This is a genomic window from Staphylococcus sp. GDY8P47P (genome assembly GCF_016892225.1).
Lineage (GTDB): Bacteria > Bacillota > Bacilli > Staphylococcales > Staphylococcaceae > Staphylococcus > Staphylococcus borealis.
Genome location: NZ_JAFENV010000034.1, coordinates 1 through 57,671, shown reverse-complemented (window position 1 = coordinate 57,671; position 57,671 = coordinate 1). Strand labels below are relative to the sequence as shown.

56 protein-coding genes (1 of these 56 running past the window's edge) are annotated in these 57,671 nt (G+C 33.3%); 42 read left to right on the top strand and 14 right to left on the bottom strand.

The window, feature by feature from the left end; genetic code table 11:
• From JVV30_RS11910 to JVV30_RS11900, 3 genes are all read left to right on the top strand, one after another.
• Positions 1-30, top strand: the 3' end of a protein-coding gene (locus JVV30_RS11910) for a hypothetical protein (RefSeq protein WP_070855326.1). Its footprint begins 327 nt before the window's first position; 30 of the gene's 357 nt are visible here — the last part of the coding sequence; its start codon lies beyond the left edge, outside the window; it ends in the stop codon at positions 28-30.
• A 77-nt stretch (positions 31-107) separates the two neighbouring features.
• A complete protein-coding gene (locus JVV30_RS11905) occupies positions 108-584 on the top strand; it encodes a peptide-methionine (S)-S-oxide reductase (protein WP_070855178.1) in 477 nt (158 codons plus the stop codon).
• Between the two features lie 158 nt (positions 585-742).
• Positions 743-1,588 carry an SDR family oxidoreductase gene (locus JVV30_RS11900; RefSeq protein WP_204194298.1) on the top strand — a complete coding sequence of 282 codons (846 nt, stop codon included), beginning with the start codon at positions 743-745 and terminating at the stop codon, positions 1,586-1,588.
• A 64-nt stretch (positions 1,589-1,652) separates the two neighbouring features.
• Here the strand turns inward: JVV30_RS11900 and JVV30_RS11895 are convergent, their stop codons facing one another.
• Entirely contained in the window at positions 1,653-2,012 is a 360-nt protein-coding gene (locus tag JVV30_RS11895) for a DoxX family protein (RefSeq protein ID WP_037538195.1), read from the bottom strand.
• An 18-nt stretch (positions 2,013-2,030) separates the two neighbouring features.
• Entirely contained in the window at positions 2,031-3,083 is a 1,053-nt protein-coding gene (locus JVV30_RS11890; RefSeq protein WP_070855180.1) for an LLM class flavin-dependent oxidoreductase, read from the bottom strand.
• Positions 3,084-3,323: 240 nt separating this feature from the next.
• On the opposite strand from JVV30_RS11890, the gene JVV30_RS11885 reads away from it, so the two are divergent.
• The gene (locus JVV30_RS11885) at positions 3,324-4,502 is read left to right on the top strand and encodes an MFS transporter (protein WP_176747960.1); all 1,179 of its coding nucleotides are present in this window, start codon (positions 3,324-3,326) and stop codon (positions 4,500-4,502) included.
• Positions 4,503-4,687: 185 nt separating this feature from the next.
• Complete coding sequence (locus JVV30_RS11880; protein WP_176747957.1) at positions 4,688-4,861, top strand: hypothetical protein; 174 nt, start codon at positions 4,688-4,690, stop codon at positions 4,859-4,861.
• A 44-nt stretch (positions 4,862-4,905) separates the two neighbouring features.
• On the opposite strand, the gene JVV30_RS11875 is transcribed toward JVV30_RS11880, so the two are convergent.
• The 5 genes from JVV30_RS11875 to JVV30_RS11855 form a co-directional block, all read right to left on the bottom strand.
• Entirely contained in the window at positions 4,906-5,475 is a 570-nt protein-coding gene (locus JVV30_RS11875) for a TetR/AcrR family transcriptional regulator (protein ID WP_156305028.1), read from the bottom strand.
• A gap of 358 nt (positions 5,476-5,833) precedes the next feature.
• Entirely contained in the window at positions 5,834-6,778 is a 945-nt protein-coding gene (locus tag JVV30_RS11870; protein WP_070855183.1) for a glycine betaine ABC transporter substrate-binding protein, read from the bottom strand.
• Between the two features lie 24 nt (positions 6,779-6,802).
• A complete protein-coding gene (locus JVV30_RS11865; protein ID WP_070855184.1) occupies positions 6,803-9,487 on the bottom strand; it encodes an MMPL family transporter in 2,685 nt (894 codons plus the stop codon).
• Between the two features lie 302 nt (positions 9,488-9,789).
• On the bottom strand, positions 9,790-9,957 hold the full coding sequence (locus JVV30_RS11860; protein WP_174841335.1) for a hypothetical protein: 168 nt from the start codon (positions 9,955-9,957) through the stop codon (positions 9,790-9,792).
• A 332-nt stretch (positions 9,958-10,289) separates the two neighbouring features.
• Positions 10,290-11,162: a LysR family transcriptional regulator gene (locus JVV30_RS11855; RefSeq protein WP_070855185.1), complete on the bottom strand. Its 873-nt coding sequence runs from the start codon at positions 11,160-11,162 to the stop codon at positions 10,290-10,292.
• Between the two features lie 149 nt (positions 11,163-11,311).
• Here JVV30_RS11855 and JVV30_RS11850 point away from each other — a divergent pair, with 149 nt between their 5' ends.
• The 4 genes from JVV30_RS11850 (at position 11,312) to JVV30_RS11835 (ending at position 17,949) form a co-directional block, all read left to right on the top strand.
• Positions 11,312-11,923: a metallophosphoesterase gene (locus JVV30_RS11850; RefSeq protein WP_053029025.1), complete on the top strand. Its 612-nt coding sequence runs from the start codon at positions 11,312-11,314 to the stop codon at positions 11,921-11,923.
• 117 nt (positions 11,924-12,040) lie between these two features.
• Positions 12,041-14,119 carry an LPXTG cell wall anchor domain-containing protein gene (locus JVV30_RS11845; protein ID WP_070855186.1) on the top strand — a complete coding sequence of 693 codons (2,079 nt, stop codon included), beginning with the start codon at positions 12,041-12,043 and terminating at the stop codon, positions 14,117-14,119.
• Between the two features lie 446 nt (positions 14,120-14,565).
• Entirely contained in the window at positions 14,566-16,140 is a 1,575-nt protein-coding gene (locus tag JVV30_RS11840) for a YfcC family protein (RefSeq protein WP_053029023.1), read from the top strand.
• Positions 16,141-16,410: 270 nt separating this feature from the next.
• Positions 16,411-17,949 carry a PTS transporter subunit EIIC gene (locus JVV30_RS11835; protein WP_075109179.1) on the top strand — a complete coding sequence of 513 codons (1,539 nt, stop codon included), beginning with the start codon at positions 16,411-16,413 and terminating at the stop codon, positions 17,947-17,949.
• Between the two features lie 307 nt (positions 17,950-18,256).
• Here the strand turns inward: JVV30_RS11835 and JVV30_RS11830 are convergent, their stop codons facing one another.
• The gene (locus JVV30_RS11830; RefSeq protein ID WP_204194296.1) at positions 18,257-20,383 is read right to left on the bottom strand and encodes an amidase domain-containing protein; all 2,127 of its coding nucleotides are present in this window, start codon (positions 20,381-20,383) and stop codon (positions 18,257-18,259) included.
• A 209-nt stretch (positions 20,384-20,592) separates the two neighbouring features.
• On the opposite strand from JVV30_RS11830, the gene JVV30_RS11825 reads away from it, so the two are divergent.
• On the top strand, positions 20,593-23,409 hold the full coding sequence (locus JVV30_RS11825; protein ID WP_204194293.1) for a YhgE/Pip domain-containing protein: 2,817 nt from the start codon (positions 20,593-20,595) through the stop codon (positions 23,407-23,409).
• Positions 23,410-23,694: 285 nt separating this feature from the next.
• Here JVV30_RS11825 and JVV30_RS11820 read toward each other — a convergent pair whose 3' ends face one another.
• Positions 23,695-24,210 (bottom strand): hypothetical protein, encoded by a 516-nt coding sequence (locus JVV30_RS11820; protein ID WP_070855190.1) that lies wholly within the window; start codon positions 24,208-24,210, stop codon positions 23,695-23,697.
• Between the two features lie 201 nt (positions 24,211-24,411).
• Between JVV30_RS11820 and isaB (JVV30_RS11815) the strand changes: the two genes are divergently transcribed.
• Complete coding sequence (isaB, locus tag JVV30_RS11815) at positions 24,412-24,942, top strand: immunodominant staphylococcal antigen IsaB family protein (protein WP_075108817.1); 531 nt, start codon at positions 24,412-24,414, stop codon at positions 24,940-24,942.
• A gap of 119 nt (positions 24,943-25,061) precedes the next feature.
• On the opposite strand, the gene JVV30_RS11810 is transcribed toward isaB (JVV30_RS11815), so the two are convergent.
• Positions 25,062-25,475: a YolD-like family protein gene (locus tag JVV30_RS11810; protein ID WP_204194290.1), complete on the bottom strand. Its 414-nt coding sequence runs from the start codon at positions 25,473-25,475 to the stop codon at positions 25,062-25,064.
• 389 nt (positions 25,476-25,864) lie between these two features.
• Here JVV30_RS11810 and isaB (JVV30_RS11805) point away from each other — a divergent pair, with 389 nt between their 5' ends.
• From isaB (JVV30_RS11805) to JVV30_RS11775, 7 genes are all read left to right on the top strand, one after another.
• Complete coding sequence (gene isaB / locus JVV30_RS11805; RefSeq protein ID WP_070855193.1) at positions 25,865-26,440, top strand: immunodominant staphylococcal antigen IsaB family protein; 576 nt, start codon at positions 25,865-25,867, stop codon at positions 26,438-26,440.
• A gap of 182 nt (positions 26,441-26,622) precedes the next feature.
• Complete coding sequence (locus JVV30_RS11800) at positions 26,623-27,087, top strand: arginine repressor (protein WP_053029001.1); 465 nt, start codon at positions 26,623-26,625, stop codon at positions 27,085-27,087.
• A gap of 357 nt (positions 27,088-27,444) precedes the next feature.
• Positions 27,445-28,680, top strand: a complete 1,236-nt coding sequence (gene arcA / locus JVV30_RS11795) for an arginine deiminase (protein ID WP_053028999.1) — start codon at positions 27,445-27,447, stop codon at positions 28,678-28,680.
• Positions 28,681-28,848: 168 nt separating this feature from the next.
• Positions 28,849-30,279, top strand: a complete 1,431-nt coding sequence (gene arcD / locus JVV30_RS11790) for an arginine-ornithine antiporter (RefSeq protein ID WP_070855194.1) — start codon at positions 28,849-28,851, stop codon at positions 30,277-30,279.
• 34 nt (positions 30,280-30,313) lie between these two features.
• Positions 30,314-30,997, top strand: coding sequence for a Crp/Fnr family transcriptional regulator (locus JVV30_RS11785; RefSeq protein ID WP_053028994.1), 684 nt, complete (start codon positions 30,314-30,316; stop codon positions 30,995-30,997).
• A 302-nt stretch (positions 30,998-31,299) separates the two neighbouring features.
• A complete protein-coding gene (locus JVV30_RS11780; RefSeq protein ID WP_070855246.1) occupies positions 31,300-32,061 on the top strand; it encodes an alpha/beta hydrolase in 762 nt (253 codons plus the stop codon).
• A gap of 417 nt (positions 32,062-32,478) precedes the next feature.
• Complete coding sequence (locus tag JVV30_RS11775; protein ID WP_070855195.1) at positions 32,479-33,474, top strand: LacI family DNA-binding transcriptional regulator; 996 nt, start codon at positions 32,479-32,481, stop codon at positions 33,472-33,474.
• Positions 33,475-33,524: 50 nt separating this feature from the next.
• Here JVV30_RS11775 and JVV30_RS11770 read toward each other — a convergent pair whose 3' ends face one another.
• Positions 33,525-33,890, bottom strand: a complete 366-nt coding sequence (locus tag JVV30_RS11770) for a DUF4870 domain-containing protein (protein WP_070855196.1) — start codon at positions 33,888-33,890, stop codon at positions 33,525-33,527.
• A gap of 159 nt (positions 33,891-34,049) precedes the next feature.
• Between JVV30_RS11770 and JVV30_RS11765 the strand changes: the two genes are divergently transcribed.
• The 8 genes from JVV30_RS11765 to JVV30_RS11730 all read left to right on the top strand — a co-directional run bounded on the left by JVV30_RS11765 (position 34,050) and on the right by JVV30_RS11730 (position 39,653).
• Positions 34,050-35,009 (top strand): helix-turn-helix transcriptional regulator, encoded by a 960-nt coding sequence (locus JVV30_RS11765; protein WP_070855197.1) that lies wholly within the window; start codon positions 34,050-34,052, stop codon positions 35,007-35,009.
• Positions 35,010-35,071: 62 nt separating this feature from the next.
• Positions 35,072-35,218, top strand: a complete 147-nt coding sequence (locus JVV30_RS11760) for a hypothetical protein (RefSeq protein ID WP_176747958.1) — start codon at positions 35,072-35,074, stop codon at positions 35,216-35,218.
• 119 nt (positions 35,219-35,337) lie between these two features.
• Positions 35,338-35,691 carry a hypothetical protein gene (locus tag JVV30_RS11755; protein WP_239469370.1) on the top strand — a complete coding sequence of 118 codons (354 nt, stop codon included), beginning with the start codon at positions 35,338-35,340 and terminating at the stop codon, positions 35,689-35,691.
• The gene (locus JVV30_RS11750; protein ID WP_070855199.1) at positions 35,684-36,403 is read left to right on the top strand and encodes an ImmA/IrrE family metallo-endopeptidase; all 720 of its coding nucleotides are present in this window, start codon (positions 35,684-35,686) and stop codon (positions 36,401-36,403) included. Before JVV30_RS11755 ends, JVV30_RS11750 begins: the two co-directional genes overlap by 8 nt.
• Positions 36,396-37,001 carry a hypothetical protein gene (locus tag JVV30_RS11745; protein ID WP_070855200.1) on the top strand — a complete coding sequence of 202 codons (606 nt, stop codon included), beginning with the start codon at positions 36,396-36,398 and terminating at the stop codon, positions 36,999-37,001. Before JVV30_RS11750 ends, JVV30_RS11745 begins: the two co-directional genes overlap by 8 nt.
• Before the next feature lie 2 nt (positions 37,002-37,003).
• Positions 37,004-37,879 (top strand): DNA polymerase III subunit gamma/tau, encoded by an 876-nt coding sequence (locus tag JVV30_RS11740; protein WP_204194288.1) that lies wholly within the window; start codon positions 37,004-37,006, stop codon positions 37,877-37,879.
• 1 nt (position 37,880) lies between these two features.
• Positions 37,881-38,372 carry a hypothetical protein gene (locus tag JVV30_RS11735; RefSeq protein ID WP_204194286.1) on the top strand — a complete coding sequence of 164 codons (492 nt, stop codon included), beginning with the start codon at positions 37,881-37,883 and terminating at the stop codon, positions 38,370-38,372.
• Entirely contained in the window at positions 38,373-39,653 is a 1,281-nt protein-coding gene (locus tag JVV30_RS11730; protein ID WP_204194285.1) for a hypothetical protein, read from the top strand.
• A gap of 98 nt (positions 39,654-39,751) precedes the next feature.
• Here the strand turns inward: JVV30_RS11730 and JVV30_RS11725 are convergent, their stop codons facing one another.
• Positions 39,752-40,084, bottom strand: coding sequence for an SdpI family protein (locus JVV30_RS11725; protein ID WP_070855203.1), 333 nt, complete (start codon positions 40,082-40,084; stop codon positions 39,752-39,754).
• Positions 40,085-40,282: 198 nt separating this feature from the next.
• Between JVV30_RS11725 and JVV30_RS11720 the strand changes: the two genes are divergently transcribed.
• A complete protein-coding gene (locus tag JVV30_RS11720; RefSeq protein ID WP_070855204.1) occupies positions 40,283-41,425 on the top strand; it encodes a CapA family protein in 1,143 nt (380 codons plus the stop codon).
• A 195-nt stretch (positions 41,426-41,620) separates the two neighbouring features.
• Here the strand turns inward: JVV30_RS11720 and JVV30_RS11715 are convergent, their stop codons facing one another.
• Positions 41,621-43,261 carry an alpha-keto acid decarboxylase family protein gene (locus JVV30_RS11715; RefSeq protein ID WP_204194284.1) on the bottom strand — a complete coding sequence of 547 codons (1,641 nt, stop codon included), beginning with the start codon at positions 43,259-43,261 and terminating at the stop codon, positions 41,621-41,623.
• Between the two features lie 151 nt (positions 43,262-43,412).
• On the opposite strand from JVV30_RS11715, the gene JVV30_RS11710 reads away from it, so the two are divergent.
• A complete protein-coding gene (locus tag JVV30_RS11710; protein WP_053028986.1) occupies positions 43,413-43,859 on the top strand; it encodes a MarR family winged helix-turn-helix transcriptional regulator in 447 nt (148 codons plus the stop codon).
• Between the two features lie 49 nt (positions 43,860-43,908).
• Here JVV30_RS11710 and JVV30_RS11705 read toward each other — a convergent pair whose 3' ends face one another.
• Positions 43,909-44,535, bottom strand: a complete 627-nt coding sequence (locus JVV30_RS11705; RefSeq protein ID WP_070855206.1) for an FMN-dependent NADH-azoreductase — start codon at positions 44,533-44,535, stop codon at positions 43,909-43,911.
• 219 nt (positions 44,536-44,754) lie between these two features.
• Here JVV30_RS11705 and JVV30_RS11700 point away from each other — a divergent pair, with 219 nt between their 5' ends.
• From JVV30_RS11700 to JVV30_RS11635, 14 genes are all read left to right on the top strand, one after another.
• A complete protein-coding gene (locus tag JVV30_RS11700; RefSeq protein WP_016930637.1) occupies positions 44,755-44,856 on the top strand; it encodes an SE2200 family small protein in 102 nt (33 codons plus the stop codon).
• Between the two features lie 511 nt (positions 44,857-45,367).
• Complete coding sequence (locus JVV30_RS11695) at positions 45,368-46,030, top strand: YveK family protein (RefSeq protein WP_204194283.1); 663 nt, start codon at positions 45,368-45,370, stop codon at positions 46,028-46,030.
• 11 nt (positions 46,031-46,041) lie between these two features.
• Positions 46,042-46,752, top strand: coding sequence for a polysaccharide biosynthesis tyrosine autokinase (locus JVV30_RS11690; protein ID WP_070855208.1), 711 nt, complete (start codon positions 46,042-46,044; stop codon positions 46,750-46,752).
• Entirely contained in the window at positions 46,745-47,512 is a 768-nt protein-coding gene (locus JVV30_RS11685; protein WP_070855209.1) for a tyrosine-protein phosphatase, read from the top strand. Before JVV30_RS11690 ends, JVV30_RS11685 begins: the two co-directional genes overlap by 8 nt.
• Before the next feature lie 30 nt (positions 47,513-47,542).
• Entirely contained in the window at positions 47,543-49,321 is a 1,779-nt protein-coding gene (locus JVV30_RS11680) for a polysaccharide biosynthesis protein (protein WP_204194282.1), read from the top strand.
• Between the two features lie 36 nt (positions 49,322-49,357).
• The gene (locus JVV30_RS11675; protein WP_204194281.1) at positions 49,358-50,647 is read left to right on the top strand and encodes a nucleotide sugar dehydrogenase; all 1,290 of its coding nucleotides are present in this window, start codon (positions 49,358-49,360) and stop codon (positions 50,645-50,647) included.
• Between the two features lie 21 nt (positions 50,648-50,668).
• Positions 50,669-51,883 carry a DegT/DnrJ/EryC1/StrS family aminotransferase gene (locus JVV30_RS11670; RefSeq protein WP_204194279.1) on the top strand — a complete coding sequence of 405 codons (1,215 nt, stop codon included), beginning with the start codon at positions 50,669-50,671 and terminating at the stop codon, positions 51,881-51,883.
• Positions 51,883-52,479 (top strand): sugar transferase, encoded by a 597-nt coding sequence (locus tag JVV30_RS11665; protein ID WP_204194277.1) that lies wholly within the window; start codon positions 51,883-51,885, stop codon positions 52,477-52,479. Before JVV30_RS11670 ends, JVV30_RS11665 begins: the two co-directional genes overlap by 1 nt.
• 3 nt (positions 52,480-52,482) lie before the next feature.
• Complete coding sequence (locus JVV30_RS11660; RefSeq protein ID WP_204194274.1) at positions 52,483-52,983, top strand: GNAT family N-acetyltransferase; 501 nt, start codon at positions 52,483-52,485, stop codon at positions 52,981-52,983.
• 13 nt (positions 52,984-52,996) lie between these two features.
• The gene (locus tag JVV30_RS11655; protein WP_204194272.1) at positions 52,997-54,181 is read left to right on the top strand and encodes an ATP-grasp domain-containing protein; all 1,185 of its coding nucleotides are present in this window, start codon (positions 52,997-52,999) and stop codon (positions 54,179-54,181) included.
• A gap of 18 nt (positions 54,182-54,199) precedes the next feature.
• Positions 54,200-55,444, top strand: a complete 1,245-nt coding sequence (locus JVV30_RS11650; protein WP_204194271.1) for a glycosyltransferase family 4 protein — start codon at positions 54,200-54,202, stop codon at positions 55,442-55,444.
• 14 nt (positions 55,445-55,458) lie between these two features.
• On the top strand, positions 55,459-56,031 hold the full coding sequence (locus tag JVV30_RS11645; RefSeq protein ID WP_204194270.1) for a CatB-related O-acetyltransferase: 573 nt from the start codon (positions 55,459-55,461) through the stop codon (positions 56,029-56,031).
• Position 56,032: 1 nt separating this feature from the next.
• The gene (locus JVV30_RS11640) at positions 56,033-57,127 is read left to right on the top strand and encodes a glycosyltransferase family 4 protein (RefSeq protein WP_204194269.1); all 1,095 of its coding nucleotides are present in this window, start codon (positions 56,033-56,035) and stop codon (positions 57,125-57,127) included.
• Entirely contained in the window at positions 57,120-57,671 is a 552-nt protein-coding gene (locus tag JVV30_RS11635) for a hypothetical protein (RefSeq protein ID WP_204194268.1), read from the top strand. Before JVV30_RS11640 ends, JVV30_RS11635 begins: the two co-directional genes overlap by 8 nt.

The window sequence follows — 57,671 nt, the reverse complement described above, 5'->3', positions numbered from 1 at the left end:
GCAGGAATCATTGCGTTAGTTAGAAAATAATTTGATGGAATAGAAGGAAACGATAACAAAGTTCCTTCTATTTTTTTATAATTAAGATTAGAAACGAGGTGCTAGAGATGGAAACAGTTTATATTGCAGGTGGATGTTTGTGGGGTGTTCAAGCATTTATTAAAACATTGCCGGGTGTCTTAACAACCGAAGCGGGACGTGCAAATGGGACCTCCCCGCAACGGAGTGACACATATGACGGTTATGCAGAATGTGTTAAAACGACGTTTGACCCTATGGTATTAACCATTACTGATTTAATGAATTACCTTTTCGAAATTATAGATCCGTATAGTATTAATAAACAAGGTGTAGATGAAGGACCAAAATATCGTACAGGGATATATAGTGAGAAGGCGGAACATCTTGAAGAAGCACGAAACTTCATTTCTAGTCGACCTGATAAGTCGCGTATTGCTGTGGAAGTATTACCTTTAAATAACTATGTTCCAAGTGCGGATGAACATCAAGACCGACTCGATAAACATCCAGAGGATATCTCATATTGTCATATTAGTCGTGAGATGTTGCAAAAATATCTTTAACTACGATCAAGTTTGCTCAAAATATTAAATTCTATAGCGTCCTTCAATATTTTTCGGAAAAGGTTATGCATAACAAAGCTTATTTAGGCAATATCATAACTATAGGAAATATAATAAAATAAGGATTATTTAAATATAAAGAGAAAGAAGCGGTAAATATGACTATTTTACTCACTGGGGCAACAGGCCATCTTGGTTCACTTATAACGGAACATGCCATTAAAGAACAGTTATCTGATTTCAATATTGGTATACGAAATCCAGATAAAATGCCAGCGCATTGGAAAGATAAAGTTAATGTTCGAGAGTTAGATTATTTTAATAAAGAAAGTATGGTTGAGGCATTTAAAGGTATTGATACAGTTGTGTTTATTCCAAGTATCATTCATCCATCATTTAAACGACTTCCAGAAGTCGAGAATTTAGTTAGTGCAGCTCAAGAAGCCAACGTTTCACACATCATGTTTATTGGTTATTATGCAGATCAACATAATAATCCATTTCATATGAGTCCATACTTTGGCTATGCGGAGCGTTTGCTAGCCTCTAGTGGCTTACATTATACGTATGTCAGAATGGCGATGTATATGGATCCGTTGAAACCTTATTTACCAGAACTTGCAAAAATGCATAAATTAATTTATCCAGTAGGAGAAGGGCGTATTAATTATATTTCAAGGGACGATATTGCCAGAGGAATTGTCGCGTTATTACAACAACCGGATAAGTTTGGACAGAGATATTTACTATCAGGTTATAGTTATTCTATGACAGAGTTAGCAGCAATACTTTCTGAAGCATCAGGGACTAAGATTGCGTACGATCCTGTTTCTTTTGACACATTTGCAGAAATGTACGATGAACCGAAAGGATTTGGCGCATTGCTAGCGTCAATGTACGATGCGGGCGCAAGAGGTTTACTTGACCAACATTCAGATGACTTTGAACAACTTGTTCATGATAAACCACAAACTTTCCCAGAATTTTTGAAAAGTGATCAATGAAAGAGCAAGGCGTGTGATGATTATCATCGCACGCCTTGCTCTCGCATTATATAGTTAAATGATATTATTTGTTATCGCAATCGAAAGTATCAGCGAAACTTAAAGCAGCTAAGCCTAATAAGTCTAAAGCGTGTTGAGCGCCTTCTTTACCATGGCCAGCTTCAAAGTGTTTGTAAGCAGCAACGCCTAATACACCGAAAGTAGCGATTGAACCTAAACGTGATAAGTTTTTGTTTAAGAAACTTGCAGCATAAAAAGCAGCAGCAGCAGCTTCTACAGTACCAGCTAATTTAACTGAACTTTCTGGTAAACCAAATACATTTTGGAATGTATCTTTCATTTCTTGGTCACCTTTTAATTTAGGTTTTGAAGCAGTGTATAATTCTTTAGCAAGTTTTAAGTTTGCAGCATAACGTAAAATCATAATTTAAAAATCTCCTTTTTATTTGTTTTCAAAGTATTTATCAACAATAGGTTTAACGCGTTCGCCAAATAGACGGATTGATTTCATTACATACGCATGAGGCATTGAGCCTACAGGTGTATGAATCATGAAACGGTTAAGACCTAAGGTTTCCACAGTATCAATAATCTTTTGGGCAACCGTTTCAGGACTACCCAGGTAGATTGCGCCGTGACTTCCTATTTCTCGTTCCAACATATTTTCATCAAAGCTAGGCCAACCACGTTCACGACCTAAAATGTCATGATGTGCTTTCAAAGAAGGGAAGAATTCTTTCTTAGCTTCTTCATCAGTTTCGGCGATGTAGCCCCATGAGTGCACCGATACAGATAATTCATCTGGATTATGACCGTATGATTCTGCAACGGATTTATAAATCTCAATATTACGTGTAAATCGTCTAGGATTACCACCAATAATCGCATACGTAATCGGCAATCCAAAGGCACCTGCTCTTAATGAGGATTCAGGTGTGCCACCAGTTGCAATGGAAATAGGTAATTTACCATGCTCGACACGAGGATATATACCTGTTGGGTCGAAACTTGGACGTAACTTACCTTCCCAACTTACGACTTCATGTTCGTTAATCTGTAATAACAGTTGCAATTTCTCATTAAATAAATCTTCGTAGTCATTTAAATTATAACCGAATAATGGAAAAGATTCGATGAATGACCCTCGACCAATCATAATTTCAGCACGCCCATTAGATACAGCATCTAATGTCGCATAGCGTTGATACACACGTACTGGGTCATCTGATGATAACACAGTTACTGCTGAAGATAATTTAATATGCTTCGTACGCGATGCTGCAGCAGCAAGCACAGTGACTGGATCTGATACAGCATAATCAGGACGATGATGTTCTCCTAATCCATATATATCTAAACCTAATTGATCTGCTAATTCAATTTCTTCAACAATATCGCGAATTCTTTGCGCATTTGACACGGCGGGTTGTGTACCATCAGGCATCACCATATCACCATTGTCTGCAAATGAAGTCAAACCTAATTCTATTTTCAACACGTCACCTCCATTGGTATAAAATTTATACTAGAATTGTAGCCCTTATTTCATGAATAGTCAATAGAAATGTTTCGAATTAGAGATTTTTTGTTTTTGAAAAGGGTGATGTATAAATTTATAAAATGCATGAACTTTAAAAGTATTTCGTCAATTTTAAGTGGTCTTTTGAAAAGTAGTCGAAAGTGTCATAATAGAAATGTTGTAGAAAACATTGAAGAAGGGAGAAGCAAAATGTCTATCCAAAAACCAATGAATTATAACAAAATAACAACCATATTTTTTATTGCTGGAATTATCGTTATGAGCAGTTTGTATACTGCTATCCCGTTAACGGCAGAATTTGCGAAAGACTTTAAAATTCCACAATCAATTGCAACGTTAAACGGTGTTGCATTTTCCATTACATACTCAGTGAGTTGTTTGTTTTATGGTACTATTTCAGAAAAATATGGACGTATTCGCACTATATTATTTGGTATTAGTGGGTTAGTGCTTATTTGCTTAGTTATAGGATTTGTACATTCTTTCACGATACTTGTTATTTTAAGAGCCATACAAGGCATATTTGCCGCTACCTTTTCACCCATATCTATCACATATGTCACAGAAACCTACGCGCCAGTCAAACGTATGACCGCAATCAGCTTTATTAGTACAAGTTTTATGCTATCCGGGATTATTGGTCAAAACTTAAGTGAAATTATCGTTGGCTTTTCTAATTGGCACATGGTTTATTTTACGTTAACGGTGCTTTATATTATCCTAGCTTTCGTTATTCTTAAACAAATTCCTGAAAGCCCAGTGAAAAATCCAAACATTCAATTACTTAAATTCTTTAATAATTTTAGTGACTTTAAGACAAATAAAGCAGTGCTACTATGTTATGGTGTGTCGCTAACTTTATTAACGATGTTTATTAGTATGTATACAGTGTTTAACAATTACGTCACGTCCGATACGATTGGTGGAAATGAAACGACTGCGATTAACGCTAAATTGTTCGGTATTATAGGTATGCTACTGTCACTTGTAGCGGGGCGTATTAGCGACCGCATTGGCGTTAAAAATCTTATCTTAGGTGCACTCATTGTGAGCACAGGTTCGCTTATCTTGATGTCTATGACAACGAATATCGTATTACTCATTTTTTGGAGTGTGCTATTTGTAAGTGGCATTGCCTTCGCAATCCCATCAACGATTTCTAAAGTAGGGTTAACCGTGAATGGTAACCAAGGCTTCTTTTTATCAGTTAATACATTTATTTTATTTTTAGGTACAGCGATTGCACCAATTTTAAGTATTGTGTTAAATGCGATTTCAAGCTTTACAATCCAGTTTAATATCATTGCCGTCATTGGCATTATAGCTATCATAATTGCTTTATGCCTGCCACGTAGGAAGAATGAAGTAAGGTAACATTGAGTAACCGCTCACTTTATTTCAATTTCAAACTAAATAAGTTCGATGTTGCTTACTCGTCTTATCGGCACAGCATAATTAGCAGGTAATCAATTTGTGAAAAAACAAAACTTTCAAACGTAGACGTAAAATTGTAATTAAATTGAATAGAACAGGGGATAACATAGTAAGAGGTGATTTTAGTGGATAGATCATTGTTGATTTCAAATGCAATAAATCTTATTTTGATGATAATACTTATTGTATTCAATGTGGTTAATATAGGTGTTTGGCCAATGGTCATACTAGCACTATTAATCGTTGCTAATAGTATCTTTATGGTTTATAAAACAACAGGAGATAGAAAACGGAAGTAATCAATTAAAAAGCAATCTCACGCCTGATTTGTGTGAGATTGCTTTTATTTATTATGGCAATTTAGAGATGTTTCAAGCACGTTGTTTAATGTTTCAAACACTTCTTCAACATTGTAATTGTAGTCATTTTCGACCCAACGGCGTAGCACTTCTATTACGCCACTACTATAAAAATCCGCCACAATTTCAGGATGTTTACTTTCTCTAATCTTTTGAGTGAGTAGATCATCTTTGTGATTTGAGGGGTTTAACATCATATCACGACTCACATTGGTTAAGCTTCTAAATACATCAGCTTGACGTGATGATACTAATAAATGCTTGAAAATCTTTTTATTATTGCCAATAAAGTATATAAAATCTTCAAACGACTCTGGTGTTGTAATATCGGCTGACGTGTCACCTTTAGCTATAATTTGTTGAGTAATGAAATCAGGTAGGGTGTAGAGTAAATCGTATTTATCTTGAAAGTATCTGTAGAACGTACTACGGTTAATCTCTGCAATATCGCAAATTTTTTGAACAGTGATTTCATCAAAGTGATAATCATGTAACAGTACAAACACAGTTTCATGAATATGTTTAATCATACGTTTTTGATTTGCTGACGGCATTATCTGATGCTCCTATATCTTTAATCTTGTCAGATAGCCTGACGTAATAAGAGTAATTTATCACAATAATCTTGATTTTTCCAAACATTGCAACTGATAGCACGTTTAAAATAGGTATAAAAAAAGAGTAAATAACGCGCGTCATACGCTTATTATTATAAGAGATTAAATATAAAAAGGGGAAGTGATACTGAGTTCAATATCACTTCCCCACAAGGATGATTAGAACTGAGTAATACTTGATTTAAGTACCTCTCAATTCAGTCAGCTACTACGACTATAGAATGTAGCTTTAATATATTTATATGGTTGATTAAACAAGTGTACCCCTTTGATTTAATGCTTCTCAACGCTCTGATTAGTTCGTTTCAATACCGTCTAACCATTCATCCACTTTATTATCATTGTCGTCCACGTAGTCTTTAGCAACTTGTTCTGGATTTTTATTATTAACAAAGATTTGTTTAGCTAATTTTTCTTCATCAGATTTACTCCAGTCATCTGCGATACGTGTTGCAATTGTATATGCAGCAGGATGTGCTTCTTCAAAGTCTTTGTTGAATACTAAATCAATATGTTGATTGTTATTACCGTAAATGTTGTCGGGATCTTTCAACATTTTAACGTCTAACTCTTTAGAGAACCAACTTGGTTCCATTGCTGTGAAGACAATTGGTTTTTGTTGTTTATAAGCGGATTGAATTTTTTTGAATTGTTCTTGGTCAGAGCTTTCTTTCAAGCTATATTTATCAAGATTGTCACTATCAAGTTCATCTTTCGTTTCTTTCATCACACCATTACGTGCATCTGTGCCTTGAATTGTCCAATCTACAGATTTACCGAAATCACTATCTTTTAAGTCACTAATTGAATCAATGTCTTGTACATATTTAGGCACTGCTAAGCCTACTGTTGCGTTATCAATTAAGTGTTTGTCATCATAAATAGTTAACTTACTTTTGAATTTATCGTAATAACTTTTATCAGTAGTAGGGAAGATACCTGATGCATGGAATGAATCAGCGTTCTCTGAGACAGCAGCATATAATGGACCGCTTGCTGTTACAGGTGTAGTCGTTACATCATAACCTGCTTTTTTCAATACTTCTGCTATCACTAGTGAACGTGGTGTGGAATTATCACTCGCGATATAGGGTATTTCGATTTCTTTATTACCAAGCGATGTTTGACTATCGTCAGATGAACCACTACCGCTACCACTATTACCACAAGCACTTAGCACTATGGCTAAGGCAAGTGTGGCTAGTAGTCCTATCACTTTCGAACTACGTCGTTTTAACATAACGTGTTTCCTCCTTTGTAATCATTAGTCTCTATATTCGTCATCGTGACGATGCTCAGATGGTCGGTTATATCTATCGTAAACACCTTTATTATTTTCACGAGCGTATAACATAAGCGCTTTAAATAATACATCTTGATCGATATTGCTATCAGTTAATTCTTTATAAAGATGAGTTGTTTTATCGAAATTTGAATTGTGCTCATGATGACGATCGTTGTATGGTTCATCATTGTTGTAACGATTTTCATCATGTCTATCGTATTTGTCTCGATCGCGACGCGCACGATCATTGTATTTATCATGCTGACTATAATCGCCATTTTGCGTGTAAAGTGACGCATAATCAATATCATCATATTGGTTATCATAGTAATGATGTTGGTGCGTGCGGTTGTCGTGATGATGACCTAAATGTACAGAACGATTATAATCTTCATCATTATAGTTGTGATTATCGTGGCGGCTACCATTTTGATAACGATGATCTTGTTTGTCTGGGCTAGCGTATTCACCATGTCTATCATTGTCATGACTTTTTTCAGAAGATGCATCTTGATGTTGATCTTCTTCTAAAGCTTTACCTTCTACATCAATATTTGGCAATACTGAACCTAACCATTTAGGTAGGTACCATGAAGCTTTGCCAAACAGTTTTGTTAACGCAGGAATCAATGTCATACGTACGACAAATGCGTCGAATAAGACACCAAATCCAAGTGCGATACCCATTGATTTGATTGCACTATCATCTTGGAAGACGAATGCAATGAACACACTGAACATGATGAGTGCTGCTGCTACGATAACAGGTCCACTTTCTTTAATACCGACGCGAATTGAATGGTCATTGTCACCCGTCTTGCTGTATTCTTCATGGACACGTGTCATTAAGAATAACTCGTAGTCGATGGCAAGTCCGAATAACAAGCCAATTGTGATCACTGGAAGGAATGCAAGTAATGGTCCTGTATTTTCAATTCCGAATAAGCCACCCATAAAGCCATTTTGAATAACTAATGTTGTGAAACCTAATGTAGCCATTAATGATAGGATGAATCCTAGTACTGCTTTTAACGGAACTAAGATTGAACGGAATACAATCATTAATAAGAAGAATGCTAATACAACAATAACGCCAGCGAATACTGGAATAGCGTTATTTAATTTTTCGGACATATCGATATTAATGACGCTTTGTCCTGAAATTTCTGTACTATAGTCATATTTTTCTTGAGCTTGACTGTGATAATCACGTAAGTCGTATACGAGATTTTCTGTAGACTGAGCGTTAGGTCCTTTTTCAGGAATAATTGTGAATAGTGCGTAATTGTTATTGTCAGTCAATTGCGCTTTTGACACGGTATCTACATTGTCGATATCTTCTAAATCGCTACGCATATTATTTAAGTCACGTTCGATAGTGTTTTTACTGCCACCATCTTTTGTATTAACTAACATAACGATTTGTCCGTTATAACCTTCACCAAAGTTATCTGAGATCAATTTATAAGCTTTATACTCTGATGAATCCGTTGGTTTTAAGCTGTCATCAGGAATACCTAAACGCATGCCACTGACTGGAATCGCAGCTAAAATTAAAATAATTAAACTCACAATCACTGCAATAACTGGTTTGCCTACAATAAATTTTGCCCAAGGGTGATCTTTAGGATCTTTACTTTTAGATGGTTTATCTTTAATTTTAATGCTCTTATGGAAGATACTAATCAGTGCAGGTAATAATGTTAATGCTGCTAATACTGCGAATAATACACTAATTGCTGAAGCGAATCCCATTACCGCTAAGAAATCAATGCCTACAAGTGATAATCCACAAACAGCAATCATAACGGTAAGACCAGCAAATATGACTGCACTACCTGCTGTGCCAACTGCAGTTGCAATAGCTTCTACAGTATCGACACCTTTTTTCTTAAGTTCTTTAAATCTGAATAGAATAAAGAGTGAGTAGTCAATACCAACAGCTAAACCAATCATTACGGCTAGTGTAAGTGTGAAGTTTGGAATATCAAAGATATAGGTTAATAACGCAATGATACCAACACTTGAACCTAAGCCGATGATTGCACTAATAATTGGCATACCCGCTGCAATCAGTGAACCAAATGTAATAAGTAAAATTACAAATGCTACGACGATACCAACAATTTCAGATGTACCACCAGGTTCGGCATTCATAGCGCCACCTTGTGTTTTCTCGATTTGAACATTATGGTTATCTGTTACATCTTTTAATTCTTTATCGATGATATGTTTAGATGAATCTTTTAATCCAGTTTGTGGAACGACGTAACTTACGTTAGCAATCGCAGTGTCACCTTCATCGTTAACTTGTCCAGTGTCGTATGGATTTGAGATGTTTTGGATGTAATCATCATTTTGTCTGATGTTATCTAGTGCATCTTCAATATCTTTCTTCGTATCTTTATTATTCAATCCATCATTCTTATTAGAATGAAAGACAATTTTCATCGAGGCTTTTTCACTATCCTGATGAAATTCTTTACTGATTTTGTCGTTTGTGTCTAATGACTTAAGGCCGTTCATAGTAATGTCACTATCAAACTTAGGTGAGTTGATCATTAAAGGCGTAATAATGACACCTAGAATGACAAGCCATCCTATGACACTTAGCCATTTGTTTTTAGCTATAAATTTTCCTAATTTATATAATAGCTTTGCCAAGACATTTCCCCCTATTTCATTATGATTTTATTTGCTTAACATGTAGATAGTGTGTTGATGAATTGTGAGCAAGGATGTTACATCGCCATCGTAAATTAAGCTTACTTAAAATGTTACATTTGATAATGTAACAAGTTATATCCTTGTTCGGTACCATTAAAAGTTTTATGACGTTGGAAAATGCAACACTTTGGAAGAAATGTTGGTGAAAATAGCATGATTTCATGGGGATAATAAAAAAACAGGTAACCGTTTGAAGCTGGTGTACCTGATGATGATAGGGTGTATGTATTAAGTTGTGGTTATTTTATTAAATCAAACAGGAGAAGTAATGCGCCAATTAATACGAAAATAACGCCTGGAATATAAATTTTTTCTCTAAGATCAATGTCACGCTGGTATGCAACAAATCGACTAATACCGATTAGAATAAGACCTAGGAGTAATAAGATGATGGAAAGAACGAGCATTAACATTGCCTCCTAATCAATAATATACAAAATAGCAAATTGATTAATATGAATATCTTTCATTCAAATCTATTATATTATGTGAACACATATTTTTATAGCAATTTATTAATATGATGTAAAATTGTTATTATTTTTTAGAATATTTATTAACAAACTTTATACTATCTTAATATTTTATAAATATAATAATAAACTGATTTTTCAAACTATAAGTATTTAAATTGAATGAATGAGTCATCAAGGAACATCGTCATCGGAATAGTACGTATATAAAAAAGCAATCACGTTAACAAAAGTCTAATCAACGTGATTGCTAAGGTATATGAAAGTTATTTAGTGTTATATATTAACGTAATAAAGTCTTGAATGATTGTAGTCAGATGTCTATCATTACGATAAACGAGTGATATATAACTTGTCGTTGGGGCGTTAGGCAATTGTTTACTAATAATATTAGGATGATGACGAATGGCATTTTCACTTACTAAACTTAAGTAATTGGAATCTTTAATCGTTGCTAGAATACTGCTAATACTATTTGTTTCCATATGGACATCTAAGTTGATAAAGTTCTTTTTTCGCCATTCATTAATACTGTCTCGAGTTGAACCACCGTTATGTATAATGAAACGATAGTTATTAATATCCTCAATCGTACATTGATTATGTTGAGCTAGCGGGTGACGTTTATCCATAGCAAGTACTAATGGGTTGTCGTGAAGACGTTTAACTTGTAGTTCACTTTCGTTAAACCCTTTTTCGGCTATGACAGCAATATCAATTTTACGGTTTTTGACTTGATCAATAATGACTGGTGCGGTATCTACCATTAAGTTAATGTCTATATTTGGATGTTCATGCATATAGTTTTTAAAGGTTGAGGGCAAAATACTATAAATCGGTGCATGACTAGCTCCCACTCTCAATGTACCTCGTTTAGATTGCTTAAAATCATCCATCATATCTGTTGTTTCTTCAATTAAATTAATCATTTTAGTCGCATTTCGATAAAGTAATTCTCCGGCTTCAGTCAGGTTGAAATGTTTACCTTTCTTGAAATAGAGTGGTAAACCGCATTCTTTACTTAAGTTTTTTAAATGAAATGTTACTGTTGGTTGTGTGATGCCGAGCTTTTCAGCGACGGCGTTTTCATTTTGTGCTTCAACGAAATGTTTAAAAATGTGTAATTGCTTTGTATTCATAAATTGATTCCCCAAAATATATATTTTGTTTATACTATTTCCTATAATAAATAAAGAATTTTGAGGACACGTTAATAATTTGTTTAAAGTTAGTTAAACAGTGGTTTTATATTAGTATGCATTTAGTAGTAGGTTAGGAGAGAAAGCATATGAAAGAAAGGATACTGGTGGTTTCTGATATTCATGGACATCGGAAAGCGCTTGTCTCTCTTTTAAAAGCAGTAAATTTTAATGCTAGAAAAGATCAACTGGTTTTAATGGGAGATTATGTTAATAATGGTCCTGACTCATTTGGTACTTTAAAGTTAGTGAAACGGTTAAAACGTCGAGGTGCACGCGCGTTAGCTGGAAACCATGAGATGCGTTGGTTGGAAAGTAAAGATAAAAAAATTAAACGATGGCATAAGTTTTTAAGAGAATTGTCTACGATTGAGGTTATCGATGATTACATATTTGCGCATGCTGGCATTGATACGTCAAAGCCTTTAAATAAACAAATCAAAGAATACACAACGGGGCATTATAATCACAATTTAAATAGAAACATCCCTAAAAATAAATACTTGATCCATGGTCATATCCCTAATTATCGCTATGGTCTTAAAAATGATGAGTTATATCAAAAGAAAAATATATTAGATATTGATACAGGTGCAGGTCATAATAAATTCTTATCGCTTATAGATTTAACGAATGCGTATCAATATTCTGTTAAGGTCACAGATATGAGTAGCATTAACACGAAACGTATTAAATTATAAACATTTGTGATTAGTCAAAAAAGAAAAGCTTGTATTAGATTTCAATAAACAGAAGTATAAGTTTTAAAATAAATGTTATATAATGTAGTGGAATATTAATAAAAAAGGGTGACATGCGTGGATAAGCATAAACAACATTCTAAATTCAGTTCGTACTTAAAAGTGTCATGTTCAGTATTGTTAATGAGTGGAACATTCGTAGGATATGGATTTACAAAGGATAGCTTTGCGCAATCAAATGACCATGCTAACAACGCTTCAAGTGAAGTGAAAACGGTTCAAGGCCAACTTGATTTAGCGATAGATAAAGCGAAGAAGAAAATTGATCGTTTAAAACACTTAAAAACGAACGAAATTAAAAGCTATAAACAAGATATTGAAGATGCACGTAACCAATTTGAAATAGATCAAATTGTAAGGGATGCACAAGCAGAAAATCATATATCTGATGAAGCAAGTACTGAAGAAGCGGATAACAACGAAACACCTTCAACGTCTAAACATTCGTTGGTAAATGAAGAAAATCAATTAGATGAATTAGATAAAATCATCACAGATTTAAATGCTTTATCTGAAAAGGTTGATACTCGTCAACAAAATGATGATTTGGAGTCAGAAGAAACAATTAATGATCATGAACAGTTAAGTAGTAATCAATCATCAACGTCTGGAGATTCAAACCATTTAGAAAAAGAAAGTGATGATACATCCGTCTTAGATAAATTAGACGATGTGAAAAATGATGTCGAATCAGTTAAAGACAATCAGCATACATCAGTGGAAGATACTGAAAAAGATATAGAATCTACGACGCGAGATACCCAATCAGCAGCATCTTCTTCAGAGAATACGGCACAATCTCATTCGGATGGACGTGTTATAAATGATGTTAAACATATGGATAAAGAGGATGTCACAAATCATCACGCAAACACGAATCATTCAGAAAATGATGCTCTTAACGCATTGAATGATAAGTTATCAGCTACTCAAAAAATTGACCAAGCTATTTCAAAAGTAGAAGGTGCACAAGACAATACAACTGAGCGATATAGTAATCGTAAACTTGAGCAATTAAGACAACTCGAACAACAAGTAAAACAAAACCAAAATTTGACAACTAAACAGAAACAAAATGTTGAAAATGATATAACAAACGTTCGACAAGATGTTAAAGCAAATAGAGATACAATTCTAGATCGCCTAGAACAATCGAAAGATAAACGAGCAACAGTTGACCAAATCATCGGAAGTGTCTTTAGTAAAAATGAGGCACAACATATAACCAAAGAGATTAATACTAAAGGTCAATCAGATAAGCAAATTACTGATCAAGTGATGAAACAGCTAGATCGTTTGAAAACGACGACAAGCGATGACATCTTAGCATCCATGTTTGACCAAGCACCAGATAAAGAAGCGTTAATTAAAACATTACTTTCAACGCGTTTAGGCAATAGTGAGGCATCACAAATTGCGAAGCGACTTGCTAAAGCACAACTGTCTAATTCAGAATTAGTCAATAAAGTGAAACAAGAAATCAATGCACAACGAACAGTGACTGCAGATGATATTCTGAAAGATGTTCTCGAAAAATCATCGGACCGTAAACAAACGATTGAAACGTTGTTAGCGACAAAGTTAAATCAGTCACAAGCAAAAGCATTGGCAGATATCATTGCTAGAGCGCAAACAGGTAAAGCAAACACGTTAGATTTAGTGAAGAATGCATTAAATAGTACTGCGAGCGATTTACTTCAACTACAAAATCAACTCGACAATGCCAAAAAGAACTTAAACTATATCTTAGCACCGATTACACAAAGACCATCATTACTTGACCGTATTAATGGTACTTCAAATCACCCTACATCTAACTCAAACCTTCTTAACCAAGGGTCTCATGTATTAGATGGATTAACTGGTGGCAGTCTATTAAATGGCCTTAATTCAGGCGGTCGTCTTTTAGATAATATTGAAGACATTCCTAATCCAGTACAAGGGTTATCTTTAGGACATTTAGGAAACGATGATGGCTTGTTAAGTGGCTTATTTGATGATGATGGTAATTTATCTTTACCTAATACTGGGGAAATAGTTAAGAAATCATGGTTACCGATAACCATGCTATTAGTGATAGCGGGTGGCACATTGATTTGGTTAGGTCGCCGCAAACGACAACACACAAAACATTAAATACAAACTTATATTGTAAGTTACATTGCACACGTAATGTAGCACAAACTAAACTGAGAAAGTGCTTATAGCAAGCTTTTCTCAGTTTTTTTATGATTATAAACGAATTTAATAGATCTATGAGGAATGTTGACTCTGACTTGTGTATTTCAATTATGAAAAGGTGAATCGAAAAAGAAAGCGCTTGCACATTTTGCCAAAAATAGCAAGCGAATTTCGAGAAATTATTGGTAAAGTTGTGTGAAATAATTATGAATTTATCTAAAATATTTACGCTTTTATATATATTCATATTGATTGTAAATTGCATTAGACATACACTAATAGTGGAAAAAGAAATTGATAATTTTTTCACAAAGTCACTTATTTGACATATTTCAACAAAGTATAAGTTTTAAATGTGTAAGCATTCTCATAGATAAAAATACTTGAAGGGGTTGAAACGCATGACACATACTAATGACGTAACTAACAGCACAAGCAAAGGACGGAAAAAACGATTCTCGCTTAAGATGCCCGGCGCATTTACAATTTTATTTATTTTAACTGTAATTGCGGTTATGGCAACGTGGATCATACCAGCTGGTGCTTATTCTAAGTTATCATATGATGGCGGTGCGCAAGAATTCAAAATTGTTGATGCGCATAATAAATCAAAAACAGTCCCTGGAACACAAGAGCAATTAGATAAATTAGGTGTAAAAATTGATGTAGACCAATTTAAATCAGGTGCCATCAATAAACCTATCTCAATTCCTGGAACATATGAACGATTAGATCAAAATCCTGCTGGACCAGACCAAATTACATCAAGTATGGTCAACGGTACGATTGAAGCCGTAGACGTAATGGTATTTATTCTCGTATTAGGTGGACTGATTGGTGTTGTACAAAAGAGTGGTTCATTCGAATCAGGACTCTTAGCACTGACTAAAAAAACAAAAGGTCATGAATTCTTACTTGTATTCATGGTATCTGTATTAATGGTATTAGGCGGTACGCTTTGTGGTATTGAAGAAGAAGCGGTAGCGTTTTATCCAATACTTGTTCCAATCTTTATTGCAATGGGATATGACTCAATTATATGTGTTGGGGCAATCTTCCTTGCGAGCTCTGTGGGTAGTACATTCTCAACTGTTAACCCATTCTCAGTTGTTATCGCATCAAATGCAGCGGGTACAACATTCGTTGACGGTTTATACTGGAGAATCGCGGGCTTAATCGTAGCTACAATATTCACAGTAGGTTATTTATACTGGTACGCTAAAAAAATCAAAAAAGATCCAAAAGCATCATATACTTATGAAGATAAAGCTAAATTCGAAAAACAATGGTCAGTTATTAATGATGATGGTGCTGAAAAACCATTTACATTACGCAAAAAAATCATTTTAATTTTATTCATTCTACCATTCCCAATCATGGTGTGGGGCGTTATGACACAAGGTTGGTGGTTCCCAATCATGGCCTCAATGTTCCTAGCATTTACGATTGTAATCATGCTAATGGTTGCATTAGGTAAAGATGGACTCGGCGAGAAAGTCGTCGTCGATGCATTTGTTGAAGGGGCATCAAGCTTGGTAGGGGTATCACTTATCATTGGCTTAGCACGTGGTATCAATATGATTATGAATGATGGCTTAATCTCAGATACAATCTTGAACTTCAGTTCATCACTTGTACAGGGTGTAAGTGGACCAATCTTCATTGTAATATTGTTGATTATCTTCTTCTTCCTAGGTTTCATTATTCCATCATCTTCTGGATTAGCAGTACTCGCAATGCCAATCTTTGCACCACTTGCTGATACAGTAGGAATTCCTAGATTTGTAATTGTTACAGCATATCAATTTGGTCAATATGCAATGCTCTTCTTAGCACCAACAGGATTGATTATGGCAACATTACAAATGTTAGACATGAAGTACTCTCATTGGTTGAAATTCGTATGGCCAGTCGTTGCCTTCGTATTCATCTTCGGTGGTGGCATGCTAATCACTCAAGTATTAATTTACTCTTAATAAATGAATTATGAAAATAGATACTGCCAACAAAGTTTTAACTTTGTTGGTAGTTTTTTTAGGTAGTTTTAATTAGCTGTCTTATAACATTGTTTAAAGAGTATATTGTTTGTAAATTTAAATATTTGTATAAAGTATGGACATAATTATGAAAATATTTTTCATTTTTAATTATAATATTGATTAAAATTTTCTTTAGTATTATATTTCTATTTAAGAAAGCGTTGTCATGCGAATTGAAGTTATTATATTTTAAGGGAGATAATTTAAATGAATAAGCTATTTGAGAAAGCACAACAATTTGGGAAATCGTTTATGCTACCAATTGCTATTTTACCCGCAGTAGGCCTATTGCTTGGAATTGGAGGAGCGTTGAGCAACCCTAATACTGTTAAAGCATATCCATTTTTAGATATTACACTATTGCAAAATATTTTTACGCTTATGTCTTCAGCCGGAAATATTGTCTTTCAGAACTTACCAGTAATATTTGCTATTGGTGTAGCTATAGGATTAGCACGTAGTGATAAGGGCACAGCAGGTTTAGCTGCACTAATCGGTTTTTTAATTATGAACGCGACTATGAATGGAATGTTACAAATTACAGACGATTTAGCTAAAACAACTGAATTAGCTCAAAAAGGTCAAAGTATGGTATTAGGTATCCAAACCATTGAAACGGGCGTATTTGGCGGTATCGTAACAGGAATTCTAACAGCCTATTTACATAATAAATTCAATAAAATAGAGTTACCTGCTTATTTAGGATTCTTTAGTGGATCTCGTTTTGTTCCAATTATTACAGCGGTTAGTTCAATTTTCTTAGGGGTAATAATGTTCTTTGTTTGGCCAACAGTACAAAGTTGGATCTTTAATGCTGGTGGATTAGTTGAAAAGACTGGAGCTATTGGAACCTTCTTCTTTGGATTTATATTACGTTTACTGGGTCCATTCGGTTTACACCATATTTTTTACTTGCCATTTTGGCAAACAGGACTTGGTGGTTCATTAGAAGTAAATGGACATATGGTACGAGGTACACAAAATATCTTTTTAGCTCAATTAGGCGATCCGAGCGTCACACATTATTTCTCTGGTATATCTAGATATATGTCTGGTCGATTTATAACAATGATGTTTGGACTATGTGGTGCAGCATTAGCTATCTATCACACTGCTAAACCAGAACATAAAAAGGTTGTTGGTGGGTTAATGCTATCAGCAGCATTGACTTCTTTCTTAACAGGTATAACTGAACCATTAGAATTTTCATTTTTATTTGTTGCACCCGTGTTATATTTAATTCATGCTTTTTTAGATGGTTTAGCATTTATGATGGCAGACATATTTAATATTACTGTGGGACAAACATTTAGTGGAGGATTCATAGACTATATACTATTCGGTGTACTGCAAGGTAATTCAAAAACGAATTACTTATGGGTTATACCAATCGGAATCGTCTGGTTCTGCTTATATTACATTATTTTTAGATTTTTAATTGTTAAATTTAATTTCAAAACCCCTGGACGAGAAGATAAAGCACAAGTTGAAAGTGTTGAAGTTACTGAACGTGCTGATACCATTATTAAAGGTTTAGGTGGAGCTACTAATATTGAAGAAGTAGACTGCTGTGCTACTAGACTTAGAGTAACTTTAAAAGATGGCTCATTATTAAATAAAGATACCTTAATGGCTACAGATGCTAAGGGAGTCATAATTCGTGGTAATGGCGCTCAAATTGTCTATGGGCCACATGTTACAACTATTAAAAATGAAGTCGAAGAAGTATTAGAGCAACAATCTTAAAACATTGATCTTATAAATATTTAGATAAGTAAAAAGGTAATTTCTATTGAAATAGTATAGAAATTACCTTTTAGTTGTTTTAAGACTAATAGTGGGATAATCACATAAATGAACATAAGTGCTCACACACTTGCGTAAATAGTTCTAAGATAGATGACGAAGTGTAGTTGTGTAGACTCCTAGTGGAAAAGAAAGTGTCGAGTGACTACAGGCACGAGCCTTTCCCACAGGAAAGCGAAACAACTTAAACGAGTGAATATCTATCTAAGAGCTATTTTACTTTAATATTACTCCATCCATTGCAACGTTATTTTGGTTCAATGTAATGTAAGGTTTCAGCTGTGTTTGCATCAATAGTGCGATATGACACGATGCCTAAACCTTTAACGTTAGATTCTGAAATGACGATTGAGCCATCACTGTTTACTTTTTCAACGAAAGCAACATGACCATATACGTCATGGGCGCCAGCTTGTCCTGCTTCAAAGACAACGGCACTATGAGTTGAAGGTGTTTGACTGACATCATAGTTATCACGTTCTGCGCGATTATCCCAATGATGTGCATCGCCCCAGTCACCACTGACTTGCTTACCAAATTGTTGCACACGTTCGTATACATACCAAGTACATTGACCTTGAGGATATGGTGAAGACGCATCCGTCACTTCGAATGATTTAAATCCACGACCTGAAGTATCTTTGCCACTCGATGTTTGTTTAGCATATTGATCTAAATCAGGCATTGTTTTCTTATCAAAATCTGTTAAGTGATAGTGCTTGATTAAACTGTTCAATTTAGTAGCATAGTTCGGATCCGTAGCATATGTACGACTCAAATGTTGTGTTGCATCACGATAATCTATAGCTTCACTCTTCCAGGTAGGTTTATAGATTGTGGCATTACCATCAATACCATGTTTAATTAAATCAGCATAATCTTCCAATGATGCCTTCGTATTTGGGTATTTTCGGAAACCGGCATTAATACTAAACATACTTTGATCACTGCCAGCTTCTAAAGTATTAAAGTTAACAGATTGTCCTTTATAACTCCCTTTAATTCCGAATAAATTATAATTTGGCGCTTGTGCTAAAGCACTATTACCTGAACTCGACTCAAGAATAGCCTGTGCAATCATAACTGAGGCATAAATATCTTTGTCTTGACCAATTTGATGTGCATCTTTAGCAATAGATTTAATAAAGTCACGTGTACCTTTATTTTCAACCACTGCTATGTCTCCGTCAGTTACCTCATTACCATTAAATTGAGGTAAGGTTTGGAAGAGACTCGTTGAACGTGTGTTGCTTTGTTTAAAGTCATCTTCAAATGATTGTGCAGGTGCTGTCTTATGTTCAAGTTCGTCTTTAGTTGGTAATTGTGGATTATTAGATGCCGTCGTATCATCATTATCTTGTTCATCTTTAGACGTGTCTGATGCATTATCTTTTTTAGATGATTCGAAATTGTGATGCGTCTTTTTAGCATCTTCACTGTATTGATCCAGTACAGAATCTAAAGCGGATTCAGTTAAAGACTTACTATCAGAAGATGAGGCATGATTAGCGTCATCATTAGTACGAGTACTTGCATCATCCGTAGTAGATTCATGTTGACGGTCAGTGTTAGCTACATCATGACTTGCTTGATGGTCTGTGTCATCATCTGTGGTATCAGAAACGAAATCATCAATAGCATCTAATGCTTTGCTCACGCTCGCATCATCTTTATTTTGACTAGCTGTTGATTGATGGTTCGTCGCCGTGTCATCTTGTTGTTGTGTTGAATGGTCTGTTTGATTAACTTGTTCATCGTTTGGCTTCACATCTTGATGGTCACGATGAGATGTGTCGGCATCGTGTTCATCTGTGATATGGTCGTCATCTGTTGCTTCACTAGAACTTGCGGGTTGCTCATAATCTGAAATATCACTGTCGAAATGGAATAGTGATGCAATTAAATTGGTTAAACTAAATCCATTTTGATATAAATCAGGATTTAAAAAGTTAGATGAAAACAAGCCGCTAGATTGTGCTTCGTCAAAAATAGGAGAAAGGGGTGTACGGTAAGTATCCTGTTTGTCTTCATCACGCGTTTGATGACTACGAGATACGTTTTTGTTGTCGTCATCCCTTTTTTCTGATGACGTATGTGTAGATTTATTTTGTTCTTTATTATTATGTTTCTTTGACGCTTCTTTAGTTGGTGTCTCTGAAGAGGGACGATCTGATTGTTTGTCATTTGATTCAGACGTTTCATTCGTATAGTTATCATCTACATCTTCAGTATCATAAGTTGCTTCTTTTGATGTAGTGGATGCTTGTGTCTTAGCATCTGCTTGTGTGTCTTCAGCATGGGCAATGCTAGTTGTAAATGTTGGTAATACTAGCGTTGTAGTTAAAAAATAGATGATAAATTTATGCTTCGACATGACGCGCTTTTCCTCCTATCAAATAAATTATGGTGGTATGCGAATATATCAGAATTTGATATAATACTTATTATGGTTTTTAGTTGACTACTATCAACTAATTTCTACTTTACTCAATAAAAGTATTATACTAACTCTATAAAGAAAAAAACAATGCTTAAAATCATTTTGAGATAAAATCTTAATATTTCATTTTTAGGAGTGTGAAAATGAAAAACGCACTAAAACTATTTAAAACGGACTTGAAACGTGTGGCTAAGACGCCAGCAGTTTGGATCATACTAGCTGGTCTGGCAATATTACCATCTTTTTATGCGTGGTTTAACTTATGGGCCATGTGGGATCCATATAGTCATACAGGTCATATCAAAGTCGCTGTTGTGAACGAGGACCGAGGCGACAAAGTTCGCGGTAAGAACATTAACGTGGGTAATACGCTTGAGAATAATCTTAAGAAGAATGATAAATTTGATTGGCAATTCGTTAGCCGGGAAAAGGCAGACCATGAAATCAAAATGGGGAAATACTATGCCGGCATATACATACCGAAAGAATTCTCACATCAAATTACTGGGACATTGAGAAAGAAACCGCAAAAAGCAGATATTGAATATAAAGTTAATCAGAAAATTAATGCGGTTGCACCGAAAATGACAGATACAGGTTCAACGGTCATTGTCGACGAAGCAAACAAACAATTCAATGAGACAGTAACGAAAGCGTTACTACAAGAAGCAAATAAAGTAGGTATTCAACTGGAAGATGAAGTCCCTACAATTAATAAGATTAAAAATGCAGTTTATGCAGCACATAATTCATTACCAGAAATTAATAAAATTGCAGATCGTATTGAATATTTGAATGATCATCAAGATGAGCTTGATAAATATGCTAATCAATTCCGTGCGCTAGGTAATTATAAAGGTGATGTTTTAGATGCACAACAAAAACTGAATGATGTGAATGCAGCCATACCATCATTGAACGAGAAAGCAAAACTCATCTTAGCACTTAATGAATATATGCCAAATATTGAGAAATTACTAAATGTAGCTTCTAATGATATACCAGCACAGTTCCCTAAAATTAATAGAGGTGTAGATATTGCTAGTGAAGGGCTTGATTTAGCACATTCACGTCTGAATGATGCACAAGGATATCTTACAGCTGCGCAACAACGTGTAGGTGATTACCAAGAAGCGGCCAATCGTGCACAAGAGGTAAATAATCAAGCTAATAACAACTTGTGTCAACAAAGTACATCGGGATTGCCACACTATGATGTTCAGAAGTTGAGTACGGATAGTAGCCAAGACACTGTCAACGATAATCAAATTGTGTCAGACAAAGACGTGAAGTCGATGAATAGTGCGCTTGCAGAAGCGTTACTCACACTTTCTAGTCATTCTGATACTCAAGCGAAAGCGACACAGTCAGACATCAATGCTTTGAAAAATATATCTTATGGCGTCATCGGTTCTAATCGACCAACTGAATTTAATGAGATGTTACGAAATTTAAAAACACGTCTTGAAAACAGCTCGAAAAACAACCAACAACTGATTGACGTATTAAAAGAATTAGAAAAAAGAGAACATGTCGATTTATCATCACAAATTAAACAAGTAGAAAGTGCAAATAATCGCATCAGTGATACATTGCGTTCAACGAATCAACTTATTGATGCCTTGAAAAATGGCAGTTCAGGAAAAGCAGAAGCGGTTAATGTATTACGTTCATTACCAGATTTAAATAAAGCGTTAGGTAACTACCGTGACTTTATTAAAAATGACTTAAACAATCGTTTGTTAGTCGTATCTAATCAAATTACGCAAGAATTAAATAAAGGTCAGAATACGCTATCAGACGTTCAATCTAAATTAAATACAATTAATCGTGTTATCATTGCGGGTCAAGATATTGTAGCGGATGGGCAAAATCGCATTGCTAATATACAAAGCGAATTGCCGGCTTTAGAACAAACATATATTAATGCGATGCAAACGGCACAGAACTACTTCCCGACTGTAAAAGCGGATGTAGCGAATGCAGCAGACTTTGTTCGTAATGATTTACCTGAGTTAGAGCAACAACTTGCTAATGCGACAGCAACTGTAAATGCGAATTTACCGACATTGTTTAATAAGTATGACAATGCAGTTGATTTATTAAATCAAAATCAACCACGTGCGAAAGAGGCATTAGCTAACTTAGCGAATTTCTCTGAAAATCGTTTGCCTGATATTGAAAAAGATTTAGACAAAGCGAATAAAATCTTCAAGAAATTAGACGAAGACGATGCGGTGGATAAAGTCATTGATGCGTTGAAGAATGACTTGAAGAAACAAGCAGATGTGATCGCCAATCCAATTCATAAAAAACAAGTGGATGTCTTCCCAGTTAAAGATTATGGTTCAGGTATGACACCATTCTATACCTCATTATCTATATGGGTAGGTGCCTTGCTATTAGTAAGTTTACTGTCTGTAGATAATAAGCATGAATCACTGAGAGACGAATTGACGAAACGTCAAATTTATTTAGGTAAAGGTGCATTCTTTATCATGATGGGAATCATTCAAACACTGATTGTAACCATTGGGGACTTAGTGATTTTGAAAGCACAAGTTGAATCACCAATACTATTTATCTTAGTTGCATTATGTGGTGCGATTGTCTTTAACACAATAGTGTATACATGCGTATCATTACTTGGTAACCCAGGTAAAGCAATCGCAATTATTTTATTAGTACTACAAATTGCCGGTGGTGGAGGTACTTTCCCAGTCGTTACAGCACCTAAATTCTTCCAAACCATTTCACCATATTTACCGTTCACGTATGTGATAGATTCATTACGTGAAACAGTAGGTGGCATTGTACCGGAAATATTAATCACAAAAATGCTTATCCTAGCACTATTCGGATTAGGATTCTTTATTCTAGGTATCTTAGTCAAACCAGTGTTAGATCCAGTAATGCGTAAAATTTCTAAACGTGTAGATGAAAGTAAAGTTACTGAGTAGACGCAAAAATGATATTTAGATAATAGGAAGTGACTGGGACAAAATTTCTAGCAAAATACAGTCTGGGACATAAATAATATAATAATGCTATTTAGCAAATTCGCAGTAGCTGACTGAACTGAGAAGGCGCTTAAATCAAGCTTTTCTCAGTTCTAGTCATCCTTGCGGGGGTGGGACGACGAATTCAAAAGAATTCTGTCCCGCTCCCTTCTTTATTTACTTATCCTGGAACTTTATGCCCCGGACGTTTTTGTAACATCTATTTAGCGATAGCTCACTCAAATTTTATTGGTTTGTACCATTAGAATTATTTGTTTTAGCTGAACTACTTGAACTTTGTGTTGAACTACTTTGAGTTGTTGTTTTGTTCTGAGTATTCGGTTGAGAGGTTGCCGGTTGTTGTGTCGATGGTTGTGTACTTGGTTGTTGTGTTGTTTGTGTTTCTTTCGTCTTTTTCTCTGAAGTAGCACTTTCTGAACTATTTTGTCTAGAACTGTTGTCTTTTGTTTTAGATGATTGTGTTGCCGAGTTATTTGGTTGTGTCGAATAATTTTGTTGAGTATTTACATTATTGTTTGACGCTGGCTCTGATTGTGCATTTTCTCCATTATCAGATGCATTAGATTGAGATTCAGTTTGCGTTTCACTTGTTTTATCTTTTTTGTCTTTTTTATCATGTTTTTCAGTTTTATGGTCCTCGCTCGAATTTGAATGTTTAGTACCAGTTGCTGCAAAAAATATTGAAAAGCCTAAAGCAACAATAAGTAATAAAATGACGATACCTGCCAATACTTTTTTCAAGGTGTATCCTCCGTCCTTAATTCATTTCTTTATCTTATTATAATAAAACTTCATAAAATAGATAGTATTAACACAACTTTATAATATTAAATTTTGTTTACTAAAATTTTTGATAAATAGGTCTTAAGTACAGTGAATGTTTGTATGTATTGTGCGATAATATAAGTGAAGTGTAATTCTAATATAGAAAGAAGGACTAACATGAATAAAGTAGTTAAAACTATTGCCTCAACAACATTAGCATTTGGAACACTTTTAGGAGTGAGTAGCGCAGTACTACCAGTACAAGATACTGCCCATGCAGCAACTCAAACGAAAGGGTATTATTACGCTTATAATGGTTACGTTGATAAAGATGCTAAATTCTTAACAGATAAAAACTTTATTAATGCAATTAAGCATGACAACATTAAATTTAACGGTATTAAACTTGCTAAAACGAACAGTACAACAGTTAAAGAAAAGTATAATCAGAAATTTACTGGTGTAACGAGCGACGGTAAAAAAGCGAATAAGTTACAATTTATAGTTAAAGGTGATTTAACGTATAATCAACTTAAAAAAGCATATGGTAAAGATTTGAAAAAAGTAAAAGGCAACAAAAATGCCAAAGGTAGCGGTATTTACGTATACAAACCTAATAAAAATGGTTTAGCGGCATCATTCGTACTTAATGAAGGCAAAGTTGTAGAAGTAGATATTAGTTATGCAGGCTTTACAACAAGTAAATAACTTTAGATTTGGGAGTGGAACAACACAGTCGAAAGGAATGTGGTTCTACTCCCTTTATTTCATTTTAGCTAAAACGCAATACATGTTCAGTGACAAGCATCACTCATTGCGTACCACACTTACTCTACATTACAAATAACCGTAAAATCGAGTTTCATTGTTTGTGAGCCATTCTCATTACTAATGGTGATACATCGATTCAATGAATCAATCCGACGTATATAGGCTGCAATGGATTGAATATAGCCATTTCTCCAATAACTAATCATCGCCAGTTGATGCTGTGTGAACTTGTAAGTCAGCTGACGATTAATCATTTCAAATTGATCGTCTGATAAAGAAGGCATGGCAATTTTATTCTGTTCCTCAATAAAATCATTCAACCGTTGATATTGTTCCGGCATTGTCGCAAACGGCGCCCACTTCACCATGCCACGTCCTTGAGGAATATTAGCGTCTAAATATTGTCTTGGTATTTTACGATAATCTGTTTCATATTTATATTCATCTGGCGCATTAGGATTTGGAATCATGTTAACCACCTCAACATCATTATAGAACATATGTTCGTACTTCGGAAGAGGTTTTTTACAATATAAATGAATTTTATATTTATGGCGGAAAAGTAAAAAAGACTATATAAAAGAGCCATAAGTTTAACAAAGGGGAAGTAAACTTATGGCTATAGTCATTACATAATATAACTTTTTGTGAAGGAGTTAATGGGGATGTTACTCCTACATTTAGTATAACATAATTTATATAAAAACATTATTTAACGATTTGTGAAATTTAATTTTGTATAATTTGTAACATTCACACATTAAGCACAAATGCGCTTTCCTTATCAAGGAATATAAATTGTATAACCACTTTGAATAGCGTATGATATGTTTAGTTATAAAGAAAGAAGGCTATTCATTTGAGAAAATCAACGCAAACATTCGTCACTGCAACCTTGGCATTAAGCACATTATTCGGTGTAGGTGTTACCGGTACATTAACGGAAACATCTATCGCACATGCCGAATCTAAAACGATGTCAAACACGACGACTACTAAAGCCAATGCGACATCTGCCTATTACAATTATAAAGGGTATGCGGGTCAAGACGTATCTTTTGTATTAGATAAACATTTTAAAAATGCAGTAAAAGCTGAGAATGTCACATTTAATGGTGTTAAATTAAAGGCAACATCATCGACTAAAAATGTTAAAAAATATGATCAATATTTCAGAAATGTATCTAAAGACGGTAAAACAGCATCATTACTAGATTTAAAGGTGACTGGGCAATTATCATTAGACCAGTTAAATAAAGTTTATGGTAAAGACTTACAAAAAATTGATAATCATAAACATAATACAACGGGTATTTACTACTACCAACCCAATACAAAGGGAATGACAGTTTGGTTTGATGTAGAAAAAGGTAAAGTGGATCGTGTAGTAATGGGCTATAGTACCGTGAAACAAGCAATGAAAGAAACGAAATAGCATAATGGTGACGCTCCGAAAGTTGAGTAATAATGCTCACTTTTGGAGTTTTTTTGTGAAAATAAATAAAAATTATAGCAAAATTCATGAAATAGCCAACACCACGATTTACGAAAAGATGATACGTTAAAGGTAAGAATACATACAGCTTTATGCTGTATAGGGGTAGAGGAGTTTATAATATGAAAAAGAGTAAACGTCTAGATCTCATCGAAACGGTAGTTAAGAATAATCGATTTAATAAAAAAGAAGAGATTGCAGATTATATTGATACACATTTTGGCGTACGTTATAGCATCACTACAATTTCAAGAGATTTAAAAGAATTAAAGATATTCAAAGTCCCAGCAGTAAGTAACCAATCGTATTATAAAAAGTTAGATAATACGCAACAAATGGATGCTAAAACGAAACTACTTCATTATTACGATAATGAAATTCAAAGTATCATCATCAAAGATAGTTACATACTAATCAAAACCTCTCCTGGATTTGCACAAGGTATAAATTATTTTATTGATCGCATGAATATTGCAGAAATCCTTGGAACAGTGGGGGGCAATGACACATTAATGGTACTTACAAATTCAGAGGAAATGGCAAAATATGTTCACTATAAACTGTTTAATCATAAATATTCAAATTAATGCATAAAATATAATGTAGATTTACGTTTTGATGTTATCTATAATAGTGTGTGAAACGCTTAAAATGCAATGTTCACATCTTGAGCGTTCATCATTTTAAACGTGAAATTGATAAGTGTTTATAAATACAGAATGATGCATAAAAAACTTTTTGGGTTAGACATCGGCATGTCAACATGAATGAAATATACATAATAATCACTAATTACCTAACATTATTGTATATTCAATCAAAAATATGCATTGAATAACCAAAAAGCATGAATTAACACACATTTAGAATGTGAAAACAATCACATAATGAAATCTGAAAGCGCTTTATACTCTAGTTGTAGATAAATAAAGGAGGAAATGAATATGACTCAAGGACCTATCCAAGTAAACAGTGAAATCGGCAGATTGAAAACAGTATTACTCAAACGACCTGGTAAAGAACTAGAAAATTTAGTACCAGATCACTTAAGTGGCTTGCTATTCGATGATATTCCTTATTTAAAAGTGGCACAAGAAGAACACGACAAATTTGCACAAACACTTCGTGATGAAGGTGTAGAAGTTGTTTATCTAGAAAAACTAGCAGCTGAAGCCATTGCAGATAAAGATGTGCGTGAACAATTTATTGACGATATTCTTGCAGAATCTCAAAAAACAGTCTTAGGACATGAAGCTGAAATTAAAACATTCTTTGAGACATTATCAGACCAAGAATTAATCGACAAAATTATGGCTGGTGTAAGAAAAGAAGAAATTGAACTTAAAACAACACATCTCGTTGAATATATGGATGATAGATATCCATTCTATTTAGACCCAATGCCTAACCTTTACTTTACACGTGACCCTCAAGCATCAGTAGGTAGAGGTATGACAATCAACAGAATGTATTGGAGAGCACGTCGTAGAGAATCTCTATTTATGACATACATTCTAAAATATCATCCAAGATTTAAAGATGCAGATGTACCGGTATGGTTAGACAGAAATTCACCATTTAACATCGAAGGTGGCGATGAGTTAATTCTTTCTAAAGATGCTTTAGCCATTGGTATTTCAGAGCGTACATCAGCACAAGCGATTGAACGCTTAGCACGTAATATATTCAAAGATGAATCTACAACATTCAAAAAAGTGATTGCGATTGAAATTCCAAATAGCCGTACATTCATGCATTTAGATACAGTATTCACAATGATTGACTACGATAAATTCACAGTGCATTCAGCAATTTTCAAAGAAGAAAATAATATGAATTTATTTACAATTGAATACGATGAAGCCAAAGACGACATTAAAATTACACATTCTAATAAACTACGTGAAACACTTGCAGATGTACTTGGTGTTGAAAAAATCGAGTTTATTCCAACAGGTAACGGTGATGTTATCGACGGTGCACGTGAACAATGGAATGACGGTTCAAATACATTATGTATCCGCCCAGGTGTAGTTGTGACTTACGACCGAAACTACGTATCAAACCAATTACTTCGTGACAAAGGTATTAAAGTACTTGAAATCACAGGTAGTGAGCTTGTTCGTGGACGTGGGGGCCCAAGATGTATGAGCCAACCATTATTTAGAGAAGAAATTTAAAGTATTTCGAGCAAATGTAAGGACTTATTTTGAAAATACATCGCCGAGAAAGTGATGTAGCAATATAACACAAGGAGAAGGGTTTGAAGCAAAATTACCAATCAATTGAATAACGATGCTTCAAGCCCTTAATTTAAAAATAATCCTCCTTAGAAGGGGAAATGAATTATGAATGAATCAGACACAAACAAACTTGGTAAAACGTCACTCATTGGTTTAGTCATTGGTTCTATGATTGGTGGCGGTGCGTTCAACATCATTTCTGATATGGGTGGTCAAGCCGGTGGTTTAGCAATTATGATTGGTTGGATCATCACCGCAATTGGAATGATTTCACTCGCATTTGTCTTCCAAAATCTCACTAATGTAAGACCGGACTTAGAAGGCGGTATTTACAGTTATGCACAAGCTGGATTTGGTGACTTTATTGGTTTCTCAAGTGCTTGGGGCTATTGGTTTGCTGCTTTTCTAGGTAACGTAGCCTATGCAACATTATTGATGTCAGCGGTAGGTAACTTCTTCCCAATCTTCAAAGGTGGTAACACACTACCAAGTATTATCGTTGCTTCTTTCTTGTTATGGGGTGTGCACTTCTTAATACTTAGAGGTGTTGAAACCGCAGCTTTCATTAATAGTATTGTAACTGTTGCAAAGTTAATTCCTATATTCTTAGTTATCATTTGTATGATTGTAGTATTTAATTTCGATACATTCAAAGCAGGATTCTATGGCATGACAAGCGGAGGTACAGGTATATTTAGTTGGGGCGATACAATGTCTCAAGTGAAGAGTACAATGCTTGTAACCGTATGGGTGTTCACTGGTATTGAAGGTGCAGTGGTATTCTCAGGTCGTGCTAAATCGAAAAAAGACGTAGGTACTGCTACCGTCATTGGACTTGTTTCAGTCCTCGTTATTTATTTCTTAATGACCGTCTTAGCACAAGGTGTCATTCAACAAAATCAAATTGCTGATCTTGCAAGTCCATCTATGGCACAAGTGTTAGAACATATCGTTGGTCATTGGGGTTCAGTCCTCGTTAACATTGGTTTAATCATTTCTGTATTAGGTGCATGGCTTGGTTGGACACTATTAGCTGGTGAGCTACCATTCATAGTGGCCAAAGATGGCTTGTTCCCAAAATGGTTTGCTAAAGAAAATAAAAATAAAGCACCTATTAATGCATTATTAATTACAAATATTTTAGTACAAATATTCTTAGTCAGCATGTTATTTACAGATAGTGCATATCAATTTGCATTTTCACTTGCATCAAGCGCGATTTTAATTCCGTATATGTTTAGTGCCTTTTATCAATTGAAATATACAATTGAACATAAAGGACATGCTACAGTGAAACAATGGGCAATCGGTATCATTGCATCTATCTATGCGATATGGCTTGTGTACGCTGCAGGTATTGATTACTTGTTGTTAACCATGTTGCTCTATATCCCTGGTCTATTTGTTTATCGTTTCGTACAACGTAATAATCATAAACCGTTAACGAAAGGTGATTATATCTTATTTGCAGTCATCATCATACTTGCAATAATAGGTATTATTCGCTTAGCGATGGGTAGCGTTTCAGTATTCTAATAAAAAGTTTTAAAAGGTTTAGGAGTGTATCTCAATGGCTGGAAAGACATTTATCAACAACAGAGATAATGATTTAAGTGAAGGACTCAAACAATTAGCGTCTTACTTAAATATTCCAACAGGTGTCATTCAAGCATTCAAGAGTGAGTGTTTCATACGACATTACAATAAAGGACAAATCATATATTATTCATCTGATCAACCGACATATGTGTATTTGTTACTAGACGGGATTGTTTTGCGTGAAACAATAAATGAAGATGGAGACGCTTATCGTAAGCTGAATAAAGCGCAGGTATTATTTCCGTTAAATCATCTCTTTCGGAAAATGGAATTAAACGAGATGTGCACAGCTATTACACCATGTAATGTAATAGGAATACCTAAAGATATGTTGGAATATCTTTGTAAAAATCATGACGACATATTTGTTACACTGTTCGAAAAGTTAAATAACGAACTTGAACTTCTAATGGAATACAATATGGCATTAACTACAAAATTGGCGAGAGAGCGCATTGAGAAAGTACTATATTATTTATGTCATGCAATAGGATGCGATCATGATGAATTTTACGAAATTAATCATATCATGACCATTCAACTACTAAGTGATTTAGCAGGTATTTCACGTGAAACAACAGGCCATATTGTACATGAACTAAAAGAAGAGAAAAAATTAATAAAAAATGGCAAAAATTGGATGATTATAAAGTAATACAATAAGACACAAAGACCCCTTAATATAAACAACGTTTATATTAAACTACCAAAACCGATATAAACACAATTGCTACTTTGAATCCGGGACATAAAGTTCCTGGATACATAAGGCACCTCGTTCATTGAATTAAATGATGCGAAAGGTGCCTTATTTTTTATGCATTCTAATATGAAATGATATAGAAATGCAAAGTAACTTGGCGAGATGACTGAAGGAGTCGCGCTTTGGTGACACCTTTGTCGAAAAAAGTGTAAAATGGATATAATGATTTATTATTAGAAGGGATGATAATGAATATGGCACTTATGACAATCAATTACTTCTCACCAGCTTTAGGTATGCAACAATCGTTTGTAGCAATCATTCCAGAAGACGGGAGTTTCTTCGACGATACATCATCGCCGAAATCGTACCAATCATTGATGTTGCTACATGGATTATCAAGTGATGCAACATCGTATACACGTTTCACAAGTATTGAGCGATATGCAGATGAACATCAATTAGCCATTATTATGCCAAATGCAGATCATAGTGGTTATGCGAATATGGCGTATGGTCATAGTTATTATGACCACATATTGGAAGTGTATCACTATGCGCATAAGTTACTGCCATTATCGACACGGCGTGAAGACAATTTTATTGCAGGACATTCAATGGGTGGATATGGCACGATGAAATTTGCATTAACACAAGGCGAGCTTTTCGCTAAAGCATCACCATTGTCTGCAGTCTTTCAAGCACAAGGACTAATGGAACTTAATTATACTGATTTCGCACCTAAAGCAATCACTGGGGAAGATACCAATATCAAAGGGACTGAACTCGATACATATCATTTAGTTGATGAAGCCATTGACAAAGGCTTAACTCTACCTGAGTTATTCATTCAATGTGGGACAGAAGACTTCTTATATGAAGACAACCAACAATTTATGGCCTACTTGGATGATAAAGGGATAGACTATCAATATGAAGAAGGCCCAGGTGAACATGATTATGCCTTCTGGGATAAAGCGATTAAACGTACAATTGAATGGTTAGTGGAAGCATAAATAGGAGCCTAAATGATTTCATCATTATACGAAGATGGCGCCAATAAAGTGCTATCTTCGAGACTGAAACATAAATAATATGATCATGCTACTTTGCCAATTCGCAGTAGCTGACTGAACTGAGATATCGCTTAAATCAAGCTATTCTCAGTTCTAGTCATCCTTGCGGGCGTGGTCCCAACAAAGAGAATTTCACTAAGAAATTTTACAAGCAAAGCAAGCTGGGAGTGGGCCCCCAGCAAAGAGAATTTCACTAAGAAATTCAACAAGCAAAGCAAGCTGGGAGTGGACGACGAATTTTAAAAGAATCCTGATCCACACCCTATTAACTATTGAATATCTAACTTGAGCGATTGACAAAAATGTAGCGACAACCTATCATAAATAATGAAAACGGTTTCATTGAAGGTGGGTACTATGGCGACAATTAAAGATGTAGCTCAGAGAGCGGGATTATCCATAACGACGGTTTCAAGGTATATGAACCATCATCCTTATATTTCTGAGGAAAAGAAAATTAAAATCCAACAAGCAATGGATGAACTGGATTATGTTCCGAATTCAATCGCGATGCAATTGCGCTCTAACAAGTCTTATACGATTGGCATTATTGTACCTAGAATTACGAATCCGTATTTCGCATACTTAATAGATGCAATTGACAAAGAAATTAAAGATACGCCATATCATACGTTAATCATGCAGACATATAATCATAAAGATGAAGAATTACGGTTATTAAATATGTTTAAACAGAAGCACATTGCTGGCGTGATTATGGGTACGCTTGAAAATGATATAGAGGTTTTAGAACCGTATACGCAATATGGTCCTATCGTATTATCGGCGGATCAATCAACTCAGTCAGATAAAGTGAAAATCATACATACCAATCAACGTCAAACGACGTATGATGCCATTCAATACTTAATTAATAAAGGCTATCGTCATATAGCGTATTGTACAGATAATCATTACTATGATCATTGTTTCAATAAGCCTAGAAATATTGGATTTAGAGAGGCAATGAAAGACAATGGTTTAGCCATTAGACGAGAGTGGATTTTTAATAATGTGCATACGATTGAAGACGGTGAACGCATAGGGGAAACATTGCTAGAACAAGACGTGTTGCCAGATGCTATATTTACTGGCAGTGATGAAGTCGCATTAGGGTTAATTCATTTTTTAACTGAGCATCATATTGATATTCCAAATCAAATCGCGATTATGGGATATGATAACCAACCCATTTCTAGTTTATTGAAGATTCCTTTATCGACAGTGAATCAACCAGTTAATGACATTGGTAAGCAATTGATTCACTATTTATTGGCATTGCTTGAAGATACAACATTTGAAAGTAATCATGACGTATTAAAATTAAATATCGTAGAACGACAAAGCACGTAAATAAAGCCTTCCATTTCGAAGTTTAAACGAAGTGGAAGGCTTGTTTTGTTTTATTTAATTATTTCAATTGTGAATGGAACGACGTAATCTTCACCTTTATTGCATGACACAATTGCTAATATCGTATAAGTGATGTTGGCAATGATTAAAGCCATTAGAGCCAAATAACCAATTAAAATAACAGTCAATAAGAAACTAACAATACCGTAGATACCGTAACTAATAGCGAAATTCAGGCAATTTTTCCCTTGCTTATCAATGTATTCAGATTCGTCTTTTTTGACTAACCAAATCACTAAAGGTGCTACAAAACTTGTGAAAAAGGTTAAGACCCACATAATCATTGCCAGTGTTTTATCTTCTTTTGAAACATGGTTAAACATTTGCGGATGTTTGGACTGGTTTTGCAAATTCATTCTTATTCCCAACTTTCTAAGTGTTTTGAACTGCTTGAGCTTAGTATACCTCCAAGGTGCGTCAATTTTTGTCGTAGTAAAAAGATGTATCTTACATTTTTAATTTTATTGTTGTTTAATAAAGTAGAATCATTCATTTTCCAAAAATGGGAGGTAATTATGACTAAAACAACTGACACGCTAGAGCTGTATTTAAAGTTTATGTCTGGCGAACGCTTATCTAAGGCACAAATAGGCGACATCATAGGTAAAAAATCTGACAGAACCGTGCAGCGTTATATCGCGCATTTAAATGACTTCTTTGCTAACAGAACGGATATGGCGCATTTGAAGATAACGATGAATATGACAGACCGTAAATATGAAATGGTCCACAATAGTAGTGAAACCTTTGATAAAACACAGGTGCTAGCGATATTAAAAATTCTTATTTCAACAAGAGGACTATCTGAAGATGAATTACAAATGATTGTTAATAACCTTACGAAACATATGTCTGATGAGAATCAACGTGTAATTGAAAAGGCCATTCAATCTGAACTAGTTTATTATGAGCCCATGAATCATGGCGAGCCATTATTAAATAAAATTTGGGATTTAAATCATATTATTCAACAAAATCGCGTGATTGAATTTAACTATTTTAACGCAATGAACAAAGGGCGTACACATGTCATCAAACCGATGTATATTACATTTTCTGAACTGTACTTTTATTTAGTAGGGGTTAATGATAGAGAACAGGTACTCATTTTTAGGATAGATCGAATTCAAGAATATAAAGTATTGAACACTAAATTTAACGTTCCGAATTCACCATATATTAGAGAAGGCGCTTTGAAACAACGTATCTATTTCATGTATGGCGGCCATTGGAAGAAAGTACGCTTTGAATTTAATGGCGGGATTATTGAGTCAGTGCTTGATCGTTTCCCAACTGCACAATTATTGAAAAAAGATTACACCAATAACCGATTTGTAGTAGAAATTGAAGTCATTGGCGATGGCATTTTAATGTGGCTGTTATCACAAGGGTCTCGCGTTAAAGTATTATCACCAAATAGCTTGAAAGAGAAACATATCGCTGAAGTTGAAAAGATACTTCGCAACTATAGGTAGACAAATTTTGTCTATGTAGTGCGGTAAACTATGATCAAATCAATCAAAGAGGAGTTGTAATTATGATTAAACTAGATAACGAAGCGAAGAAGTTAGCTAGAAAAGCACTACTAAAACCTAAATTTCTAAGAACACACGTAGAAAATGTCATCATTACAATGATTAAAAGGGGAGTATATTGTAAAGGTAGTAAAAAGAAAATTTTCTAATTTTTTCAGTTAAATAAATTGCATAGATACCTTATTTTTAATATAAAATGTATAGCAAAATATTAATTAAATAATTATAATAAACATGTATCATTCATAAACGAAAGCAGGAAATACATATGATACCCAAATACACGCAAGTCGAAATAAGTAAGCGCATACAAAAAGAGATGGAATTCAGTGGTTTAAATCAAGTGGCATTTGCTAAACATCATGATTATGACACTAAGCAACTGCGTAAGCTTTTAAGTCCAAACTTAATATGGTTAGCGCAAGATTATCAACGTGCAGCTACAATATTAAAGACGACACCTGAAATACTTCTAGAACATTTACCTCAAGAAGACTTAGATAGCATTTCATTTCGTGCATTGGAGAATACAGAAGAAATTAACCACAGAGTCAAACAACTCGATGACATCTTCCAATTGCTGACATATCAATTAAAGATTGAAAGTGAGTCACGTGACTGAATCATACCGTGAAACAATAGAACGTATTATTCCAGTGGCAGAACAATTCATTACAGATCATCAACTTCAATATCCGATAACGAATTCAACGCAAGTGTTATCTGAAATGGGCTACTACATTGTAAAAGCACAAGCACCTAATAATTTATCCGGTTTTTATATGAAGAAAGATCGATTTCCGTTCATCTTTGTGAATACAAATCATAGTAAAGGCCGTCAACAATTTTCATTGTGGCATGAAGTATACCACCATTACATGAATCATCAAAATGGAATTAGTGATTTTAATCATAAGTCATTGGAAGAAAGAGAAGCGGAAATATTTGCAGGTATTGTGTTATTGCCAAATGCAGAAATTCAAAAATGGATGGCAACATATGATGATATTATGCGCCCCGATGTGATTGCGCGCATGAGTGTACATTATCAGATTAGTTTTGGTGCGGCTATGATAAGAGCAATGCAGCTGAATCCTATTTCAAGTGATACGTATCAACAATTGAGTGCACTCTCTCGTATAGATCATAAGGCTCAATTGTATGCAATTTACACAGATAATGATTTACCAACAGATATCTTAGAACCGACAAATGATATTCAAATCTCGCCTAATATTATGACGGTGCTAGAACATAACTATAATGAAGGTCTCGTTTCTGGAGCGAAGATCAATGAAATTATCAACAAAATAGAGGTGCTCAATCATGACTAATAAGGGTATGACGCCGCCAATCGTTGATACAGATATATGGGTTTATCTTATATTGTCAGGCTATTACGAACGAATTATTGCATATTACGGTTATTTGCAATTTTCCGATGTTGTAGAAAAAGAAATACTAAAATGGCAAAGTAATACGCAAGAATTTTCAAATGTAGCGCGTGTATTTAAAAATTTAAAAGACCAACATGATGTCAGAGTTATATATTTTGACGATTTTGATGCATTGTCACAAGCAAGCATCAATCACACACTTAGTGAATATGGATTAAAAACCGTAGATATTTTAGAGAAAAACAAAGGTGAATTTACAAGTTTACTATACGCCTTACATAAAGACATACATCGATTTAAAACAAACGATCGAAAGTTCAAAGAAGAAGTTGAAGACACATTAGATGAAACATTTACCTTCGTCAATTGGATAGACATCTTAGATAATTACAGCACCAACTTCAAAGAGAAACTTGAAATTCAAAAACAAGTTGATATCAAACAACTAAAAATGAAAAAACAAAACCATGATCACAAACATACTAAACAAGACCCACGATGGGATAAATTAAAACAGTATATTAAGGAGAAATAACAATGTTAAATAAAAAAAATAGAGTAGCAGCAGTTAATAGTTTAGAAAAAGCAATTCAAAACTTTGAAGTAGAAAAAGCGTATATGGTTACACAATCAGAAAAACTATATAAAGAAAGATTAGTTCTAAAAGATAATATAAAGAAAGTTTGGCAATTTTTAAATAGTATGAGAAATAAACCTGAAGAAGTGAAAATACAGGTAGAAAAATTAAAAATAGAATTTAAAAAATTCGAGAATTTCGTTAGTGAAATTAATGAAGAAGTAGATATGTCTTTCAAAAAAACAGCTGGTGGAGCTGGTAGTGGAGTGGTTGCAGGAGCTGGTGTTGCAGCTTTTGGTCCTTCTGCAGCTATGGCTATTGCAACAACATTTGGTACAGCTTCTACGGGTACTGCAATTTCAACATTAAGTGGCGCTGCAGCAACTAATGCAGCACTAGCATGGTTAGGGGGAGGCGCTCTAGCAGCTGGTGGAGGTGGCACTGCAGCTGGTTCAGCATTGTTGGCTTTATCTGGTCCAATAGGGTGGACAATTGGTGGAGTAAGTATTGCAACGGCTGGTTTCCTTAGAAACTCTAAAAATAAAAAAGTAGCTAATGAAGCTAGAGCTAAAGAAGTTGAAGTCCAAGCGCAAATTAAAATGCTAAAAGGTGCGAGTGAAGAAATAATTGAAACAACTAAATTGACTGAAACTACTAACACAGTAATTGATCCATATTATGATAACATTCTAAATCGTACAGCAAAATACAAGTCTGATTATAAAGAGATTAAATTAGCAGGGGACAATGAGTTGATTAAAGACTTAGGCAGTTTAATTAATCAAACTAAAGGAGCTACTGAGTTATTAAATAGAGCTATAGGTAAGGTGTCTTAATATGGAAGAAGCAAAAAACTTAGATCTTTTTTTAGATTTAAACTATTTAACAGAGTCTAGCCTATTTAAAATTAAAGATGTTAATGAATCTACAAATAAATTATTAGAGGAATATAAAGAAATAGCCATTAATCAAGTCATTCAAAATTTTGGATTAGATAAAATATTAAATATTTACAAAGATGGCGGTAATGTAACTACTGTACACAATGCAAAAAAAGGTATATACACAAATAAGAAAATTAAAGAAAAGTTTGATGATTTAAAGCAGTATAATCGAGATGATTATTCAAATAATATTTATAGTTATGATAAAGAGGGAAATAAAACTATAGAAGCTATGGGTTTGAGCAGTTTGAGAACTCAAACTAAATTGAAAGTCGAACAAAAGCATAACCCTTTAGCTAATACAATAAAAGTAAAAAATGAAAATAGAACTAATGGTCAAAAAAGTCATTCTAGGTATAAGACAAGTGAAAATTACAAAGAATAAATGTCTAATTTTTTAAGTGATTCTTTTAATGAAGATGGTAAGTTATTTGATAGATATAATTCGACAAATAGTTATGAAAATGCCAAAGAATTGCACATAGATCACATAGTTTCAGCTAAATCAATACATTATAGAACAGATTTAACATTGTTTATGTCTAAAGAAGAAAAACAATTATTAGCCTTAAATCCTAATAACTTAGCCTTTATTAAGGGATCTGCTAACCAATCTAAAGGTGAGCATGACTTATTAGTTTGGGCAAATAGTAAAAGTAAAAAAGATCCTAGTAAAACTAATGCTGAATACTTCGATTTAGATATTAATGATGTCAATAAACTATATCAAACGGCTGTAAAAACAATTAATGAGAAAGCGAAGACTGCCAGAAGAAAGTATTACACTAAAGAAACTTTAAAAGGGAGTACTAAACAAGGTATTCAAATGGGCATGAAAGAAATGCTAGGAATGCTACTTTATGATTTGCAAAATGAATTTTTTAAAGAGATGAAGTATTACTTTAATAATTTTAAAAATTTTCATAAAAATAAAGTTAAATGGCAAGAATTAACATTATGCTTCAGTAGAATAAAAGATAAAGTATTTAATAAAGCAAAATCTTATTTTGTAGGATTTAGTACAGGATTTATTAGTGGTTTTCTAGGCAATATATTAACAGTTATTATAAATACATTCAAAACAACTTATAAACGATTAGCGAAATTAATCGGTGAGACATTTAATGGGGTAGTTAAATCAGTTAAGTTATTACTAACGGCTGAAAATGATGAAACAAAGTATAAAGAAGCAGTCAAAGTTTTTACTGCTACTGTAATTGGAGCTTTAGGTGGAATTATGACAGAAAGTTTAATTACCTACTTAAGAACTACACCTTTTTCAATTTTTGCAGAGTTAATTGGTGCAACTGTAGGTGGTATTTTAACAGGAATGACTGTTGCCTCAGCAATGTATATGATTGATGATTTCAAAGGGGTTATTGAGTCGTTGAAAGGCATATTTACTAAAGATAAATATTCTCAAGAAGAATTGAAAGCTAAGTTTGATGAATTACTGTCAAAAATAGATGAAGAATATACTATTATTCTAAAAAGAATTAGAAGAGAATATTTGAAGCTAAATGAGCTGACGATAAACGCATTTAATATGGAATTAAGCGCCACTGAAAGATTCGCTAATACTATAGATTATGCTTCAGCGATGAATGTTCAAGAAGAGAAAATTGTAAGAAATTCGAAAGAAATAGATGATTTCTTTTTAAATTAAATTAGATAATCAACGCAAAAGACTGCTCAACCAGCAGTCTTTTTGATTTCCAAAAAATAAATGGATTTCGCTAATGTTACTATGTCATTAATCTATCATCACAGTTCTCTCTCGACTTTCCAATAGATGATGAATAAATACCATACCATTACTACCAATTCTATGCCTAAACCGGCCATAATGATTAAATCATTGTTTCTCGCTATACCTACAATTTCAATCACGAGTCCGATAATTCCAAACAATATGATCACCCATAAGTATTTTAGAGAATAGATGCCATATTGTTTTTGTGCTTTAATCCAATTGCGATCATTGGCCATGGATTTCTTTGTTCGATAACCGTACCAACCGTTGCGCTCGGTAGGTGGATGGCATTTAAAGATGTAACCAAAGCACCCCATAATGATGCTTAGTGGTAATAATATCATGTTATAACTCCCTATAATAATTAATAAAAATATACAATTAAATGATATATTAAACTATTTTCTTATTCAAATTGCATCGAAATAAGTAATCTACTAAAATTAAATAAAAGCTATGATTATAAAGCGTTATACAATTTATTTAAAGATGTTCTGAATATAAAAGATATTATAATGCTTTAATGAAAGAGGGCACGTATTGTGATTAAATATTATGTCAGCTGTATAATATTATTTTTTACTTTTACTATCCTTTGTGGCATGACGTTAGCCGAAGATGTGACTGATGAGGCGTCAGTGGTTGCGGTCGGAGATAATTTAATACATCCCGTTGTGTATAATGATGCGATGCAACAAGATGGCACGTTTAATTTTAAACCTATGTATTCACACATTAAGCAGGACATACAAACACCTGATCTTGCGTTTATTAATCAAGAATCTCCTTTAGGTGGTGATGATCGCCCATTTTCTGGATTTAAGCACTTTAATACACCAAGCCAAATTGCGCAAGATGTTGTCGCAACAGGCTTTGATATGGTCAATGGTGCCAATAATCATGTTTTAGATCAAGGTGATGAAGGAGTCTTAAACCATCTTAAGGCTTGGAAACCATTTGAAGGTCATGTTTTATTTACAGGTATTTTTAATTCGGAAAAGGACGCTCAAACGATACCAGTCATGACTGTAAATGGCATTAAGGTGAGTTTACTAAGTTATACATATGGTACAAATGATATGACATCACGCTATCCATATACGATTAAAACGTTTGATGAAAAGACAATTAAACGAGATGTAAGAAAAGCTAAACAACAAAGTGATGTCGTGATGGTGTCGGCCCATTGGGGGTTAGAGAATCATCATGAGCCAAATCGTACACAAAGGAAATATGCGCAATTATTTGCGAATGAAGGTGTAGATGTCGTAATAGGCACGCACCCCCATGTCATACAACCGGTTGAGTGGGTGAAGAGTCAACATGGTCATCATCAAACATTGGTCGCTTATTCATTAGGTAATTTTCTGAATGGACAAGATACTGGAAATGAACATAATCAATTATTAGGAAGATTGAATTTTGATATCGTTAAAGCGCCTAAAGGTGCACACATAGAACATGTGAAGTGGACAAGTATGGTCAATCACTATCAGCAGTGGGATGAAACCGATAAAGACACGAGACATGGTTTTGAAGTGTACAACTTAGATGATTATAATGAGAGTTTAGCGCAACAACATGGTTTGAGACACGACAATAAAAGTCAATGGAATCTTAAACATCTCCAAGATATAACGAAAGACGTCATTGATTCCGACTATTTAGATGAAAAGAGTATATAAATAAAGCTATACACAAACAAGGGAGTGGGACAGAATTCTTTTAAATTCGTCGTCCCACCCCTGCAAAGGTGACTAGAACTGAGAAAAGCTTGATTTAAGCGCCTTCTCAGTTCAGTCAACTACTGCGAATTTGCTAAATAGCATTATTATATTATTTATGTCCCAGCCTGTTGTTGTTTAGCAGAAGCAATATTTTTATTTATTTTGTGCTGCAAAGGCTTTTGAAATGTCGCGAAGTTTGGCTGGTGCGTCATCCCATTTCATTGTAACTTCAGTGAAGTGTAATTGCTCTGGTGCAGCGTTAATGGAGTCAAAGACGTTCTGTAAGTCATTAGAAGTCTTCACTTCATGCACAGCAACGTTATTGCCACCAAATACTTTCGGTAGCGCTTTATAATCCCACATACGGATATCATTGTATGTTTCTTCCATACCGTGGATTAAGCGTTCTACTGTATAACCATCGTTATTAATCACGAAGATAATCGGTTTGATATCTTGGCGAATCATCGTAGATAATTCTTGAACTGTAAGTTGTAATGAGCCATCCCCGATTAATAAGATGTTACGGCGATTTGGATCAGCCATTTGCGTACCTAAAGTAGCTGGTAGTGTGTAACCGATAGACCCCCATAATGGTTGTCCGATGAATGTCATATCTTTCGGTAAAGCTAAATCATACGCACCGAAGAATGATGTACCTTGTTCAGCTAATAAGACATCATCATCTTTAATAAAGTGTTGCATCATGTCAAAGTAAGTTGCTTGCGTCAAGATATCGTCTGATAAAGTTATTTCATTTGTTGCTTCCTTTTCAAAAGGAGGGAACGTACCCTCATATCGATAATCAATTGTATTCAAGCCGTCGATTAAGCGAGGTAGCGTCACGTCTTCAGCAGTTGTTTCGTTCAGCTTGAAGTTATGGTGATTAAGCATAACGACGTCATTAATATCAAATTTATAAGAGAAACCGGCTGTAGCTGAGTCAGTCAATTTAGCTCCAATATTTAAAATAGCATCACTATGATCGACATAATCTTTAATTTGATTTTCTGCAATTTTGCCATCGTAAATACCAATATAATATGGATTCTCTTCGTTAAAGGCACCTTTACCTAGCGATAATTGAACGACTGGAATCTGTGTTCGATTAACAAATTGCTCAAGTGCTTCGTGTAAGTGGAAACTGTTAATTTCATGACCTGTAATAATGACGGGTTGTGATGCAGAACGTAATTTCTCTGCAACCATATTAATATAGTGCTCAACGTTGACGTCTGGTGCTGGTGTCACATCAAATGATGATTCCACCTCAATTTCAGTCATTGCAACATCAATAGGAAGATGAATGTGCACTGGGCGGCGTTCATGAATAGCAGCATTGATGACTCTAGGAATTTCAGTTGTAGCATTCTCAGCAGTAATGTACGCTTGCGCAGTCGTAATATGTTCAAACATCTTCTGATAGCTATCGAAACGACCTTCACCTAATGAGTGATGCACATATTTACCGGCTTGTTCTACTGCTTGTGTTGGTGCACCTGTAATCGCAATAACAGGGATACGTTCAGCATACGAACCTGCAATCCCGTTAACCGCGCTTAATTCACCTACACCAAATGTTGTAACAAGCACGCCTAGTCCATTGATACGTGCATAGCCATCCGCAGCATAACTCCCGTTAAGTTCATTCGTTGTGCCAACCCATTCCACACCGTCATGACGCACGATGTCATCTAGAAATGCTAGGTTGAAATCGCCAGGAACACCAAATATTTTGTCGACACCTGCACGATGTACTACATCCATTAAGTATTGTCCTACACGTTGTTTCATATTCATTCCACCTTTATTTATAAATTAGAATACACTTACAATATAATTACATTAAATAATAAAGTCAATTACGTTGACCTTTTTTCGACTGTTTTTTGAAAATTGATTATAATGTGGGTAATCATTCACAAATGGAAAAGGAAAGAAGCTTATGGATAGTAATAAAAATGATTATGAACATATGTTATTTTACTTCGCATATAAGACATTTATAAAAACGGCAGATGAAATTATTGAAAAATATGACATGAGTCGTCAACACCATCGCTTTTTATTCTTCATTAATAAATTGCCTGGTATTACCATTAAACAATTATTGAAAACACTTGAAATTTCTAAACAGGGATCACATGCGACGTTGCGCAAATTGAAAGAAGAAGGGCTTATTGTCGAACAAACATCTGAAGAAGATCGACGCGTGAAACAATTATTCCCAACACCTAAAGGAAGTAAGTTAGTTGATAAATTAAATAAAGCGCAAAATGAATTAATGCAACGTACATTTCAAAACGTGGGCCATGATTGGTATGACATCATGGAAGAATTATCAAATTACAGAGAAGGTTTTCAAGATATTCAGCATTTGAAAGATGAGTAAGAAAAAGGCATTGCGTAGTCGTTTACGCAATGCCTTTTAATAAGGTTTATTAGAAATTTTTACCCATTTCTTGTGCTTCAGCAATTGAAGCGGCTTTGATTTCTTCTGTTCTTTCCGGTTGTGCATTGTGGCCTTCAATAATGACATTTTCGTATGAAGGGACACCTAAGAAAGTCATGATGGTTCTTAAGTAACGGTCGCCACTTTCAACATCAGCAGCTGGACCTTCTGAGTAGAAGCCACCACGTGATTGAATGTGTAATACTTTTTTATCTGTTAAAAGACCTTGAGGACCTTCAGCAGTGTATTTGAAAGTTTTACCTGCAATTGAAATCGCATCAATGTATGCTTTTAATACAGGAGGGAATGAAAGATTCCACATTGGTGAAACGAACACATATTTATCCGCAGAAAGGAATTCTTCTAAGATTTCGCTGAAACGATCTACTTTTTGTTGTTCTTCTTTAGTAAGATCGTCACCATTTCTTAATTTACCCCAACCAGTTAATACATCTTTATCAATCACTGGAATATCTTCTTTGAATAAATCAATATGTTTTACTTCATCACTAGCATGATTTTCTTTATATGATTCAATAAATGCTTTACCAGCAGCCATAGAATTAGAAGCTAATTCATCTAATGGATGTGCTGTAATGTATAATAATTTTGCCACAGTCGTGCACCTCTAATAAATTTATTTCGAAATCGATATAATTAATATATTAGATTTTCAAATTATTGCAATACTTTTGATAAAAAATCAGACCAATGGTGTATAAGATAGTGAAACGTGACTTTAAAAATGAACGATTTTAAGTGTATAATATAGGTAAATTTAGATTTAAATATTTAAGAAATCTAATAAATGTAGAACCTTAAAGGAGTGACAGACATGAAGGGATTATTAATTACAGTAGTTTTAGGCGTAGCTGCATATGTTGGTTTCAAAAAATACCAAAACAAAGTAAACGAAATGCCAAATATTGAATATTAATATTTAAAGCCAAGATATTTCTGTGTAGAAGTATCTTGGTTTTTTGTATACATACAAGTTGTTGGATAAATCACAACGGATGTAACGAATGAAAAGGGTTATTTGTTAAGTATAAGTTTTTTAAAATATAAAATAATTTATCTCGAGTGGACATATAATGACTGTTCAATATTATATAATGTACGGATAAAGAATTCTGAATCATGTTATCGGAATTGGGGATAACACTGACTCAAATAATTAGGGAAAAACTACACATTGCGTATTGATGTAGTTTATTTGACACGCATTTACATGATATTTACATAAACTTAAACATATATTCGAAGTAATATTTTAAGATGAAGTGTAATGGTTTTGTTAATTGTAAAAAATATGTTTTGTCAAGTTGAAGAAAAACAAAATTAATTCGTAATTACAAAGAATAATATTAATTATATTTTAAAATTTTGTTGTAAAAACCATGTTAAAAATATAAAATTAATATCGAAATTAGAATTTGGAGGTTGTCATGGAAAATACATTAGATTTATCGAAATTTATGAACGCTATTAAGAAAAATTGGAAGCTAATTGTTCTATTACCAATCATATTAATGCTAATTAGTTTATTAGTAACAGTGTTTTTAATGAAACCTAAATATGAAGCAAATACGCAAGTGCTAGTTAACCAAAAAGAAAAAAATTCGGAGTTAATGGCTCAAGAAGTCCAAAGTAATATTCAATTAGTTAATACATATTCTGAAATTTTAAAAAGTCCACGCATTATTGAAGACGTGGCTAAGAAAAACTCTAAATATTCAGCTGAAGATATAAAAGGTATGTTAACCGTTACAACACAAGCTGAATCTCAAATACTAAATGTGAATGTTAAGAATGGAAGTAAGAAAGACGCAGAAAAAGTTGCAAATGATATTGCAAATGTATTTAGTGATAAAATGCCTGAAATTATGAATGTTGATAATGTATCAGTGTTATCTTCTGCTAAAGGTACTGCATCTAAAGTATCAACTAATTTATTGTTGAATTTAGCAATAGGCCTCATTTTAGGCTTAATTATATCATTGATAGTCATTGTACTAAAAGAAATGTTTGATAAGCGTATTAAATCTGAAGAAGATATCGAAAAAGAATTAAATATTCCAGTTTTAGGATCTATACAAAAACTTAAATAAGGAGAAAAATTATGGCAAGAAAAGAACCAAAAAGAAAAAAATTAGATACACCTTTATACGTTCACGACAAACCGAAATCAATAGTAAGTGAAAAGTTTAGAGGTATTCGTTCTAACATAATGTTCTCAAGTGCAAATGGGGAAATTAAAAGCGTAATCATTACATCAGAAAAACCGGCTGCAGGAAAAAGTATAATTTCAGCTAATATAGCAGTTACGTATGCTCAAGCAGGTTATAAAACTTTAATTATTGATGGAGATATGCGTAAACCGACGCAACATTATAATTTTGAGACTTCTAATTATGATGGTCTATCAAATTTAATCATTGGTAAAAGTGATTTTGATAAAGCTATTCGTAGCACAAGAGTTGAAAATTTAGATTTATTGACGTCTGGTCCGGTACCACCAAACCCATCAGAACTGATTGCTTCAAATAGATTTGAGAATCTTTTTAGTCAATTAAGAGAAATGTATGATTTTATACTAATTGATACTCCACCAGTAATTTCAGTAACTGATGCACAAGTATTTTTACAAATAGTACCTGATTGTGTCCTAGTCATTGATGCGGAAAGAAATAATAAAAATGAGGTTAAAAAGGCTAAAGATTTAATTCAAAAAGCTGATGGGCACATCCTAGGTGCAGTCTTAAATAAGACACCACAAGATAAGTCGTCAAATTATTATTACTATTATGGGGATGAAACTAATAATGATTGATATTCATAATCACGTTTTAATTAATGTTGATGATGGGCCTAAAAATAAAGAGGAAATGTTAAAACTTATTAAACAAGGAATAGATGAAGGAGTTACTGAAATAATTGTGACACCGCATCATCTCAGCCCGACTTTTGATAATGAATATAAAATTGTGCAACAAAAGTTGGCTGAGTTAAATGATATGCAAGAAGTAAAACAGTATGGGATAAAATTATTTCCTGGTCAAGAAATAAGAATTAGTGATCAAATTCTTCCGCAATTAAAACAAGGTAAGATAATTGGTCTTAATAATTCGAAATATATACTTATAGAATTCCCGTCAAGCAATGTACCACATTATGCAAAAAGACTTTTTTTCGAACTTCAATCTGAAGGTTATGTACCAATCATCGCTCATCCAGAGAGAAATAAAGAAATTAGTCAAAATTTAGATGTGCTATTTGAACTAATAAACGGTGGAGCGCTTAGTCAATTAACCGCCGCTTCACTTTTAGGGAACCACGGAAAAAAACTACAAAAGATTTCAATTCAAATGATTGAAAATAATTTAACACATTTTATTGCTTCTGATGCTCATAATGCAGAAAATAGACCATTTGTTATAAATAGCTTGTTTAATGAAAAAAAACTTGCACCTTATAAAGATCAAATTAACCAGTTTTACGTGAACGCTAAAAGGGTTATATCGGACCAAGATATAGCTAAAAAGCAACCAACTCAAAATTATAAAAGTAAAAAAATATTCGGTTTATTTTAACTGTAAATGGAGTAAGTTAGGAGGATAAATGTGGACAAATTAAGTACAAGAGGAAGATTGCTATTATTTATAGTAATAGATTCTTTGATTGTGGCATTATCAGTTTTTGTTTGTTACAACATTTTAGAACCTTATTTTAGAGGGTATTCACATAAAGTATTGATTTTAACTTCCATAATATTATTGTTATCTCATCATGTTTTTGCATATATATTTAATCTTTATCACAGAGCATGGGAGTACGCGAGTGTTAATGAATTACTTTTGATCGTTGAATCAGTAACATGTTCAATAATAGTAACTATATTAACAGTGCCAATATTCACAGGACACCCTCCTTTTATGAGATTATATCTTATTACTTGGATGATGCATCTTATTTTAATTGGTGGATTTAGAATATCTTTTAGAATAACTAAGAGATATATTAACGGGAAAGATTATAAGAAAAAACCAACCTTAATCGTAGGTGCAGGACAAGGTGGTTCTTTGCTGATTAGACAAATGTTAAGAAGCCCCGATATGGGACTTGAACCTGTACTTGCAGTTGATGATGATCCTCAAAAGCGAAAATTAACAATTGCTGGTGGAGTTAAAGTACAAGGTAATATTGAAGATATTCCATCTTTAGTTAACAGATATCGAATCAAAAGAATTATTATTGCAATTCCTACATTGAAGGCAGAGCGCTTAAAAGAAATAAATAATATTTGTAATAGTACGGGTATAGAGTTATTTAAAATGCCTAGTATTGAACATGTTTTGTCAGGTGAATTGGAAGTAAATCAACTGAAAAAAGTAGAAGTTGAAGATTTATTGGGGAGAGAACCTGTTGAACTTGATATGGCTATGATTTCAAAAGAACTTACTCATAAGACAATAATGGTAACTGGTGCTGGAGGTTCAATAGGATCTGAAATTTGTAGACAAGTATCTAAATTTGAACCAGAAAGACTTTTATTAGTTGGTCACGGAGAAAATAGCATTTATTTAATACATCAAGAATTATTAAGTCTTTATAGAGGTAGGATTGAAATAATCCCAATTATAGCTGACATACAAAATGGCGAACGAATTCAAAAAATTATGGATGAATTTAAACCTTATGCTGTTTATCATGCAGCAGCGCATAAACACGTGCCACTAATGGAATATAATCCAGAGGAAGCTTTCAAAAATAATGTTTTGGGAACTAAAAATGTAGCTACTGCAGCGAAAATTGCAAATGCTAGAAAGTTTGTAATGGTATCTACTGATAAAGCAGTTAACCCTCCTAACGTAATGGGAGCTTCTAAACGAATGGCAGAAATGGTAGTTCAAGGATTAAATGATGAGCATGGGAATACTGATTTCGTAGCAGTTCGGTTTGGGAATGTTTTAGGGTCTCGTGGATCTGTTATCCCACTATTTAAAAAACAAATTGAAGCTGGTGGCCCAGTAACAGTAACTCATCCTGATATGACAAGATACTTCATGACTATTCCTGAAGCCTCTCGTCTTGTATTACAAGCAGGAGCATTGGCAAAGGGTGGAGAAGTATTTGTTTTAGATATGGGAGAACCAGTTAAGATAATTGATTTAGCTAGAAATTTAATTCGTTTAAGTGGAAAATCCGAGGAAGAAATTGGAATTAAATTTTCCGGTATAAGACCAGGTGAAAAATTATATGAAGAATTATTAAATGAAGATGAAATTCACCCTGAACAGGTTTATGAAAAAATTTATAGAGGCAAAGTTACTACATATAATCAGAATGAATTAAATGATATTATATGTAAACTACAAGAAAACTTCGATAAACAGTTTTAATCGATTTTGCTAATAATAAAAAGGATGGTAAAAAGAATGAATAATAATACTAAGATTGGTGTAATTGGATTAGGTTATGTTGGTATGCCTTTAGCAGTAGCATTTGCTGAAAAATTTGAAGTTGTTGGCTTTGATATAGATGCTAAAAAAATTGAGAATTATAATAATAATATAGATCCAACTGATGAAGTTGGATCAGAAAAACTTAAAAGTACAACTATGAAATTCACATCAGATGAAAATGATTTAAAAGATGTGGATTTTTACATAGTTACAGTGCCAACACCAATTAAGCAAGATAATACACCTAACCTTGCACCTGTTGAAGGAGCGACTAAAACGGTTGGTAAGTATTTATCTAAAGGAAATATCGTGGTTTACGAATCTACTGTTTATCCAGGTGTTACTGAAGATATTTGTTTACCATTATTAGAAAAAGAATCTGGTTTAAAGGGCATTGAAGAGTTTAAAGTTGGATATTCTCCTGAAAGAATTAATCCAGGTGATAAGAAAAACACAGTAAAAAATATAGTGAAAATTGTTTCAGGTATAGATGAAGAAGCACTTGAAACTATTTCAAATATTTATGGAGCTGTTATAGAAGCTGGTATCCATAAAGCGCCAAGTATTAAAGTAGCGGAGAGTGCTAAAGTAGTTGAAAATAGTCAAAGAGACATCAATATTGCTTTTATGAATGAATTATCTCAAGTATTTAATCGCATGAATATTAATACTTTTGATGTTATAGAAGCTATGAATACAAAATGGAATGCATTAGGATTTACTCCGGGGCTAGTAGGAGGACACTGTATAGGTGTAGATCCATATTACTTCATTTATCAAGCTGAAAATGTGGGATTCCATTCACAAATTATTGCAGCTGGTAGAAAAATAAATAATTTTATGTCTACTTTTGTAGGTGAAAACTTAATTAAACAATTAGTTAAAAATAAAATGGCAAACGACCCTAAAGTTGTTGTATTTGGCCTTACATTTAAAGAGAATACTCCAGATTTTAGAAACTCAAAAATAATAAATATGATTGAAGAATTAAATGAATATGGCATAGAACCTTTAGTAGTTGATCCTTATATGGATGCATTCAAACCAGAAATGGAAAATATTAAAGCTAGTTACACTTCTTCTATCGACAGTATTGATTTCAAAATTGATGTGATGGTTTACTCAGTTGATCATAAACAATTTAAAGAGTTAGAGGATCAAAAATTCTTAGAATTATTAAATGATAAACATTCAATTATTGTAGATTTGAAAAATAGATTCAAAACTTATGAAAGTAATCAAATTTCTTATTGGTCACTATAATTAAATGAATGGAGTGAAATTATGACTAAAAAAAATATTCCTTTTTCACCTCCCTCTATCAACCAAACAGACATAGATAGTGTAGTTGAAGTACTTAAATCTGGTTGGATTACTACTGGGCCTAAAACAAAACAATTCGAAAAGGAAATCACTAAAATTGTAGGAAGTTCAAGAACAGTTGCCTTAAATTCTTGTACGGCAGCCCTAGAAATGACACTTAGAGTTCTAGGTATCGGTAAAGGTGATGAAGTTATCGTTCCTGCATATACTTACACTGCAACTGCTTCTTCAGTAGCTCATACAGGTGCTACTATCAAAATGGTTGATACATCTAAAGATTCATATGAGATGGATTATGAATCTTTAGGAAATTATATTACTGAAAAGACAAAAGCCATAATACCTGTTGATATTGCAGGAAAGCCGGTAAATTATGATGCTATTTTTGATGTGGTCGAGCGTAAGAAAGATTTGTTTAATCCTGAAAATGAAATTCAAAAAGGATTTAACAGAATAATAGTTATAGCTGATGGTGCACATTCATTTGGTGCAAAAGTCCAAAATGTTTCAATCGGTAATATTGCAGATTTTACATGTTTTTCATTCCATGCGGTTAAAAACTTAACCACGGGTGAAGGTGGTGCAGTTACATGGAAAGAAAATGAAACTTTAAATGATGACGAAATTTATAAAAAATATATGCTTTTAAGTCTACATGGTCAGTCCAAAGACGCATTAGCTAAGAACAAAGCAGGTAATTGGGAATATGATATTGTAGCACCATTATATAAATGTAATATGACAGATATTCAGGCTGCAGTTGGAATTACTCAATTGGATAGATATGAGCAAATTTTAAAAAGAAGACAAGAAATTATAACTATTTATGATGAAATTTTAGATTCAAGTAAAATTGATATACTAAATCATTATGAATCTGACAGATATTCATCTGGGCATTTGTATTTAACTAGAGTGAAAAATATGACTGCGGAACAACGTAATAAGGTAATTGAAAAAATGGCTGAAAAAGGAATAGCCACGAATGTTCATTACAAACCGTTACCTTTGCTAACAGCGTATAAAGATTTAGGATTTGACATTAAAAATTATCCAAATGCTTACAATCAATTTGTGAATGAAATAACTTTACCATTGCATTTGCAAATAACTGATGAAGACGCTAAATATGTAGCAACTGCATTCGCAGATATAATAGATGAGGTGGTCTACTAATGAATTATAAACATCATTATAAACGTATTTTTGATTTAGCATTATCGTTGTCTGCAATGCCTGTTGTTGCTGCGGTTATAGTTGGTACATCAGTTTTAATTAAGTTAGATGATAAAGGTTCTGTGTTTTATAAAAGTTATCGGTTAGGGAAAGATAAATCTAAATTTTTAATGTATAAATTCAGATCAATGAAAATGAATGCACCTGATATAAGAAATACTGACGGATCTACTTACAACTCAGAAAATGACAGTCGAATTACCAAAGTTGGTAATATTCTTAGAAAAACAAGTATTGATGAAATTCCACAATTACTAAATGTCATAAAAGGAGATATGAGCATAGTTGGGCCACGCCCGGATACTCCAGAAGCACTCAATATTTATAAGGATGACGAATCTAGAAAACTTGAAGTGAAGCCTGGTATAACAGGATATAATCAAGCATTTTTTAGAAATTCAATACCGCAAGAATATAAGTTTAAAAATGATGTTTATTATGTGGATCATGTATCATTCAAGTTCGACTTCATAATTATATGGAAAACAATTTTAAGTGTTTTAAAAAGAAATAATATAAATAATAAGGAGAGATAACAAGTGTCTCAAATTAATTTAAGAGCTTTAAAGAAGAGTGACAGTAACCTAATTTTAAATTGGATTAAAAATGAAAAATTAAGGTATCTAATAGGTACAGTTTATCCTATTACCGAATTAGAACATGAAAATTGGTTTCAAAATAGAATGTTAGAAAAAGACAATAGAATGTTTGTAATTGATTTAGATAATGAAAAATCGATCGGTATTGTGGGCTTTAAAAATTTAGATTGGGTAAACCGAAATTCAGAGTTGTTTATTTATATTGGCGATGAAGAATATTGGGGAAAAGGTTATGGCACTCAAGCTCTTGAATTAATTATAAAATTTGCTTTTAATAATTTGAACTTGCACATGTTATATTTAGAGGTCTTTTCTTACAATAAGAACGCAACAAAAACTTATGAGCGTTTAGGATTTAAGCAAGATGGAATTTTAAGACAGAGTAAATTTCAAGATGGAAAATATTATGACAAGATAATTATGTCGAAAATAAATGAATGATGAGGTTTTATCTATGAAAAAAGTAATCATTCTTGGAGCCAGTTTCTTACAAATACCAATAATTAAAACTGCTAAAAATTTAGGCTATTACACTGTAGTAGCGGATATGAATCCAGAAGCAGAAGGGTTTAAATATGCTGATAAAAAATATGTTGTTAGTACAATTGACACAAAAGCATTAATCGAAGTTGTTGAAAAGGAAAAACCAGATGGTATTGTAACTGCCGCCACAGATATGCCAATGAGATCAATTGGCTATATAGGTGAAAAATTTAATTTCAATACAGTAAGTTATGAAACAGCTCTAAAAGCAACTGATAAGTATAAAATGCGAGAAGCTTTATTTAATTTTGGCGTTCCTGTACCAAAATATTTTTTAGTTGATAGTGAAAATGAATATTTTAAAGCTATCTCTAAAATAAAAGGAAAAAAAATCGTAAAACCTATAGATTCTTCTGGTAGTAGAGGGATTTTTTTATTAGAAGATGATAATAAAGCTAAAATTGCTTATCAACATGCATTGAAGAATTCTAAGTCAAAAACAATTTTAGTTGAAGAATATATGCAAGGTGAAGAGGTCTCAGTGGAAACTTTAACAGTAAATGGTGAAACTCACGTAATAGCTATTACTGATAAAATTACAACAGGAGCACCTCATTTTATTGAGCATGCTCACAAAATTCAGAGTAACAAAAGCGAAATAATCAAATCTGACATAGAGAAAGTAGCCATTGCAGCGAACAAAGCTTTATCAATTGAAAGTGGCCCTTCTCATACTGAAATCATGGTTACTTCTGAAGGACCTAAAATTGTAGAAATTGGAGCACGCTTAGGCGGAGACTTCATAACGAGTCATTTAGTAAAATACGCAACAGGTATTGATATTATAGAAGCATACTTAAAGCAAAGTGTTGGTGAACCTCTAGCTAATTTAAAAGACCATTTGAATAAAGGGTGTGCAGTTCATTTTATTCAAAGTAAACCCGGTGTATTAAAAACAGCAAACATTCCTGAACATATATTAAATCATCCACAAGTTATTGAAGTTGGCTTAACAGCCAAGGTGGGGGATGTTTTAGGAGAAGCAAACAGTAGTACGAGTCGAATCGGTCATATTATATGCCAAGCTGACGATTCTGATAAGGCTTTAGAATTATGTGAGGAGTTAATAAAAGAAATTGAGATTGTTATTGTATAACTTGAAGGTGGTTATAAAATGAAAATATGGATAGTATCTGATGGTGAACCATTACCAACTGATAGTGATAATGTTAGATTAAGACGTATGGGTAATTTAACACGTATCTTAGATCAACAAGGTCATAAAGTGGTCTGGTTTTCTTCAAACTTCGATCATTATAATAAAAAATTTCGCTCAGAAGAAGATAAAGTACAGAATTTATATAACAGATCAAAATTATTGTTACTTTCTACAAAAGGCTATAAAAAGAATGTTTCTTTAAAAAGATTTTTGCATTTCAAAGCGTTTGGACAAAAATTTAAACACTATGCAGAAAATCTCGAAAGACCTGACTTAATTTTATGCACTATGTCACCAATTGAAGTTGCGTTAAAAGTTAAAGAATATTCGAAGAAAAATAGCGTTCCGTTTATAATCGACATTAGAGACTTATGGCCAGAAATTTATTATGAAGTAACACCTAGGATTTCACATCCAATTATAAAATTATTGGTTGATAAATCTAAACAAAGTCTAAGTGATGTACTAAAAAATAGTACTGCAGTGACAGGAGTTACAAATGGGTTTATAAACTATGGTTTAAAAATAAGCAGGTTAAAGCCAAGAAAATACGATAAGCATTTCCACACAGCTTACCCTAAGTTTGATTTAAGTTACTACAATAGGAGATTTGATGAATACTGGGGAGAATATAATCTTTATTCAGACGATTTTATTGTCACGTTTGTGGGTAATTTTGGGAAACAATTCGATTTAGAAACTTTAGAAGCGGCTATTGATCAAATTAATAACGCAAACATTAAATTTGTATTATGTGGTACTGGTGAAAAATATGATTACTTTATAGATAAATATAAAGATAATAGGAATGTCGTTTTACCTGGATGGGTAGGGAAAGATGAAATCGCTTCACTAATTGCAACATCAAATATAGGTGTAGCACCATATAAGGATAGTATGAATTTCAGATTAAATGCACCTAATAAATTTGGAGAATATTTATCAGCGTCACTACCAATTTTAGTTTCAGTTTCAGGTATAATGTCAGAATTGCTGTTAGAAAACGATTGTGGTTATGAATACAAATCTTCTGAGGAATTGGTAGATTTGATTAATAAATATTATGAATCAAGTGAATTACAAAAAAAACATGCTCAAAATGCTAGAGAATTATTTGAACAATCCTTTAATGCAGAAAAAGTATACAAAGATTTTAGTGAATATCTAGAAACAGTGGCTTTAGATTTTAAATCTGAATAGAAGGTGCTATCAAATTGATAAAAAAGATTGTAAAACGACTGATTAGAATTTTTTCTTTTAAAAAAGGCATATACGGAAAAATTGGTAAAGGAAATAAATTTTCATGGAGTGTCTTTGTTAGCGAGGGTGCGCAATTAGGTTGTTATAATTACGTAGGACCTTATACAATGATTAATAATGCTAACATTGGAAACTACTGTTCAATAGCGCCAGGTGTCAAATTAGGACAAGCAGAACACAGTAAAGAATTTTTTACGACATCACAATTGTTAAGCAGTGAATTAATTAACTACTCTCTTAATAAAGAGAAGACAATAATTGGAAATGATGTTTGGTTAGGGGCTAATGTAGTTGTACTACAGGGTGTTAAAGTCGGTAATGGGGCAATCATTGGGGCCAATGCAGTAGTTACTAAAGACGTGCCTGATTATGCAATAGCTGTTGGAATACCGGCTAAAGTAGTTAAATTTAGATTTTCAAATGAAGTGATTACTCAAGTCAACAAATCAAATTGGTTCAACCAAGATTTAAATAGTGCAAAAAAAGCATTAAAAGATTTACAAAAAAAGGGTTTAATAGGTGAGTAATATGAAAGTTTTACATCTAAATTCGAATTTTCTCTTTACAAAAATATATGAAAATCAAATTAAAAGTATGCCATCATATTTTGAGCATATTATCTATAATCCTCTTAAAAATGAAGTTGAGAATAATAGTGATATAACAGTTTTAAAACCTAAAAATTTAAGTAAATTAGATTCTATTTTAAGTTTTAAAAGACTATCAAAGTCATATAAATATTTAAAAAATAAAGTGTCATTTAATCAAATTGGGATTATTCATGCTCATACGATGACAAACGATGGTTTGTTAGCATTGAAGATAAGTAAAAAGTACAATATTCCATACATACTTACAATCAGGAATACAGATATAAATTTCACTTTAAAATATAAAAAGCATTTAAAAAGAACTTTTTATAAAGTAATTATGAATTCACAACAAGTCATTTTTCCTAATCATTCTTATCAAGAAAAGTTATTAGCTACGTTTAAAGGTAATAGCAAATTAAAAATGAAATTAAGAAGCGCAATTATCATTCCGAATGGGGTAGATGGGTTGTGGTTAAACAATCCTGCAAAATATCCCAAATCAATAAATAAAGATCATATCAAAATATTATTTATAGGAAGAATATATAGCAATAAAAATTTACATAATTTACTTGCTGCTCTAGATGATTATAAAAACTGTGAACTAACAATAATTGGAAAAGTAATTGATCAGAAGTATTTCAATAATCTTAAGAAAGAATATAATTTGAATTATTTAGGAGAAAAAAGCAAATTTGAAATTATTGAAATTATGAAAGAACATCAAATTTTTGCAATGCCTTCTTTTAATGAAACATTTGGTTTAGTATACATAGAAGCATTAAGTCAAAACCTTCCAATTTTATATACAAAATCAGAAGGGATATATAACTATTTTGAAGAGAAACGTTTTGGTATTGGAGTAGAACCAAACAACATTACAAGCATAAAAGAAGGATTAGATTTTATTATTGATAATTATCAAATTCTCCAAAATAATCTTAAAGATAAAACTTTTTTAAATGATTTTAATTGGGATAATATAGGTAAATCGTATGAAAAATTATATTTAGGTGAATATGATGAATAAATTTTTAAAAGACTCTTCATTAAATATAATTTCTAATTTGATTGTAGTAGTTGTTATCCAATTGATTGCTTTCCCCTTAATAAATAAAGATGTCACCAATTCTCAATTTGCTTTGCTTATAGTTTTATATGGTATTGCAATTGTTATAGCAACTAGCTTAGGAAATACATTGAACAACGTCAGATTATTACATAGAGAAGGTATTTCTGAGATAGAACGTGAAACAATTTTTACTAGAGGGTTTTTAATTTTATTGGTATTTAACTTGATTATATTCACTGGAATAAGCATTTTTTATAGTCATAAAATTGATGCGAATCTTATTTTACTAATTATTTTTTCATTATTATTAACATCTAGATATTATTTAAACGTGTATTTCAGAGAAAACTTAAATTACACACATATCTTGTTAGTAAACATATTTGTGTTTATTGGTTATTTAATTGGTTTATTAATCTTTAAATTTGTTTTGCCACTATATTCTATTGTGTTCTTGTTAGGTGAAATTTTAGGATTTATATTTTTATATGACGAATTGTAA

Excerpts from the sequence above, each read along its gene's own strand:
- JVV30_RS11855 (WP_070855185.1), bottom strand. The coding sequence starts at position 11,162 with ATGAATACAAAGCAATTACACATTTTTAAACATTTCGTTGAAGCACAA.
- JVV30_RS11875 (WP_156305028.1), bottom strand. The coding sequence starts at position 5,475 with ATGCCGTCAGCAAATCAAAAACGTATGATTAAACATATTCATGAAACT.
- JVV30_RS11730 (WP_204194285.1), top strand. The coding sequence starts at position 38,373 with ATGTCTAATTTTTTAAGTGATTCTTTTAATGAAGATGGTAAGTTATTT.
- JVV30_RS11825 (WP_204194293.1), top strand. The coding sequence starts at position 20,593 with ATGAAAAACGCACTAAAACTATTTAAAACGGACTTGAAACGTGTGGCT.
- JVV30_RS11830 (WP_204194296.1), bottom strand. The coding sequence starts at position 20,383 with ATGTCGAAGCATAAATTTATCATCTATTTTTTAACTACAACGCTAGTA.
- JVV30_RS11835 (WP_075109179.1), top strand. The coding sequence starts at position 16,411 with ATGAATAAGCTATTTGAGAAAGCACAACAATTTGGGAAATCGTTTATG.
- JVV30_RS11840 (WP_053029023.1), top strand. The coding sequence starts at position 14,566 with ATGACACATACTAATGACGTAACTAACAGCACAAGCAAAGGACGGAAA.
- JVV30_RS11715 (WP_204194284.1), bottom strand. The coding sequence starts at position 43,261 with ATGAAACAACGTGTAGGACAATACTTAATGGATGTAGTACATCGTGCA.
- JVV30_RS11735 (WP_204194286.1), top strand. The coding sequence starts at position 37,881 with ATGGAAGAAGCAAAAAACTTAGATCTTTTTTTAGATTTAAACTATTTA.
- JVV30_RS11675 (WP_204194281.1), top strand. The coding sequence starts at position 49,358 with ATGAATAATAATACTAAGATTGGTGTAATTGGATTAGGTTATGTTGGT.
- JVV30_RS11640 (WP_204194269.1), top strand. The coding sequence starts at position 56,033 with ATGAAAGTTTTACATCTAAATTCGAATTTTCTCTTTACAAAAATATAT.
- isaB (WP_075108817.1), top strand. The coding sequence starts at position 24,412 with ATGAATAAAGTAGTTAAAACTATTGCCTCAACAACATTAGCATTTGGA.
- JVV30_RS11785 (WP_053028994.1), top strand. The coding sequence starts at position 30,314 with ATGGCTGGAAAGACATTTATCAACAACAGAGATAATGATTTAAGTGAA.
- JVV30_RS11760 (WP_176747958.1), top strand. The coding sequence starts at position 35,072 with ATGATTAAACTAGATAACGAAGCGAAGAAGTTAGCTAGAAAAGCACTA.
- JVV30_RS11650 (WP_204194271.1), top strand. The coding sequence starts at position 54,200 with ATGAAAATATGGATAGTATCTGATGGTGAACCATTACCAACTGATAGT.
- JVV30_RS11765 (WP_070855197.1), top strand. The coding sequence starts at position 34,050 with ATGACTAAAACAACTGACACGCTAGAGCTGTATTTAAAGTTTATGTCT.
- JVV30_RS11710 (WP_053028986.1), top strand. The coding sequence starts at position 43,413 with ATGGATAGTAATAAAAATGATTATGAACATATGTTATTTTACTTCGCA.
- JVV30_RS11635 (WP_204194268.1), top strand. The coding sequence starts at position 57,120 with ATGAATAAATTTTTAAAAGACTCTTCATTAAATATAATTTCTAATTTG.
- JVV30_RS11740 (WP_204194288.1), top strand. The coding sequence starts at position 37,004 with ATGTTAAATAAAAAAAATAGAGTAGCAGCAGTTAATAGTTTAGAAAAA.
- JVV30_RS11670 (WP_204194279.1), top strand. The coding sequence starts at position 50,669 with ATGACTAAAAAAAATATTCCTTTTTCACCTCCCTCTATCAACCAAACA.
- JVV30_RS11725 (WP_070855203.1), bottom strand. The coding sequence starts at position 40,084 with ATGATATTATTACCACTAAGCATCATTATGGGGTGCTTTGGTTACATC.
- JVV30_RS11685 (WP_070855209.1), top strand. The coding sequence starts at position 46,745 with ATGATTGATATTCATAATCACGTTTTAATTAATGTTGATGATGGGCCT.
- JVV30_RS11755 (WP_239469370.1), top strand. The coding sequence starts at position 35,338 with ATGATACCCAAATACACGCAAGTCGAAATAAGTAAGCGCATACAAAAA.
- JVV30_RS11655 (WP_204194272.1), top strand. The coding sequence starts at position 52,997 with ATGAAAAAAGTAATCATTCTTGGAGCCAGTTTCTTACAAATACCAATA.
- JVV30_RS11690 (WP_070855208.1), top strand. The coding sequence starts at position 46,042 with ATGGCAAGAAAAGAACCAAAAAGAAAAAAATTAGATACACCTTTATAC.
- JVV30_RS11695 (WP_204194283.1), top strand. The coding sequence starts at position 45,368 with ATGGAAAATACATTAGATTTATCGAAATTTATGAACGCTATTAAGAAA.
- JVV30_RS11900 (WP_204194298.1), top strand. The coding sequence starts at position 743 with ATGACTATTTTACTCACTGGGGCAACAGGCCATCTTGGTTCACTTATA.
- JVV30_RS11770 (WP_070855196.1), bottom strand. The coding sequence starts at position 33,890 with ATGAATTTGCAAAACCAGTCCAAACATCCGCAAATGTTTAACCATGTT.
- JVV30_RS11905 (WP_070855178.1), top strand. The coding sequence starts at position 108 with ATGGAAACAGTTTATATTGCAGGTGGATGTTTGTGGGGTGTTCAAGCA.
- JVV30_RS11780 (WP_070855246.1), top strand. The coding sequence starts at position 31,300 with ATGGCACTTATGACAATCAATTACTTCTCACCAGCTTTAGGTATGCAA.
- JVV30_RS11870 (WP_070855183.1), bottom strand. The coding sequence starts at position 6,778 with ATGTTAAAACGACGTAGTTCGAAAGTGATAGGACTACTAGCCACACTT.
- JVV30_RS11665 (WP_204194277.1), top strand. The coding sequence starts at position 51,883 with ATGAATTATAAACATCATTATAAACGTATTTTTGATTTAGCATTATCG.
- JVV30_RS11775 (WP_070855195.1), top strand. The coding sequence starts at position 32,479 with ATGGCGACAATTAAAGATGTAGCTCAGAGAGCGGGATTATCCATAACG.
- JVV30_RS11895 (WP_037538195.1), bottom strand. The coding sequence starts at position 2,012 with ATGATTTTACGTTATGCTGCAAACTTAAAACTTGCTAAAGAATTATAC.
- JVV30_RS11745 (WP_070855200.1), top strand. The coding sequence starts at position 36,396 with ATGACTAATAAGGGTATGACGCCGCCAATCGTTGATACAGATATATGG.
- JVV30_RS11700 (WP_016930637.1), top strand. The coding sequence starts at position 44,755 with ATGAAGGGATTATTAATTACAGTAGTTTTAGGCGTAGCTGCATATGTT.
- arcA (WP_053028999.1), top strand. The coding sequence starts at position 27,445 with ATGACTCAAGGACCTATCCAAGTAAACAGTGAAATCGGCAGATTGAAA.
- JVV30_RS11860 (WP_174841335.1), bottom strand. The coding sequence starts at position 9,957 with ATGCTCGTTCTTTCCATCATCTTATTACTCCTAGGTCTTATTCTAATC.
- JVV30_RS11810 (WP_204194290.1), bottom strand. The coding sequence starts at position 25,475 with ATGATTCCAAATCCTAATGCGCCAGATGAATATAAATATGAAACAGAT.
- arcD (WP_070855194.1), top strand. The coding sequence starts at position 28,849 with ATGAATGAATCAGACACAAACAAACTTGGTAAAACGTCACTCATTGGT.
- JVV30_RS11800 (WP_053029001.1), top strand. The coding sequence starts at position 26,623 with ATGAAAAAGAGTAAACGTCTAGATCTCATCGAAACGGTAGTTAAGAAT.
- JVV30_RS11850 (WP_053029025.1), top strand. The coding sequence starts at position 11,312 with ATGAAAGAAAGGATACTGGTGGTTTCTGATATTCATGGACATCGGAAA.